Raw genomic sequence first — 55658 nt, 5'->3', positions numbered from 1 at the left:
ATGCCGTGCATGGTTGCAGTGCCTGGATCTCACACCGGTTGGACGTTCATCACCAACCATGCGCGAGTACTGGCGGCGATCGCCGACAACCCGAACATCCGGATCCGCGACATCGCCGCCCACTGCCGGCTCACCGAGCGTGCCGTCCAGCGGATCATCTCCGACCTCGAGCAGGACGGTTACCTCTCCCACACCCGCGAAGGACGCACCAACACCTACCGCGTCGAACCGGACAAGGTCCTGCGCCATCCCGCGGAAGCCGGCCTGACCGTGGCCGCACTGCTCTCCCTGCTCGTCCGGGACGAGACCGACCGCATCGGGGAACCCGGCAGCCGGTCCGGCCCGCCGGCCGCCACCGGCGGCACGAGCCAGTAGCGCTTCGCCCTGTTCCGGTTCCGGTGCCGTAGGCCGGCCGGGGCCGGCGCCGGGCGTCGGTGCCGGCCCCGACCCCGGCGCGCGTACTCACTCCCCTTGTGTTCCCGCCGCCGCCGCGGGCGGTTGAAAGCAAGCGGTGACGTCCTTGCCGCGGGGGCAACGGCGGACCTGCCAGTCGTCGGCGAGGGCGTCGACCAGGAGCAGCCCGCGCCCCCCGAGGGCGCGGTGGTCCGCGTGGCGTTGTTCGGGCAGCCGCGGTGAGGCGTCATGCACCGTCACATGCAGACATCGCTCGTCCCAGGTGAGGATGAGCTGAGCGTTGCTGTGGGCGTGCACATGGGCGTTGGTGACCAGCTCCGAGACGGCCAGCACGACCGAGTCCACCAGAGCCGGTGCCGTCCGCTCCCAGCCGAGCGCGGACACATGCGCACGCGTCCAGTCCCTGGCCTCCTTCACTCCCGCGCTGATCGGCAACGAGCGTGCCCACCCGACAGCCCTCATGGATGAGTCGTCCGCCATGGTTTCTCCTCCAGCCGCCGACGGTTTCCTGTCCCGTCTGCCCCGGTACGCGGCGACCCAACGTGAGTGGGCGGTGACGATCCGCGCCGTGCCGCCGTCGTGCGGGGCGCCGCCGTGTGGCGTAGCCGACAGTCCGGTCACCGTGGCTTGCCCGGCGCGATCGGGGGTAGACGGGCCCGGGAATGACAGAGCAGAGGCGGTGCGGATGGTACGGACCTTCGCCGGTGAGGACAGCGTGGCGGCCCACTCGGGCGACGCTGTCCTGAGTGCTGCGGTGGCTCTGGACGGGCAGGGACCGTCCATCGCGAGAGCCCGCCACGCGGCTGCCGCGTTCCTGACCCGGATGCGCTCCGAGCACGGTGTCGCGGTCTCCCGGCGGGCTGTGGAGGTGACGCAACTCGTGGTGAGCGAACTGGTCACCAACGCGCAGAAGTACGCCTTTGGCCCGATCGTGATGGATCTGCGGATCGCGGGCCACCTGGTGGAGGTCCAGGTGTGGGACTCCGACCCCGTGCTGCCGGTGGCTCGTGCCGCCGACGTGGGCCGGGTGGGTCAGCACGGCCTGGAGATCGTCATGGCCCTCTGCCAGAGCCTTGAGATCACGCGGGAGCCGGTCGGCAAGCGCATCACCGCCCGGCTGGCCCTGACGGACGATCCGAGTGGTGGGCCAGGAGGCTGGTGAGGCCGTCGCGCCGGGTCCCGGAGGTCCCGGTGAGGCCCGGCACATGAGGGTCCCTCGGAAGCGGTACGCGATGTCGTCGTCCCGGGTCGGACCCTCCTCGCCGTGGAACCGTGTGGCCTTCATGGAGCGCGCGGCGTAGAAGCCCCGCGCCGCGCAGGCCGTCACCATGGCCGCCCCCGCCTGGACGGCTCTCGTCGCACGCCGTGCGGTCCACCCTGACGGGTACCGCAGACGTGCCGTGCCGTCCTGCCCCGACCGTCGCCGTACTCGCCGGTGCCGCGACGCCGACCGGCCGGAGGCGGGCGGTGGGAGCGGGCGGCCGGAAGCGATCGGCCGGGAGCGGCCGGCCGAGGCCGCGGGCGCGACCGGCACGGCCGCGAGGGCGACGCCGGCCGGAACCACCGGGGTGAGGACGACGCCGGCCGGAACCACCGGGGTGAGGACGACGCCGGCCGGAACCACCGGGGTGTCGGGCCCCGGCCTCACCGTGACCCGTCGGCCGTCGGCGCGGGCGCGGCATGGCGGAGGATCGGGTCGAGCAGGCCCGGGAAGCGAGCGCCGAGGTCGTCGGCGCGCACGCGGATCCGCCGGTGCCGGCCGTCGACGGTCATGCTGATCAACCCGGCCTCGCGCAGGATCCGCCAGTGGTTGGTCAGGGTCGACGCCGGAACATTCAGCCCGTCGGCGAGCGCGGCACAGGTTGATTCGGGGCGGTCCCGCGCCCGCCGCACCAACTCCAGCCGCACCGGATCACCGAGCGCGTGCAGGACGGGTGTGAGCGTCAACGACTCGCGCGGAGGCTGGGGCAAGGAACGCATGGCCCCATGATGCACTATTCGACAGTTCGGGATTGTCGAACTATCTTGTCCTGGTCCACGTCACAGGGAGGGAACGACGGTGACCCCGAACGAGAGCACGACCGCGACGGCATCGCGCGGGGGAGCGAACACCCGCTCCGGACAAGGGGCGTTATTGGCGGTGGCGTGCCTGGGGCAGTTCATGGTGTTGCTCGACAGCACGATCGTCGGCGCCGCCCTGCCCGACATGCAGCGGCGCCTGGAGGTCCAGCTGACCGGCCTCCAGTGGATCGTCGACGCCTACGTGCTGCTGGTCGCCATGCTGCTGCTGTCCGGAGGCGTCTTCGCCGACCGCTTCGGCCGCAAGCGGATGTTCCTGTCCGGTGTCGCGGTGTTCACCGCCGCGTCCGTCCTGTGCTCCGCCACCTCCTCGCTCGGCTGGCTGATCGCCGGACGGGTGGCGCAGGGCATCGGTGCGGCGGCGCTGAGCCCCGCCTCGCTGGCCCTGATCGCCGCCGCTCACCCGGTGCCGCGCGAGCGCGTCAAGGCGATCGGGCTGTGGGCCGGTCTCAGCGGGATCGGCCTTGCCGCGGGCCCCTTGGCCGGCGGCCTCCTGGTGGAGGCGTTCGGCTGGCCCGCCATCTTCCTGGTGAACGTGCCCATCGGCGCGGCCCTGCTGCTGGCCGGTCTCCGCTTCTTGGACGAATCCCGCACTCCGGACGCGCCGGTGATCGACGTGCCCGGTACGGTCCTGTCGGTGCTGGGCGTGGGGGCGCTGGCCTACGGGCTCATCGAGGGCGGGGCCCGGGGGTGGACCTCCCCGGTGGTCCTGGGCGGCTTCGCCGCGGCGGCGCTGGTCCTCGCCGTCTTCGTCGCCGTCGAGGCCCGGGCCTCGACACCGATGCTGCCGTTGCGGCTGTTCCGGCAGCGACTGTTCACCGTGTCCAACACGGCCATGGCCGTAGTGGGCTTCGCGCTCATGGGCTCCTCCTTCTTCTTCTCCCAGTTCTTCGTGACCGTCCAGGGCAGTTCGATCCTGCGCGCCGGTCTGCAAACCCTCCCGGCCACCCTCGCCATGGTGATCGTCAGCCCGTACGCGGGCCGGCTCGCCGCTCGGCACGGCTTCCGTGTGGTAGTCACCGCCGGTCTCGCGCTGGCCGGACTGGGACTGCTGGCGCTCGGCTTCGCGCACGCGGACACCGGTTACGGAAACGTGTGGTGGCGGCTGGGGCTGACCGGCGTCGGCTTCGCCCTGGCCATGTCCCCGCTGACCGGCGCCGCCATCCAGGCGGTCGGCCCGCAGGAGGGAGGTCTCGCCTCGGGCGTCAGCAGCACCGCCCGGCAGATCGGCGCGCTGCTCGGCGTGGCCGTGCTCGGCGCCGTGGTCCGCACCAGGCAGTCCGGCGGGGCGTCCTTCGAGGCCGCCCTCGGCACCGCCTTCACCACGGCCGGCGCCGTCACCTTGGCAGCCGCCCTGCTGACCGGCCTGTGGCTGGTGAAGTCCAAGACCACGGAACGTCCCGCCCCGCGGACCCGCACAGGTCCACCCGCGGCCGGGACACGGCCCTGACCCGCCGTGCCGACGGATGCGAGGTCCGATTCCCGCCAGCGGGAAAGCGCCCCGCTCGGCACAGTGGCCGGCACGCCCCCATCCGTGTGAGGAGCCCATGCATCTGACCGTCGAACCGAGAGTGCTCTACTTCGGCACCCCCGTGGTCCTGCTGAGCACGTCCAACGAGGACGGCTCGGCGAATCTGGCGCCCATGTCCTCCGCCTGGTGGGTGGACCGGTCCTGCATGCTGGGCCTGGACGAGACCTCGCAGACCACGAAGAACCTGATCGAGTCCCGTGAATGCGTACTGAATCTCGCTTCCTCGGACCTCGCCGGCGCGGTCGACCGTCTGGCGCTGCTCACCGGTTCGCGTGTCGTGCCCGACCACAAACTGCGCAAGGGCTACCGGTACGAGCCCGACAAGTTCAAGGCGGCGGGCCTGACCGAGACGGCTTCCGAGCGGGTACGTCCGCCACGGGTGGCACAGTGCCCGGTCCACCTTGAGGCCGTCGTCGACCGCGTCCATCCCTTCGGTGAAGCGGACTCCGGCCTCGTGGCCGTGGAGGTGCGCGTGGTACGGGTCCACGTCGAGGAGAGCCTGCTGGTACCGGGCAACCGCCGCCACATCGACGCCGACCGCTGGGACCCCCTGATCATGAAGTTCTGCGAGCTCTACGGCGACAGCCGCAACGTCCACCCGTCCCGACTCGCCTCGGCCTGGGGGCTCGGACGATCCGGCGCGTAATCACCAAGTGGTGCGGAATATGGCGCTGGTCGTCATCTGGCTTGATGGGAAAAGGAGTTGTCAAGACCCCGTAGACTGCCTGGTCACCAGGTGCAAGAGCCCACGAGAGGTGTGTACATCGTGACACTGCCGGAGAAGCCGTCCATCGACGGCCTGGACGACAAATGGTCAGCCATCTGGGCCCAGAACGGCGTCTACCGGTTCGTACGCCCCGCCGCGCGCGAGCAGGTGTATTCCATCGACACCCCGCCGCCCACGGTGTCCGGTTCACTGCATGTCGGTCACGCCTTCTCCTACACCCACACCGACATCGTCGCGCGCTTCCAGCGCATGCGCGGCAAGCACGTGTTCTACCCGATGGGGTGGGACGACAACGGCCTGGCGACCGAGCGGCGCGTGCAGAACTACTACGGCGTCCGCTGCGACCCCTCCCTGCCGTACGACCCGGACTTCAAGGCGCCGGAACCGGTCGCCAACTTCGCCAGGAAGGACCGGCCGCCGGTCGTCGACGTCTCCCGGCGCAACTTCATCGAGCTGTGCGAGCGGCTCACCGCCGAGGACGAGCGTGTCTTCGAGCACCTGTGGCGCCGGCTCGGCCTGTCCGTGGACTGGTCGCTGAACTACACCACCATCGGGGCCGAAGCGCGGCGCATCTCGCAGGCCGCGTTCCTGAAGATGCTCGCCGCCGGGGAGGTCTACCAGGACGAGGCGCCCACCATGTGGGACATCGACTTCGGCACGGCCGTCGCCAACGCCGAGATGATCGACAAAGAGGTGCCGAGCGCGTACCACCGGCTGGTCTTCACGGTGGACGGCGAGCCGGTGCACATCGAGACGACCAGGCCGGAGCTGCTGCCGGCGTGCGTGGCGTTGGTGGCGCACCCGGACGACGAGCGCTACCAGCCGCTGTTCGGCCGGGAGGCCGTGACCCCGATGTTCGGGGTGCGCGTGCCGGTCGTCGCGCATCCGCTGGCGAAGGCGGACAAGGGGTCCGGCATCGCCATGGTGTGCACCTTCGGCGACCAGACGGACGTCGTCTGGTGGCGCGAGCTGCGCCTGCCGACCCGCACCCTCGTCGGCCGCGACGGCCGCCTCCAGCCGGTGGACTTCACCACCCTGCCGTGCGCGGACCCCGGCGCGGCGCAGCGCGCGTACGCCCCGCTGGCCGGCCTGTCCGTGACGCAGGCCCGCAAGGCGATCGTGGCGGCGCTGGGGGAGGGCGGCTTCATCGACGGCGAGCCCCGGCCCACCACGCACGCGGTGAAGTTCTACGAGAAGGGCGAACGCCCGCTGGAGATCGTCTCCTCCCGGCAGTGGTTCATCCGCACGATGGCCCACCGGGAGGAGCTGCTGGAGCGCGGGGAGTCGATCGTCTGGCACCCGGCGCACATGAAGGCGCGCTACGACGACTGGGTCCGCGGCCTGAACAGCGACTGGCTGATCTCCCGGCAGCGTTTCTTCGGCGTCCCGTTCCCGGTGTGGTACCCGCTGGACAGCGCGGGCGAGCCGGACTACGAACACCCCATCGTCCCCGACGAGTCGGCCCTTCCGGTGGACCCGCAGAGCGCTGTCCCGCCCGGCTACGCCGAGGAACAGCGGGGAGTGCCCGGCGGTTTCACCGGGGAGCCCGACGTGATGGACACCTGGGCGACCTCCTCCCTCACGCCGCAGCTCGCGTGCGGCTGGCTGAACGACCCGGAGCTGTACCGGCTCACCTTCCCGATGGACCTGCGCCCGCAGGGCCACGACATCATCCGCACATGGCTGTTCTCCACGGTGGTCAGGTCCCACATCGAGGAGGGCGAGACGCCGTGGCGGCACGCCGCGCTGTCCGGGTGGATCCTCGACCCGGACCGCAAGAAGATGTCGAAGTCGCAGGGCAACGTCGTCACCCCCGAGCACCTGATCGACGAGCACAGCGCCGACGGCGTGCGCTACTGGGCGGCGTCCGCGCGGCCGGGCACCGACACGGCGTTCGAGCCGAAGCAGATGAAGGTCGGCCGGCGCCTGGCCACGAAGCTGCTGAACGCGGCGAAGTTCGTGTACGGCTTCCCGGAGGCGGCGGCGGACGCCACGGTCGGCGAACCGCTGGACGCCGCTGTGATCGAGTCGCTGAAGCGGACCGTCGCCGAGGCCACGCAGGCCCTGGAGTCCTACGAGTACACCACGGCCCTGGCCGCCGCCGAACGGTTCTTCTGGACGTTCTGCGACGACTACGTGGAACTGGTCAAGCAGCGGGCCTACGACGGGTCGGACTCGGCGCGCCTGACCCTGCGGCTGGCCCTGGACACGGTGATCCGGCTGCTCGCGCCGTTCATCCCGTACGTCACCGAGGAAGTGTGGTCGTGGACGCACGAGACCTCGGTGCACACGTCCGCCTGGCCCGCGGCCGGCGAGTTCGCCGGCACCTCCGGCGACGCGGGGCTCCTCCCGTCCGCCTCCGAGGTGATCAGGGCGGTCCGCAAGGCGAAGAGCGAGGCGAAGCTGTCCATGCGGTCCGAGGTCCCCAGGGTGGAGGTCGCGGCTCCCGCCGCACTGACCGAGGCGATCCGCTCCGTCGAGGGCGACCTGAGGAACGCGGGCCACATCGGTGAGATCGCCTACTCCGCGGCGGCGGAGCTGAAGGTGACGGTCCAACTGCCCGAGGCCGCCTGACGGTTCCGGCCGTGTGATCCTCAGCCGCCCCCATGCCGGGCGGGCCGCGCCGGCGGTCCGCCCGGCATGGGGGCGGTCTTGGCGTGCACGAAATCTTCGAAACATTCGGTGACGGAAGCGACTCGTGCGAGAGGTATTGACGTCGTTCATCGCTTCCCTAATTCTTCAGATGGCCGACATTGCGGCCGTTGTTCGACATTTCGAACACATCGAATGTCATGCGCGCGCCAAGCCGACCGCCTACTCAAGGTTGAGGAACTCCCCATGCCCACAGCAAGTTTCAGCCGCAGGCATCCGCACGCGGCGCTCGCCGCGGTGCTCGCGGCTCTGACCGCGCTGGCGGCGTTGCTCGTCGCCACCCCGGCTCAGGCGGCCTCCAGCGGCGCCCTGCGCGGCGTCGGTTCCAACCGGTGTCTCGACGTGCTGGGCGGCAGCCAGACCGACGGTACGGCCCTCCAGCTCTACGACTGCTGGGGCGGGACGAACCAGCAGTGGACGCTGACGGACACCAACCAGCTGACCGTGTACGGCAACAAGTGCCTGGACGTCCCGGGCCACGCCACCACGTCCGGTACCCGGGTGCAGATCTGGACCTGTTCCGGCGGCGCCAACCAGCAGTGGCAGGTGAAGTCCGACGGCACGGTCGTCGGCACCGAGTCCGGGCTGTGCCTGGAGGCCGCGGGCGCCGGTACGGCCAACGGCACGGCGGTGCAGATCGGTACGTGCAACGGCGGCGGCAACCAGAAGTGGACCGGCCTGACCGGGACGACGCCGCCGGACTCCTCGTGCGCCCTTCCGTCGACGTACCGGTGGTCGTCCACGGGTGTGCTGGCGCAGCCGGCCAACGGCTGGGTCTCGCTGAAGGACTTCACCACCGCGAAGTACAACGGCAAGCACGTGGTCTACGCGTCGAACGTGTCGGGGTCGTCGTACGGCTCGATGGCGTTCAGCCCCTTCACGAACTGGTCGGAGATGGCGTCGGCCCGCCAGACCGGCATGAGCCAGTCCGCGGTGGCGCCCACGCTGTTCTACTTCGCGCCGAAGAAGATCTGGGTCCTCGCCTACCAGTGGGGTGCCTGGCCGTTCATCTACCGCACCTCCAGCGACCCCACTAACCCGGGCGGCTGGTCCGCCCCGCAGCCGCTGTTCACCGGCAGCCTGCCCGACTCCGGCACCGGCCCGATCGACCAGACCCTGATCGCCGACGACCAGAACATGTACCTCTTCTTCGCCGGTGACAACGGCAAGATCTACCGGGCGAGCATGCCGATCGGGAACTTCCCGGGCAACTTCGGCTCCTCGTACACCACGGTCATGAGCGACACCGTGAAGAACCTGTTCGAGGCGCCGCAGGTCTACAAGGTCAAGGGCCAGAACCAGTACCTCATGATCGTCGAGGCCCGGGGCGCGAACGAACAGCGCTACTTCCGCTCCTTCACCGCCACCAGCCTGAACGGTTCCTGGACCCCGCAGGCCGCCACCGAGAGCAACCCCTTCGCGGGCAAGGCCAACAGCGGTGCCACCTGGACCAACGACATCAGCCACGGCGACCTGATCCGCGACAACCCCGACCAGACCATGACCATCGACCCCTGCAACCTCCAGCTCCTCTACCAGGGCAAGTCCCCGAGCGCGAGCGGCCCGTACGACCAGCTCCCGTGGCGCCCGGGCGTCCTCACCCTCCAGCGCTGACCGTCCCGGCGTGGGCGGTACCGCTTCGCTCCGGCCGGGAGCACGTCGCGGTGCCGTCCCCGTCATGTCACGAACGTGTCTTGAGCGCGAGCGCGAGGCAACTCGGGCAACCCGGCCGCCTATCAATGAGGGCAGAAGGCCACACGGGTGAACAGTCGCCCGGATCGCTCGCCAGCAGAGGACGGACACAAAGCATGCGCACTCGGAAGATCTCGGCACTGACCATCTCGGCCGTGGCCCTCGGCCTGGCACTGACGGCATGCGGCAACGACGGCGACGACGCCAAGACGACCCCTTCCGCTTCCGCTTCGGCTTCGGCGAGCGACTCGTCGGCCACGGCCACGAGCACCCCGGGGTCCGGCGGCGCGGACGGCAAGTCGTCGGACACGTCCGCCGACAAGTCCGGTACCACGGGCACCGGTTCCTCGGCCGCGCCCGGCAAGCCCGCCACCGCGGAGGGCAAGTCGACGGGGGCGCCCGCCAAGGGCGCCGTGAAGTGCACGGACAAGATCAACTACGCGGGCGACCCGCGTTCCAACGCCGAGATCAACTCCATCGGCGAGGAGACCGGCACGTGTCCGCCGGTGCAGAAGCCGGCGTCCGACGACAAGAAGTGCACGGACAAGATCAACTACGCGGACGACGTGCGCTCCAACGCCGAGATCAACTCCATCGGCGAGGAAACGGGCACGTGCCCGCCGGTCAAGCGGAAGTGACCAAGACGCGTAGGGGGCCGGCACCCACGGGGGCCGGCCCCCTTACGCGTCCCTTCGGCTACCTCTTGCGGCGGCAGACCAGCCACAGCAGCAGCGTCGCGCCGCCCGCGAGCAGCAGCGTGCGGTTGTCGCGGGTCAAGCGTGCGGTGACGGCGGCGGTCTGCCGTACCGGCTCGGGGGCCTTCTCCTGCAACAGCCGGCCTGCCAACTCGGCCTTGATGGCGGCCTGTTCCTTCACTTCGGCGGCCTGTTCCCTCACCTCGGCGGCCTTCTCCTTGGCGCGGGCCTTGACATCCGTCTTCGCCGCGAGCGCCTCGACCGTCTCGCCCAGCTCCTGACGGGTGTGCTCGACCTGCTCGCGCAGTTCCTCCGGGCCGGACGCGGTGGGTTCGTCGTGGGGCGGCTGGGTCATCGGTGCGCACTCTCCTTGATCTCGGCCACATCGGCCTTCACGTTCTTGATCGCCTGCTCCGGTGCGGGCGGCGCCGCCTCGGCGAACTGCTTCTTCCCGGTCAGCGCCATCACCCCGGCGATCACACCGAGCACGGCGGTGACGATCAGGGCGGCGGCCCACACCGGCAGCGGCACGGCCAGCGCCGCGATCACGGTGGCGACCAGGGCCTGGAGCGTCAGGAACCCGAACAGCCCCGCGCCGCCGAACAATCCGCCGCCCTTGCCGTAATGCTTGCCTTTCTCCTTCATCTCCGCCTGTGCCAGGCGCAGTTCGCCCCGCACCAGCTCCGTCAGCTGCTGCGAGGCCCGCTGGACGAGCTCGCCCACCGGTTCGGATCCGTGCGCCTGACGGTCTGCCTCGTAGTGCGGCTGTGTACGGGACACGGCGATCACCTTCCAGACCTGCGTGGCGTGCGGTATTTCCGTCGTGCACACGCGGGTACCCAGGTCCGGGCGGTTCACCGTCCCTTCGTGGGCGGCCGCTCCGGACTGATGACATCTACCTCCGCCCACACCGTCTTCCCGGACGGCGGGTACGGCTCCGTGTCCCACCGGTCGGCGAGCGCGGCCACGAGGAGCAGGCCACGGCCCGATTCCGCCTCCTCCGGCCGGGCCGTCGTAGCGGGCGCGGGAAGCCGGTCGCCGCGCGCGTCACTGACCGCGACGCGCAGGGTTCCGGCGGTGACATCGAGGCCGAGGACGAGCCGGAAGCTCCGCCCCCGCACCCGCCCGTGCACGGCCGCGTTGGCCGCGAGCTCGGCGACGATCTGCTCCGCACGGTCGATGACGGTGGGTGACAGCCCCCAGGCGTACAGCTCTCCCACGGCGAGCAGCCGCGCCAGGCGGGCGCCCCGGCGGGTGGAGGAGAGCAGCTGGGAGAACGAATGTACGGTGGCGTTGGGGAGTTGGGGTGTTGTGGGGGTCATGGGGCCACCGTGGCGGGCGCGCACGGCGTTCTTCCAGAGGCCCGCCCCGTACGCTGTGTCAGCGTACGGGCACTTTCGGTAGACAGTACGCATTCCCAGCCGTCACTCTGGGTGCTGTCGAGCGCGGGGGACGCAGCACGGAACGTACGTACCTGGAGGTGGCCGCGGATGACGCACGGCGGCGCGAGCGAGAACGATGACGACCTGGCGGTCTGCGAGGTGGAGCGGGAGCCCGATCCCTCCGACAGTCTGCGGACGTTCGGGGCGGTCGTCCAGGCCCTGCGCGAACACGCGGGACTGAGCAGGGAGGAGTTCGCGCGGTTGGTCCAGTTCTCCAAACACACCGTGGAGTCGGTGGAGTTGGGCAGGCGCATGCCCGACGAGTCCTTCGTGGAACGGGCGGAGGAGGCGTCGGGCAACACGGGCGCCCTCCGCAGGGCCGCGAAGTACCTGACCCGGGGAGAGGCGGGCCTCGCGGCGTGGTTCCGACGCTGGGCCAGGCTGGAGAAGGTCGCGGTGAGCCTGAGCACGTATGAGTGCCGGTTGGTGCCGGGGTTGTTGCAGTCGCCTGCGTACGCGAGGGCGGTGTTCGAGGGAACCGTACCCGTGGCGCCGGACGACCAGTTGCAGGACTTCATGGCCACGCGGATGGATCGGCAGCGGATGCTGTTCGAGCGGCCGACGACGCCGTTCAGCTTCATCGTCGAGGAGCACGTATTCCGACGAAAGTTCGGGGAGACCGAGCAGATGCGGGAGCTTCTCGACCACGTGCTGGAGCTGAGCGCACCGCGCAATGTGACGCTTCAGATCGTGCCGCTGGAGGCCGGACTGCACGCATGCCTGGATGGGCCGCTCCAGCTCATGGAGACTCCCAGGGGCCAGCGTCTCGCCTACTCGGAGGGGCAGCAGAACGGCCGCCTGATCTCCGACCCGAGAGAGGTGAGCCTGCTGCAACAGCGCTATGACACACTGCGCTCGCAGGCCCTCAACGCCAAGTACTCGCGGGGTCTGTTGGAGCAACTCCGAGGAGAACTATGAGCACGACGGAACTCGCCTGGTTCAAGTCCAGCTACAGCGGCAGCCAGGGCGACAGCTGCGTTGAAGTTGCCGTCACGGAGCAGGCAGTGCACGTACGTGACTCCAAGGACGTCACGCGCCCGGACTTCGCCGTCGGCCGGGACGGCTGGGAGCGGTTCGTACGGTACGCGGGAGGAGAGCTATGAGCACGACCGGACTCGCCTGGTTCAAGTCCAGCTACAGCGGAACCCAGGGCGACGACTGCGTTGAAGTTGCCGTCACGGAGCAGGCAGTGCACGTGCGTGACTCCAAGGACGTCACGCGCCCGGACTTCGCCGTCGGCCGGGACGGCTGGGCGCGGTTCGTGCGGTACGCGGCCGGAGGCTGACGCGCGAAGGAGGCGTGCCGTCGGCGGCGGCACGCCTCCTTCGCGTCACAGTCAGTCGGCGAGGGTCCCGTGGTATCGAATGCCTCCGATGCTCTCGTCCGCCGAGGCCCGACGCCCCGGCTGCCTCCGTAGCTCTCGCCGGCACCACGTCGCTCCAACCCCCCTGAGCCGCAACCTCCACCCGCAAATCACCCCCGCGAGTGATCCGGTCGCCCTTCCGTCCGCCGACTTGCTCCCTGTCGCGCTCTCTGAGCGGCCGAGTCGTTGGCCGAACGTACTGGTGGTCACCGAATTGACGCAGAGCCGTCAGCTGACAGAGGTCGGTCGTGCTTTTGCGGATACGGCTGTCGGTGCTCAGGGCGAGCCACTTGCCGTTGATCTCCTGGTGCTTCGATGAGGCATCATTTTCCGTGTGACTGTAAAAGTTCTCGGCATCGGCCTGGACTACACCTCGGGTTACGGGGCGCTGCTTTGGTACTGCGACGGTGAATTCAGAAAAGAGGTCGCCGCACTCTCGGGAGCGGAGGTCACAGAACACGTGTGGGTCTCGCGGAACCCCTCCCCGCCCGCAGCGGACCCGCAAGTAGTGCGCGACCCCTGGAACCCCAGCTACTTCAACAGGATCAGCGTGCTCCCGCTGGACGACGTCCGCCCTGTCGTCGAGGAGTACTTCCGCGAAAGCACGGGACTCCGGCCTACGGGAGTGCAGTGGGTGAAGGGCCACTTCACCGGGGAACTCTACGAAGAGGAGGCGGGCTGATGTAAGAGCTCGTAACCGGATCTCCAGTGGGCCTTCCCTAGCCGCTTGTGCGGCGACAGGTTGGCCCGGAGTACGGGGCAACGGCCGGGCACGTGCGGGGTGTAGTCACCGCGTCGGGAACGGCGTGGCCCAGGCTTCCTCTTCGAGGAGGAGTCCGTTGGCCAGACAGCTGATGGTCCGGTACCAGCCGATGAGGACGAGGAGTTCGAGAAGCTGGGCGTCGTCGTAGTGAACGCGCAGGGCGTCCCAGGCGGACTGCGAGAGGCGGGCCGTGTCGTGCAGTTCGTCGGCCGCGTCGAGCAGGGCCGCATGGCGTGGTGACCACGCGGTACTGCCTGCCGTACCCGTTTCGGTGGTCGCGCGGAGCTGTTCCTGGCTGAGCCCCGCCCGCTGTGCGAGGGTCGCGGCGTGCACGCCCCATTCGTAGGCGCAGCCGGCGCGCGCGGTCACGCGGGCGATGACGATCTCGCGGTCGACGGCCGGGAGGAGGCCGTGGCCCAGCAGCCCGGCCCCCAGGGAGAACATGCGTGAGGCCAGTTCCGGATGGCGGTGCAGCACCCGGAACAGGGCGAGCGGCTCATGCGGCACGTCCGGAGGCATCCACCGGCGGAGCGCCTGGTCGACGGAGGCGGGGTAGGGCGGGCTGAGCGGTTCGATGCGCGGCATGCGGCACCTCCTGCTTCGGTTTTCGAACCACTATGATGCTTCGAGAACCGAAGCGCAAGGAGGGGGCATGGAAGCCAGAGCGCCACGGCCGGGTGTACCGGTACGAGGGTCCGAGTCGGGCCGACCCGTCATGGCGGCACTCGACCTGCTCGGACGCCGCTGGACGATGCGCATTCTGTGGGAACTGAGCCAAGCCCCGGCCGGCTTCCGGGAGTTGCAGCGCCGGTGCGAGCGCATGTCCTCCAGCGTGCTCACCACCAGGCTCGACGAGCTGACCGGCGTCCGCCTGCTCACCCTTCAGGCGGACGGCTACCACCTCACCCGGCTCGGCCAGGACCTCGTCGAGGCGCTGAGCCCACTGGAGGACTGGAGCCGGCGATGGGCCAGGGAAACGGGCAACGGCACGACCGGCGAACCCGAGGCTTGAAACGCGACGGGACGACATCCGCGAAGCCTTCCCCGGCCTCACCGCCTGCCTCGTCACCCCACCGCCGCGCCCAACGCCCGTCACCGCCCCTAAGGCATGTACGCCATCGCGCTGTTGGCGTCCGGCCGATTGTCCGTGCCCGGCCTGCCGAGGAATCCCCAGGCGACCTGGTGGACGTTGGTGCGCGGGTCCACCTGGACCCTGGCGGCCCACTCGCTCAGTTGGAGCGGACGCGAACGGTCGAAGACGGGATCGATGACCAGAATGCCGTTCGCGGTCGTCACGGAGGCGGCGACATGATGGTTCCACTGGTGATCGGCGTGCAGCCGCCCTCCGTCGGGCAGGGCCCACTGCTTCGTGAGGTGGTGGGCCGCGATCGCCGGGGACCGCCGGGCGATGGCCAGGCAGATGGCGTGGGCCCGGCCCTCACAGCCGTCCTCGCCCACCTGGCCGCCGGCGCTGCCGAAGGCGGGCACAAGGTCGGGCCACATGGCTTGCAGGGCCTCCGCGGTCGGCGGACCGGCGTCCGGGAACTTGTCCGTGAGGTAGTCGAGCTGCTCCTCAAGCATCCTCAGGTACTTGGTCTTCCTGCTGCTGTCCGGTCTCGCTCCGAGGAGCCTGATGGCCTCGTGCACGGTATCCACCGACCGCATGGGCATGAGGTTCCGCAGCAGGGTGAGGAGTTCCAGCTGGTCTTGGCCGACTCTCTTGGCCCTGTCGGGAGCGTTGCTTTCGTCCATCTTCTCCAGCATCGCCGTCATCTTTTGCTGGTCGTTCTCGATACGTTCCACGACATCATCCGAGAACGGCTCTTCCTCCTCCTCCGAAGAGGACGAGTACTCCTCCTCCGAGGACACCGCCGCCCGTGCCTGCTTCGGCGCCGCCTGATCCTCCGGCGAGGCGGACCTCTTCCGTTTCCCGCCGATATCCTCCATGCGCTGGATCGCCGCGGTGACCGCCGCGTTACCCGCGCTGCGCTGTAACGACCACAAGGCCGAGGGACGGGCGGACGGAAGGGAATCCGCTCGCGCGCCGGCGCCCTCCGCCCGGTCCGGGGCACGCCTCGGCGCGCGGTCCCTTTCCTGCGTGGGGATCTCCTCACGAGCCGACCGACGCATGAACCGCTCCCTTCCCCCGCCCCCCGGCGAAGTGACACCGCATCATCTCAACGCGGGGAGCGTTTGTCCCGCCTGCTCGGCGGTTGCGGGGTCCGAGGCGGAGCCCACCCGCGGGGACCGTGAAGACCGGTGAACAGACCCCATCCGCGCGGCGGCGTCCGGCACGCACGCTCGCGGGCTGCCGAAAGGTCCCGGTCGACCGGCCGGGTCCGGGGGCCGGGATCGTGGTGGCCGGCCAGGTCAGTCCGTCAGGGGCAGGCATTCGGCGAGCAGGCCGACGATGTCCCGCCAGGCCCGCCGCGCGTGGCGCGGGTGGTGGCCGACGCCGGGGCGCACGGTGTGGTCGACCGGTGGGTGGTGGAAGGCGTGCAGGGCACCGCCGTAGACCGTGAGGCGCCAGTCGACGCCCGCTGCTTGCAACTCGGCTGTGAACGCGTCCCGTTGGGCGGTCGACATGATCGGGTCTTCCGAGCCGACCCCGGCCCACACGGGGCAGCGGATGCGGGCCGTCTCGCCCGGCCGGCCCGTGGTCAGTCCGTTGACCGTCGCGATCGCGCGCAAGTCGACGCCGTCACGCCCGAGTTCCAGCGCGATCGCGCCCCCGGTGCCGTAGCCGACGGCGGCGATCCGGTCGGGGTCGGTGCGCGGTTCGGCGCGGAGCACGTCGAGCGCCGCGTGGCCGATGTCCCGCATCCGGTCGGGGTCGGCGAGCAGCGGCATGCAGCGGGCCAGCATCTCCTCGGGGTCGCTCAGATAGCGTCCGCCGTGGAGGTCGAAGGCCAGCGCCACGTACCCCAGTTCGGCGAGCGCGTCGGCCCGGCGGCGCTCGACGTCGCTGAGCCCTGTCCCCTCGGGCCCGACCAGGACCGCGGGCCTGCGGCCGGCACCGGCCGGGAGCGCGAGGTGCCCGGTCATCGTCAGGCCGTCGGCGGCGTATTCGATCGTGCGCGTGGTAACCGTCGTCATGTGCTTGGACTGTAGTGATCGTCCAGCCTGGTCCGGCCGGTGTTCTGCGGCCGGCAGAAGGCAGGCCCCCGGCGCATAGTGGAACCACCCCGGCAGCGGTTCGGCTCCTCACGGTGTCGCGCTGACCAGGATTCCCCGTCCCGCGTGGAAGCGCTCGAAGACGTGCATGGGCAGCGACGCGGAGTCCGCGTTGTGGGAGTAGCCCGACGGGTTGTGGAACCGTACCGTGTCGCCACGGACCTCGTGGACCAGCACGAGATGCCCTCCCCGTCGCGGCTCGCGGGTGCCCGGGTCGCGTATCTCGGGAGACACCGAAGCGATCAGGGCCTGCCCGGGGCGCACCGCTCGGGCGGATTCCTGGATCGGCGTGTGCTCGACCAGTCGGCATGCGAACCCGAACTGTGCGCCGACCCAGGCCATGAAGGGCCTGTAGATCAGCCCCCGGACCTTGCCCTGGGGTTCCACCACGTAGCAGCCCCGGTCGAGGGCCAGCGAGAGGAGTTCACGCATCGGCAGCCGGATGTCCGTCCAGCCGTGGAGCAGGGACTGCAGGCAGGCCAAGCCGCAGACCTTGCGGGACCAGAAAAGGTACTCCTCGTACGAGTGGTACCCGTCGGAGGCCCAGTCGTGCGGTCGCGGCGGGTCGGTGCGCCTCAGGAAGACATCGAGCCTCGATGGGGCGGCACGCCGGATGACGACCTCGTCGTTCCGGTCCACGCTTCCCCATTGCGAGACGTAGGGGAGGCACCCGTCATGTGACGGGAAAGTCGAAATAGACATCTGGATAAGGCTCCCTTTTGAGCGTGTAGTGCCACCATTCACAGGCGTAGGGAGTGAATTCGCACTTCTCCATGATGGAGCGGAGATGCTCGCGGTTCCTCGCTTCGGCGGGCGTCGTTCCTTGTGCTCCGTGATGTGAGATCGGGTCCATCAGGTCGTGGCCGCCGCCCATGCTGACGTTTTCTCCGGTGGCGAGGCTGTAGAGCGTCAAGTCGACGCTGCTGCCGCGGCTGTGACCCGACTTGGCGGCCACGTATCCCTTGCCGAAGAGCTCGGACCTGTCGATATGGGGATAGTGACGCTGCTTCGTCCGGCCGTCCTCCGGCTGTTCCGACCAGCGCCGGAAGCAGTCGACGGCGCGTTGCGGACGGTATCCGTCCCAGACCAGCAGGCCGAAGCCGAGGGAGGCGGCTTCTTCTTGCGCGTGCCCCAGCGCCGTACACAAAGCCTTTGTGCCGATTATCCGGTTCGCCAGATAGCCGTCCACCGGCTTTCCGGTGAAGTTGTCCGGGGTCGCGTACTTGGCGTCCCAGCGGATTCCGGGCACCAACTCGTCGAGGTATGCGAAGTCGCCGTTCACCGCTTTTCCCGGTGCAGAGTCATGGACACGAGCCGGTCGATCACGTCGGAAAGCGGCAGGCCCGCGGCGGCCATCATGCGGGGATAGCGGCTGTAGGAGGTCAGGCCGGGGAGGGTGTTGACTTCGTTGAGCACCACCTGGCCGTCGTCCGTCAGGAACATGTCCACGCGGGCGAGCCCCTGGCAGCCCAGCGCGCGGTAGACGGTCTTGGCGCTCTCCTGGACGAGCCGGCGCGACCCCTCGGAGATGTCGGCGGGGACGATGAACGTCGAGTTCTCCGAGCCGGTCTCGGGCGAGTCCTCCTGGTGGATCCGGAAGAACCCGTGCGAGAGGGCCACGCGGTCCACCTCGCCCGCGATCGGTGCGGAGGAATCCCCCAGGATCGCGCAGCCGATCTCGCTCCCGGCCACGGCCTCTTCGATCAGGACCTTCGAGTCGTACCGCCGTGCGGCCTCCAGCGCACCCGGCAAGTCCTCTTCTCCGGCGACTTCGCTGACCCCGAAAGACGAGCCCGAACGGGCCGGCTTCACGAAGACGGGATAAGGAAGCCCCCCGGCATCCACCTTCTCGTCCGCCGCGACCACCCGGAATTCCGGTGTGGCGATCCCCGCGCTCCTGGCGACGGTGTAGGTCAGGGACTTGTCCATGCACAGGGCGGAGCTCTGGATGTCACAGCCGGCATAGGGGATGCCGGACAGCTCCAACAGCCCCTGCACCGCACCGTCTTCGCCGAACCTGCCATGCAGGACGGGCAGTACGAGATCCAGACGGATCGCTTCGCACCGGCCCTGTTCCAGGACGAGGAGGCCGTGAACGCTACGGTCGGGTGACAGCACGACCGGACGGGCGCCGCCGTTCTCCCAGTCCCCGCCGGGGGAGTCACAGAGCAGCCAGGAACCGGACCGTGTGATGCCGATCCAGTACGGCTCGTACGTACCGGTATCGAGGCTCTTCGCCACCTCCCGGGCGGACTTGACGGAGACGGGGTGTTCCTCGGAAGAGCCCCCGAAGATGATGCCGATCTTCAACCTGTCCATGCTTTCCCGCTTTCGAAGTCGAGACAGTTGATGAGCGTGTTCCTGACGGTGTCGCTCAGCGCGTGGTCGGTGTAATAAGCCGTGTGCGGGCTGATGAAAACGTTCGGCAGCTCTTGCAGGCGCACCAGCGAACGGTTCTCGATGGGCTTGTTCCGGCAGTCGGCGTAGAAGATGCCTTCCTCGCCGTCGAGGACGTCCAGCGCCGCGCCGCCCAATCTGCCGCTTTCCAACGCCGACAGAAGGGCTTCGGTGTCAATGAGCGGCCCGCGCCCGGTGTTGACGACGAACGCGCCTTCTTTCATCCGCCGGATACGCCGGTGGTCGAGGAGATGGCGGGTCTCCGCGGTGAGCGGGGTGTGGAGCGTGACGATGTCGCTGTGCCGGAGCAGCTCGTCGACCGGCGTGCACTCGGCGGCGGTGCCGGGGCGATGGTCGTACGCCAGCACGCGGCAGCCGAAGCCTCGCAGCCGGTCGATGACCGCTGTGCCGATACGCCCCGTGCCGACCACTCCGACCGTCAGGTCGCGCAGCTCTTTGCCGCGTGTCGCACTGAGCCGGTAGTCATGGGCATCGGTGCGGCGGATGGTGGCCTTCGCGTGGCGCACGGCCATCAGCATCATCATCAGCGTGTAATCGGCGACGCTGTCGGGGGAATACGCCACGGTTCCGACGGAGATGCCGACGCTCTTCGCGTAGCTCACGTCGATGTGGTCGCATCCGACGCTCCGCGTGGAGACATACTCCACACCGGCCCGGCTCAGGGCGGTGAGCGTGGCACGGGTGACGCGCGTCTTGTGGCCGATACTGACGCATCGGTTCCCGGCGGCCAGGCCGGCATTGGCCTCGGATACCGCTTCCTGCGTCATGGTGGGCACCACGCCGAAACGAGGCGCCATTTCCCGGAAGAGAAGGGCCTCGTCCGGCTCGCATCCATAAACCGTGATTCCCGTCGCGGAGACGGTCCGTGAGGACGGAGTCGGCGCTCGGCCACGGCGCACCGCCGCTCGTATTGGTCCACTGGAACTCATGTCTTCCAGACAAGAGAGTGTGGCGTTGCCGACGCGTATGCGTTTTTCGATACGCCGACGATATGCCGGCCGTCGCCCGCACAGGGCGGTCCCGGAGCAGGACAGGAACTGCCCGGCACCATATCGTCGCCGTATCGGAAACCGCATACGCTCCGGCAACATCACACCCTCTTGGCTGGAGGGCATGAAGACCCCACGTACCGGCGGATCGACCGAGGAACGACAGGCAGGAGCGGATGTGGCATACCGGGTACGGGTCATCACGGCGAGCGAACACGCCGCGTTCAACGCGACCCGGCCCGCGGTGAGTTTCCTGCAGACCCCGGCCTGGGCGTCGGTGAAGAGCGCGTGGGGGTCGCAGTCGCTGGGCTGGTTCGACGACCGCGGCCGACTCGTCGGCGCGGGCCTGGTGCTGTACCGGCGGCTGCCCGGGTTCCGGACGTCGCTGGCGTACCTGCCCGAAGGACCGGTGATCGACTGGGCCTCGGACGATCTGGACGGCTGGCTCGGCCCGTTGGTGGAGCACCTCAAGCGCTCCGGCGCCTTCGCCATACGCATCGGGTCGACGGCGGTGGCCCGTACCTGGAGTGCCGAGACGGTCAAGGCAGCGATCGCCGACCCGGCGGTCACCAGACTCGGCGACGTGCCGCCGGACACGGTCGGCGAGGCCGCCGCCCGGGCCCGCGGCCAACTGCTGGAGCTGGGCTGGCGCCCGCCGAAGGAAGCAGCGGGATTCTCCGCCGGGCAGCCACGTCGGGTTTTCCGGCTCCCGCTGGCCGGCAAGGACGAAGAGCGACTTCTGAAGGGGATGAACCAGCTCTGGCGGCGCAACATCAAGAAGGCCGGCAAAGCGGGCGTCACCGTGACCCAGGGCGGCGTCGAGGACCTGCCCGACTTCTACCGCGTCTACCTCGAAACCGCTGAACGTGATCACTTCGTCCCGCGGCCGTTCAGCTACTTCCCGGCCATGTTCGAGGCACTCTCGGCCGAGGACGAGGACCGGATCCGGCTCTACCTCGCCCACCACGAAGGCGACCTCGTCGCCGCCACCCTCTGGATACGGGTCGGCGGACACGCCTGGTACAGCTACGGCGCCTCCGCCACGGCCAAACGGGAGGTACGCGGGTCGAACGCCGTGCAGTGGCGGATGATCACCGATGCGCTGGCCGCCGGATGCACGGTCTACGACCTGCGCGGCATCACCGACACCGTGGACAAGGACTCCCCGCACCTGGGCCTGATCCAGTTCAAGGCCGGCACCGGCGGCGAAGCCGTGGAGTACCTCGGCGAGTGGGACCTGCCGCTGAATCGCCTTCTGTACAAGGCATTCGACGTCTACATGTCCCGTTGAGGGCGCGGCGGCCGACGGTGGGCGACGGCGGGCAGTTCCACCGTGACGCGCAGCCCGCCGGCGGGGCGGGGGGTGAGCGTGAGGGTCCCGTCGTGCGCCTGGGTGATGCTCTTGACGATCGCCAGGCCGAGACCGACACCGGCGTGGCCGGTGTGCAGGCGTTCGGTGCCGCGCCGGAACGGCTCGGTGAGTGTCGAGACCAACTGCGAGGTGAGCTTCTCACCGGTGTTCTCGACAGTGAGCACGGCAGTGCCGGGGCGGGCGCTGGTGCTCACCCATACGACGCCCCGGTCAGGCAGGTTGTGGCCGATCGCGTTGTGCACGAGGTTCGTGGCCAGCTGCAGCAGGAGCGCCTGTGAGCCGATGGCGACGCTCATCTCGCCGGACGTTTCGATGGTGACGCCGCGCTTCTCCGCCAGGGGCAGGAGGGTTTCCGTGGCTTCTTCCGCCAGGAGGGACAAGTCGACGTGTTCCCTGGTGAAGGACCGCTGGTTGGCGCGGCTGAGCAGGAGCAGCGCTTCCGTGAGGCCGATGGCCCGGGTGTTGACCGCGCGCAGTCGCTCGACAAGCTCGCCGATGTCGCGGTCCGGGTCGTCGCGGGCCACGTCGAGGAGCGCCTGTGTCACCGCCAGCGGCGTGCGCAGTTCATGAGAGGCGTTGGCCGCGAACCGCTGCTGCTCGGCGACGTGGGCTTCGAACCGCGCGAGCATCAGGTCGAAGGAGTCGGCGAGTTCACGGAACTCGTCGTGGCGGCCCGGCAGGCGTATCCGGTAGGAAAGCGGCCCGTTCGTCACTTGGCGGGTGGCGTCGGTGATGCGTGTCAGCGGGGCGAGTATCCGGCCGGCCAGGAGCCACCCGCCCACCAGACCGAACACCAGCAGGAACGCCAGCACCATGATCCCCGCCGGGACGAAGACGACCGGACCGAAGTTGGTCGGGTCGAAGACGCGCAGGAAGTCGGACCGATGGGGGACGGCAAGGCTGTTCGACCGTTCCCGCAGCAGGAACACCCACACGGCGGCGAGCAGCAGGGCGCCCGCGACCACGAGGAACCCGGCGTAGCTGAGGGTGAGCTTGAGGCGGACGCTCAGCCCCGGACGTCTATCCACGCGCCGTCCGGCCATCGGGGTCCGCTCCCGTGTCGATGCGGTAGCCGACCCCGGGCACGGTGGCGATCAGCCAGGGCTCGCCGAGGCGTTTGCGCAGGGCCGAGACCGTGATGCGCACGGCGTTGGTGAACGGGTCCGCGTTCTCGTCCCACGCGCGCTCCAGCAACTCCTCCGCGCTGATGACACCGCCTTCGGCGGCGACGAGGACTTCGAGCACGGCGAACTGCTTCCTGGTGAGCGCGATGTAGCGGCCGTCGCGGTAGACCTCGCGGCGGAAGGGGTCGACACACAGGCCCGCGATCTCACGCACGGGTGGCCTGTTGTGGGCGCGCCTGCGGTCCAGTGCCCTGAGCCTGAGCACGAGTTCGCGCAGCTCGAAGGGTTTGGTGAGGTAGTCGTCGGCGCCGAGCTCGAACCCGGTGGCCTTGTCGTCGAGCCGGTCGGCAGCGGTCAGCATGAGGATCGGCATGCCGCTGCCGGAGGCGACGATGTGCTTGGCGATCTCGTCACCGTTGGGTCCGGGGATGTCCCGGTCCAGGACGACGATGGCGTAGGTGTTGGTGCTCAGCAGCTCCAGAGCGGTGTCACCGTCACCGGCGATGTCGGCCGCGATCGCTTCCAGGCGCAGCCCATCGCGGATGGCCTCCGCCATGTAGGGCTCGTCCTCGACGACTAAGACGCCATTTCACTTGGTCAGTCTGCGGTGGCATATGAGGGTCGCGGCGATGGCGGTGAAGGCGAGGAAGTGTTCTGGCTTGCGTTCGTAGCGGCGGTGCAGACGGCGGCAGCCAGACAGCCAGGACACGGTCCGCTCCACCACCCAGCGGTGCCGGCCCAGGTGCCGGGAGGACTCGATGTCCTTGCGGGCAAGACGATGCCGGATGCCACGGGATGCGAGCCATTGCCGCAGGTGACGGTAGTCGTAGCCCTTGTCACCGTGCAGTTTGCCGGGCCGCCTGCGCCGTGGGCCGCGGCTGGAGCGGATGGGCGGGATGCCGCGGACCAGTGGGATGAGGGCCTGGCTGTCGTGGAGGTTGGCGGCGGAGATGCCGATCGACAGGGGCAGGCCCTGGCGGTCGACGATGAGGTGGATTTTCGATCCCTTCTTGCCGCGGTCGGTCGGATTCGGTCCCGTCAGCTGCCCCCTTTGAGGGCCCGGACGCTGACGGAGTCGATTGCGCACCGCGACCAGTCCAGCTCGCCCCGGGCACCGAGTTCGTCCAGGACCAGGCGGTGGAGCTTGGCCCACACCCGGGCCTCGGTCCACTCGGTGAACCGCCGGAAGGCCGTCACGCCCGACAGGCCGAATCCCGGTGGTAACTGGTTCCAGGTGCAGCCCGAGGTGGCCACGAAGATGATCGCGGCCAGCACCTCGCGGTCCCCTCGCCGACGATGCCCTCCACCCTGCGGGCGCACCGGCGCTGGTGGCACCACCCGCTGGAACAACGTCCACAGGTCATCCGGTGCCATCCGCTCGACAAGCGCAGCAGTCATCACCCCAGACTGCCGCAAGATCACGCCAAGTGAAATGGCGTCTAAGACGCGCATGGCCTCATGCTACGAGCCGGTGCCGTATCGCCGGCGTATCGAAAACCGGATACGGTCCGGCAACGCCGGGCCCCTACGCCTGGAGTCACGCTCGCCCGCGCCCGCGAACCGGCCTGCCACCGGGCACGGGTGATCCGCTGTCCGCTGCCCGCCGCCCGCTGTCCGCTGGGAGGACCTCACCGGGCTCACCGACGGCGCCATGACGGCGATCCACCACCACGGTCCCCGCACCGACCGGCCGGCCCGCGGTTCACCTGACGCGTGGGTTCGTGCGTATGGGAGCGCGGTTCCAGGAGCCGTCGGCCACCGCTACGTGTATCCGCCGTGAACCGGTCGGCGTCAGTAGACGATGGACACGATCCGGCAGACCGCCTCGGCCAGTTCGTGGTCGCCGTCGATGCGGGCGCGAGCCATGGCGGTGTCCGGCTGGATGCCGCGGGTGCACAGGCGCCAGGCTGTTTCCGCGTCCAGGCGGACGAGCGCGGCGGGGTGTTCGGCGGGCGGCTCGGCGAGTGACCAGTGGTCCGGGGTGGCCGTCACGGTCCAGGTGCCGCCGGCCGGGCCGTCGATCCGCACCTGGACCTGCGTACCGGCCGGCGCGGTGACCTCGCGCAGGGTGTGGGGCAGGGCCCGCATGAAGGTGTCCAGGACGACGGAGAGGTGTCGTGGATCGTCATCGGTGCCCTGGCCCGCGGCATGGCGGATCTGCTGGCGGTGGGTCCAGAACTCGGTGAAGTCGCGGGCGCTGTCCAGCCACATCGGCGCCGGATCGACCCCGGCCCAGGACACCCCCAGCGACGGCGCGTCGGGGTCGGTGGCTTCGAAGAACCGGGCCACCTGCCCGCCGATCAGGTCAAGGGTGTCGACGAGTGCCGTCGGGCTCACCCGGCGGCAGGCGTCGACCCATTCCTGGTTGATGCGGTGGATGAACGCCTCCAGCGTCTCGCCCGGAGCGGGACCAGGGCCGTCCTGGTGGCCGTCACGGTCCCGGGCGAGACGCCCGTAGAAGTCGCCCAGGACGTGCGCGGCGAGATCCCGGACCGTCCAGCCCGGCACCGCCTCCCTGTCCCAGTCGGCGGGCGCCAGGCCGCGCAGCGTGGCCATCAGCGCGGCCTGCTCCGGGGCGAACAGAGGGCGGGCATCGATCGGAGCACCGAGCCAGGAACGGCTCGGCATGTCCTTGAACCGGGCACTCATGGCTGAAGCCTGCCAACCGGATGACCGTTTCGCCAACGCATATCCCGCTACGGCGACTCGCTTCAGCCCCAGGAGAGGCCGGCGATGCCGCAGCCGGCCGTCTCGGGCGTCTCGTCCGGGGAGACCGGACCGGGCGCACGCCGTTATCCGGCCTGCCGTCCCGCCCCCGGTGAGCCGAGCGCACGGCGGCCGGCCGCGTCGGAGTGCCGGCGTCGGCGGGTCAGCGTACGGACGAGCGCGGCGACGAGGAACAGCGCCACGACGGCGGGGGGCCACACGTCGGTCGACCGGGGCCCGCTGCCGTGCGCGGGTCCGGCCAGCGCCGCGAGGAGCACCGCGATGGCCGTGGCGGCGGCCACCCCGGAGCCGATCAGGGCGGCGACGGCCTTGTGGGGACGTGAGGTGCGGTCCAGGGGCCGGGCGGGGCACAACCGCGCCCAGTGGTGCGCTGCCTCCTCGGTTTCGCGCCGGCGCCGCATGGCCGCGCGCACCCGGAGACCCGCCGTGGGGACGGCACCCGCCACCACGGCCGTACCGGGGATCCACCAGGCGTCGGCGACCAGAAGCAGCACCGCGGCGACCCCGATCGTCCCCCAGCCGGTGAGGCAGGCCGCCGCGCCCTGGCGATGGGATGCGGGGCGGTCGGCTCCGGCACGCAGGTCGGCCAGGGCGGGCAGGTACCAGACACTGCCCGCCGCGGTCAGCGTTCCGGCGGCGAGGGCGAACACGGCGTGGGCCATGGCCTACCCCCTCGCCTCTTCGAACGCCGCGACCTCGGGGTGGTGCAGGTCGAAGGCCGGGGACTCGCTGCGGATACGGGGCAGGGTGACGAAGTTGTGCCGGGGCGGCGGGCAGGAGGTGGCCCACTCCAGGGAGCGGCCGTAGCCCCACGGGTCGTCCACGCCGACCGGCTTGCCGTACTTGGCCGTCTTCCAGACGTTGTAGAAGAACGGCAGGATCGACAGGCCGAGCAGGAACGAGCCGATGGTGGATATGGAGTTGAGAGCGGTGAAGCCGTCGGTGGCCAGGTAGTCGGCGTAGCGGCGGGGCATGCCCTCCGCGCCGAGCCAGTGCTGCACCAGGAAGGTGATGTGGAAGCCGGCCGTGAGCGTCCAGAAGGTGATCTTGCCGAGACGCTCGTCGAGCATCTTCCCGGTCAACTTGGGCCACCAGAAGTGGAATCCGGCGAACATCGCGTACACGACCGTGCCGAACACCGTGTAGTGGAAGTGGGCGACGACGAAGTAGGAGTCGGAGAGATGGAAGTCCATCGGCGGTGAGGCCAGGATGACACCGGTCAGCCCGCCGAACAGGAACGTCACGAGGAAGCCGACCGTCCACAGCATCGGGGTCTCGAAGGAGAGGCTGCCCTTCCACATGGTGCCGATCCAGTTGAAGAACTTCACCCCGGTCGGCACGGCGATCAGGAACGTCATGAACGAGAAGAACGGCAGCAGCACCCCGCCGGTGACGTACATGTGGTGGGCCCACACGGTGACCGACAGACCGGCGATCGAGATCGTCGCGGCGACCAGGCCCATGTAACCGAACATTGGCTTCCGGCTGAAGACGGGTATCACCTCGGAGACGATGCCGAAGAACGGCAACGCCAGGATGTAGACCTCGGGGTGGCCGAAGAACCAGAACAGGTGCTGCCACAGCAGCGCTCCGCCGTTGGCCGCGTCGAAGACATGGCTGCCGAACTTGCGGTCCATCTCCAGCGCGAACAGCGCGGCCGCGAGCACGGGGAAGACGATCAGCACCAGGACCGCGGTCAGCAGCACGTTCCAGGTGAAGATCGGCATCCGGAACATGGTCAGGCCGGGGGCGCGCATGCAGATGATCGTGGTGATGAAGTTGACCGCGCCGAGGATCGAGCCGAAACCGGACAGGGCCACCCCCATGATCCACAGGTCGGCGCCGACGCCGGGGGAGTGGACCGCGTCCGACAGCGGGGCGTAGAGGAACCAGCCGAAGTCGGCGGCGCCGCCCGGTGTGAGGAAGCCGAACGCCGCGATCGCCGAGCCGAACAGGAAGAGCCAGTAGGCCAGCATGTTCAGCCGGGGGAAGGCCACGTCCGGCGCGCCGATCTGCAGGGGCATGATCCAGTTGGCGAAGCCGGTGAACAGCGGCATGGCGAACATCAGCAGCATGATCGAGCCGTGCATGGTGAACGCCTGGTTGAACTGCTCGTTCGACATGATCTGCAGGCCGGGCCGGGCCAGCTCCGCGCGCATCAGCAGGGCCATCACGCCGCCGACGAGGAAGAACACGAACGCGGTGACCAGGTACAGCGTCCCGATCTTCTTGTGATCGGTGGTCGTCAGCCATTCGGCCCAGGACGGCCGTTCGCCCCCTGCCCGTTGCTCCGGCCGGGCCGGGCGCGCGGCGGCGGGGTCCTCCGCCACCGCGCCACCCACCGGGCTCGCGATATCCGGCTGCTGTCGCTGCGTCTCGTCCACCGGACGGTGTCCTTCCCTCGTGCCATGGAGACGTTCTGCCATGGCGAACGGCGGACCGGAAAGCACCGTGGATGCGGGTGTGGACAGGCCCTTCCCGGCCGCCGACCCATGATCGTCCGAGGGGTACCGGGTGCCGACAGGGCTGAACAGTCCCCCGCTCGGCTGTCACAGGGGGTCCAACGGCCTTTCCGGGCACCGCGCTACGAGCGGACGCACCGGCGGATGACGTGTCAGGCGTGGTCTTGCCGGACTGCCCCTGAAAAGAAACGGATCTGAACAATGACGAACACGAACTCGGTCAGAATCCTTGACCAGGTATCAGGGCGTCCCTAACCTCACACCGCGTGGGAGCGTTCCCATATTCGCGTGAGCGCACTGCCGGCCGCGCCCCCCCCACACCCCTCGGAGGTCATCGTGACCGACGCACACCCGCATGCCCGCACCCCCCGCCGCTCCCGGAACACCAGACACCGGCTGACCATCGGCCTCTCCGCCGCCGCGCTGGCCGCCACCGCGCTCGCCGGACTGCCGGGGACCGCGCACGCGGCGACCGCGCGCCAGGTGGAACGCCTGGACCGGGGCCTGACCAGCGTCCACACCAGCAGCGGCAACCTGGTGTCCTGGCGCTGGCTCGCCACCGACCCCGACAACGTGGCGTTCAACGTCTACCGCGGCAGCACCAAGCTCAACTCCTCGCCCGTCACCGCCACCACGAACTACTTCGACCCCGGCGCCCCCGACTCGGCCGACTACACGGTGCGCGCGGTGGTGGGCGGCACCGAGCAGCCCGCCTCGGAGCACGCCCTCCAGTTCCGGCCCGGCTATCTCGACGTACCGCTCTCCCCGCCGGCCGGCGGCACCACCCCGGACGGGGTGGCGTACACCTACGAGGCCAACGACGCCAGTACCGGCGACCTCGACGGGGACGGCCGGCTCGACCTGGTGCTGAAGTGGCAGCCGACCAACGCCAAGGACAACTCCCAGTCCGGCTACACCGGCAACACCTACGTCGACGGCATACGGCTGGACGGCACCCGCCTGTGGCGCGTCGACCTGGGCCGCAACATCCGCTCCGGCGCCCACTACACCCAGTTCCAGGTGTACGACTACGACGGCGACGGCAAGGCCGAGGTGGCGATGAAGACCGCCGACGGCACCCGGGACGGCACCGGCGCGGTCATCGGCGACGCCTCCGCCGACCACCGCAACTCCGGCGGCTACATCCTGTCCGGCCCCGAGTACCTGACCATGTTCAACGGGCAGACCGGCAAGGCGATGCAGAGCGTCGACTACGTCCCGGCCCGCGGCACGGTCTCCTCCTGGGGCGACTCCTACGGCAACCGCGTCGACCGCTTCCTCGCCGGCACCGCCTACCTGGACGGCGCCCGCCCCTCCCTGATCATGGCGCGCGGCTACTACACCCGTACCGTCATCGCCGCCTGGGACTGGCGGAACGGCCAGTTCACCCGCCGCTGGACCTTCGACACCAACTCCTCCACCAACTCCGGGAAGGGATACGACGGTCAGGGCAACCACGCCCTGTCCGTCGCCGACGTGGACGCCGACGGCAAGGACGAGATCGTCTACGGCGCGATGACCGTGGACGACAACGGCGCCGGCCTGTGGACCACCCGGCTGGGCCACGGCGACGCGGCACACCTCGGTGACCTCGACCCCGCCCGGCCGGGCCTGGAGTACTTCAAGGTCGACGAGGACTCGGCCAAGCCGGGCTCCTGGATGGCCGACGCCCGCACCGGACAGGTCCTGTGGCAGACGGCCTCCGGCGCCGACAACGGGCGTGGTGTCGCCGGAGACATCTACGCCGGCAGCCCCGGCGCCGAGGCGTGGTCGGCCTCCGACACCACCCTGCGCTCGGCGACCGGCGCCGCCCTCGGCCGCGAACCCTCCAGCGTCAACTTCCTTTCTTGGTGGGACGGCGACACCGTCCGGGAACTCCTCGACGGCACCCGTATCGACAAGTACGGCACCTCCGGCGACACCCGGCTGCTGACCGGCTCCGGGGTCTCATCCAACAACGGCACCAAGTCCACGCCCGCGCTGTCCGGGGACATCCTCGGCGACTGGCGTGAGGAGGTCGTCTGGCGGACCGCCGACAACCGCGCCCTGCGGATCTACTCGACGCCGTACCAGACCGGCACCAGGATCACCACCCTGCTGCACGACACCCAGTACCGCACGGCGCTGGCCTGGCAGAACACCGCCTACAACCAGCCGCCGCACCCGAGTTTCTTCCTCGGCGCCAACATGCCCACCGCGCCGCGCCCCACCGTCTACACGCCCTGAACGGCCAGTAACGGCAGCCTGGTTGGCGCTCCGGATCAGGGCGACGGTCCCGTCAGGGCGAGTACACTCTCCGCTCCGCACTGACTGGAGGTCACCTCGGTGTTTTCCGCACGGGTACTCGCCGGTGCCCCCTTGGCGCTGGTGATTCTCGCCCTGTCCGGCTGCTCGTCCCACTGGGGCTGCACCGACACGACCGCGGAGCGAGGGGAGGCCGGTGTCAGGGTGCGGGTCGTGGACACGTCCGGGCGGCCTCTCGGCGTCACCGCCGAGGTCGTCGACTGGCGCCTCGATCCCCACCCGCAGGTGCCGGCCGAAGGCGACCAGGTGCACTTCCGCTTCCGCTTCGACGGCACCGGCGCCGGCGAGCGGACCGGCCCGGGGGTGGACGCCTGCGCGGTCGACAAGGAGCGCGTGGCGTTGGCGTGTCAGACGGTCTACGCGTACCAGGCGTTCGGGCCGCACGGTAGCCACACGGGCGACGACTGGCTCCCCGTCGAGCATCCGGAACAGGTCGCCGGAGTGCTGATGATCCCCAATGACCAGTCCTACGACGGAAGAACCTGCGAGGAGGACATCAAGGACGGGGGCGGGAAGCACCCTCCGGAACCGGCGGGCGTGGGGGACCAGTTGTGAGCCGCCAGCCGCCAGCCGCCAGCCGTCATCCGTCACGTCAGCCGTCAGCCGTCAGCCGGCTGACGAAGCGGGCGGCTGCCGCATGCCTGCCTGATCGGCCGGGTCCGCGATCCGGAGCTGTGCTGCGGACCATCACAGACCCTCACCGCCGCGTGCCACGGACTCGTCGTCCGCCTCGGCCGCTTCCTTGAGGTAGTCCAGTCGTGCCTGCGCCAAGCTCAACAAGCCGTTGGGCCCGCCTCGGACGATGTGTGCGTCCGAGTCGTCTTGACCGTCGTCCTCCCAGCCGCACTCCGGACAGATCTCGAAGTTGGCCCGCTCTTCAAGGGTCCGCTGGAAGCAGCAGGGGCAGGCGACAAGGTCTGTCGCAGCGTCGCCGGAGGGACCGGAGGGTGGTGTCACGGGGTTCATGGCTGACATGGTTCCGTTCCCGCTGACTGATCCGCAAGGCTCGGTCCACTGGCGCTTCGTTCGTCGGCTGATCCCACCTGATTCGCCTCGCCGCCGCGGCGGGACCAGCGGCGGTGGGACTGCCGCGGAAGGCCACTTGTGCGGGGAAAACGCAACTTCGACAGGGCTCGCGCAGGCGGCTACCTTCGGCTGGTCTTCGGCGGTTGTCCACGGTCGCGCAGGGGTTTCCCCGCGCTGAGCCGTCCGCCGGACCGGGTCCGCATCAGGCACCCCCAGCCAGGGAGAGACGCATGCCCCACCTTGCTCTGTACACGTTCGGCGTCCTGAAGTCACCGCTCACCGATCCCGCCCCCGCCACGCAGGAGTTCTACGACATCGGCGGGGCCGTCTACCCGGAGATCAGCCGGCAGCCCGGATACCTCGCGCACGCCGAAGCGGCGGACGGCGCCCGGGGCGTGCTCTTCGAGGCGGACTGGGGTGCGTGGGGGGAGTTCACCGTACCGGCCTGGTACGACAAGGGCCGTACGGCGCAGACCACCGCCCTGGCCACGACCCTCTCCCTCTGGACCGGCCTGCGCCCCGCCTTCGACGCCGTCTACACCGGCCTGCACCGTGAGGCGCTGAACAGGCGTTACGACTGGTTCGAAAGGTCGGCGCACCCGAAACACGCGTTCTGGTGGGTCTCCGACGGCGTGATACCCACTTGGCGGGACGGGGTCGCCCGGCTGGAGCACCTCCACGAGCACGGCCCCGCGCCGCACGCCTTCACCTTCCGCCACGCGTTTGCTCCGGACGGAACCCCGGCCATTGATTGTTAGCGCCGCAACAGTTAACGTGCTAACTATGAAGGGTGCGCAGCGGGAGAGCACGTTGGAGCTGATGCGATGGGTGGTGTGGGGGCAGCGACGGATCGCTGATGACTGGATACGGGAACGCGGCCTCACGCACGAGCAGAGTGCCGTGCTGGCGTACCTGTCGAAGAACCCGGATGCCATTCAGCGTGACGTCGCACGGGCCATGCGCACCAGTGCGCCGAGCGTCTCGCGGCTCCTGGCCGGACTCGAACGGCGCGGACTCGTGGAGCGCCGGACGCAGGAGGACGACACGCGAAGCCGCCGGGTGCAGGTCACTCCAGCGGGCTTCGAACTGATCCAGGGATTCGAAGAGGCCATGGACCGCGTCGAGGAGTCGATCCTCGCGCCGCTCGGCGCCGCGGAGCGGGCGCGACTCCACGAACTGCTGGAACAACTCGCCTCCCGGATCGAACCACCCGGCTCTCCCTGACCCGGCTCCACCACTCCGCATGGCGGCCTGCGGCCTCGCGGCCGGGACCGCCGGTCCGGACACCAGCGGTAAGGAAGCGTGTATGACTCAGATCACCATCATCGGTGCCGGTCTCGCGGGACTGACACTGGCACGAACCCTGGCAGTACATGGAATCCCGTCCACGGTGTACGAGGCGGAGGTGTCCGCCCAGGCCCGTGGCCAAGGCGGCATGCTCGACATCCACGACTACAACGGACAGCACGGTATCCGTGCGGCCGGCCTGATGGACGGCTTCCGGTCCCTCGTCCTCGAAGGCCGCCAGGCGTCCCGCGACGTGGCGCCTGACGGCACCATCCTGGCGGACCGGCCCGATGACCCCGCCGGAGGCCGCCCCGAGGTGCAGCGTGGCGAGCTGCGACAGTTGCTGCTGGAATCCCTGCCTGCCGACAGCGTCGTCTGGGGCCACAAGACCCGGAGCGTCCGGACCCTCGCCGACGGCCGTCACGAAGTGACCTTCGCCGACGGGTCGACGACGGTCACCGACATCGTCGTCGGCGCCGACGGTGCCTGGTCGAAGGTCCGGCCGTTGCTCTCCGACGCCACGCCCGTCTATGCCGGACGCTCGATGGTCGAGACGTACCTGTATGAGAGCGGCACCCGGCACCCCGCCACACTGGCGCTGGTCGGCGGCGGGTCGATGACCGCCTACGACGAGACCACCCGCATCGGTCTCGGCGTGCAGCGCGAGCGTGCGGACACCCTGCACTCCTACGCCATGTTCGACCAGCCGCTCGACTGGTTCGACGGCATCGACTTCGCAGACGGCCCCGCGGCCGCCCGCACCGTCGCGGCGATGTTCGAGGGGTGGGCGCCGGAGCTCGTCGCCCTGGTCGCGGACAGCGACACCCCGCCGATCTTCCGCCCCTTGTACGGGCTGCCGATCGGGCACCGCTGGGAACACGTACCGGGGGTCACGCTCATCGGAGACGCCGCCCACCTGGCACCGCCGGACGGCGAAGGAGCGAACTGGGCGCTCTTCGACGCGGGCCGGCTCGGCAACGCCATCGCCGAACAGCCACAGGACATCGACGCGGCCATCCGTGCCTACGAAGCCGCGCTCTTCCCACGGAACATCAACACCGCGACTGCCGCCGCGGCCTACTACCCCGACTTCAAGCCCTGCTGACCACAGCAACTGAGAGCTGCCCCTCGGCTGTTGGCCGGCCGAGATGATCGACTTTCCGGCGCGAAGGCCACCGTAGGCCGGGCCACAGTCGGGCAGGGCCGGGCCACCGTCTTCGCGGACGGCGGCTATCGGGGCACGGGCATGTTCAGTCGATACAGAACTCGTTGCCCTCGATGTCCAGCATCGGGATGCACGACTCGTTTTCCTCATCGGCGTACAGCGTTTGCACGTGGGTGGCACCGAGCTTGACCAGCCGCGCGCACTCGGCTTCAAGCGCGGCGAGACGCTCGTCCCCCACGAGTCCGGTGCCGACCCGGACGTCGAGATGCACCCGGTTCTTGACGACCTTTCCTTCAGGGACGCGCTGGAAGTACAGGCGCGGACCCACGCCCGAGGGATCACAGCAGGCGGCCCATGATCCCCGTTTCTCAGGAGGCAGGGTGCGGTTGAAATCGTCCCAGGTGGTGAACCCCTCGGGTGGTGGCATGACGTACCCCAGCACTTCGCACCAGAAGCGAGCGAGACGCTCAGGTTCCGCACAGTCAAAGGTGACTTGAAACTTCCTGATCTCCGACATCTGCGCACCGTACCGCGTACCAGGGTGACCCGGCCGTTCATTTCCGGGACGCCCCTTCACCAGACGCGAGCGCAAGTCAGTGGGTCGGCACTACTCCAACTACGCGTGCAGAGACGCGGCTTGGCGGCGTTGGATGTGATCTCTCCTCTGAAGAAGGACAGCGCCAACGGCGCTCGTGCGGGGGGAGAGAGAAGCGGCTGGAGAAGGGCCTCGTCGACCGCGGGCGCGAAGTCCCAGAGGAGGCCCAGGGATGTCGCAGGCTCCCTGTCTGACCTGCATCACCGCAGGTCAGACAGGGGGGAAGCGGTACCGGTGTGTCACATGTTGATCATGTGGCCGGCCAGGCCGTGGATGGCCTCCTTGACCGCCTCGCCGAGCGTCGGGTGCGCGTGCACGTTGCGGGCGACCTCGTGGACCGTCAGGTCCCACTGCTGGGCCAGGGTCAGCTCCGGAAGCAGTTCGGTGACCTCGGGGCCGATGAGGTGGGCGCCGAGCAGCTCACCGTGCGTGGCATCGCTGATGATCTTGACGAAGCCGACGGGGTGACCGAGGCCGTGCGCCTTGCCGTTGGCGGTGAAGGGGAACTTGGCCACCTGGACGTCGAAGCCCCGCTCGCGGGCCTGGGCCTCCGTCCAGCCGAAGCTGGCCACCTGGGGCTGGCAGTAGGTCGCCCGCGGAATCATGGTGTAGTCCAGCTCCATGGTCTCCGCGTCCGCGATGGTCTCCGCGGCCACCACGCCCATGGACTCGGCGGCGTGCGCCAGCATCAGCTTGGCGGTGACGTCACCGATGGCGAAGATGTGCGGCACGCTGGTCCGGCACCGGCCGTCGACGTCGATGGCGCCGCGCTCGGTGAGGCGGACCCCGGTGTTCTCCAGGCCGTAGCCCCGCACGTTCGGCGCGAAGCCGATGGCCTGGAGCACCTTGTCGGTCTCCAGGGTCCGGCGCTCGCCGTTCTTGTTCACGGTCACCCGGACCCGCGGGCCCGAGTCGTCGATGCTCTCCACGGCCGTGCCGGTCAGCACCTCGATGCCGAGCTTGCGGTAGTGCTTCGCCAGTTCCTTGGAGATCTCCTCGTCCTCCAGCGGGACCATGCGGTCGAGGAACTCCACGATGGTGACGTCCACGCCGTAGCTGCGCAGCACATAGGCGAACTCCACACCGATGGCGCCGGCGCCCGCGATGACGATGCTGTCCGGCAGCGTCTCGCTGAGGATCTGGCTCTCGTAGGTGACCACACGGTCCGACAGGGAGGTGCCGGGCAGCAGCCGGGGCGTGGCGCCCGCGGCGATGATGCAGTGGCCGAAAGTCACCGCCTCCGTGCGGCCGTCCGGGTAGGTCACCGTCAGGCTGTGGTCGTCGGTGAAGACACCCCGACCCTCGAACTGGGTGATGGCGTTCTTCTTCATCAGATAGTGAACGCCCTTGACCCGGCCGTCGGCCACCTTGCGGCTGCGCTCGTGGGCGACCCGGAAGTCCGCGGACACGTTGTCGCCCACGGAGATTCCGTACGCCTTGGCTTCGTTCGTGACGAACTGCACCATCTCGGCGTTGCGCAGCAGCGCCTTGGAGGGGATGCAGCCGACGTTGAGGCAGACACCTCCCCAGTAACGCTCCTCCACCACCGCGGTGGACAGGCCGAGTTGTGCGCTGCGAACCGCCGCGGTGTAGCCGCCCGGGCCCGCTCCTAGAACAACGACATCGAAATGTTGGCTCACAAGGAGATGATCCTCGTCCGGCTGCGGCTTCCCGCGCAACCCACTCGAATCGGCCCTGGCCACCGCCCAGTTGGTCTGCCGAGGCTACCAACACCCGGGCGGCTTCCCGGGAGTGATCTTCGACACGTTCTACGGGCCCGCGCCCTGCTCGACATCGTCCGCCGGGACACCGCCGCGGTCTTCGGGCACGCCGGTCCCGACGACGTGGACCCGGCGCGGTCCTTCAAGGACATCGGCATCGACTCGCTCACCGCCGTCGAACTGCGCGACCAGATGACGGCGACGACCGGCCTCCAGGTGCCGCCGACCGTGCTGTCCGACTGCCCCACCCCGGCCGCGCTCGCCGAGCGGCTGGCCGAGGAGGCCGCGGCCGAGCTGTCCGGGGTGCGCGCACTCCACCGCGAACTGGTGCCACTGCAAGTCCTTCGCCGGCGCCGCCGACGGCACGGCCTGGGGCGAGGGCGTGGGGCCTGCTCCTGCTGGAGCGGCTGTCCGACGCCCGGCGGCTCGGGCACCCGGTGCTGGCCGTGGTGCGGGGCAGCGCGGTCAACCAGGACGGCGCCGGCAACGGTCTGACCGCGCCCAACGGCCGCGCCCAGCGCCGGGTGATCCGGCAGGCCCTCGCCGACGCCCGGCTCATGCCGGGGGACGTAGACGCAGTGGAGGCGCACGGCACCGGCACCCGGCTCGGCGACCCCATCGAGGCCCAGGCCCTGCTCGCCACCTACGGCCAGAACCGGCCGGCCACCCGTCCGCTGCGGCTCGGCTCGCTGAAGTCGAACATCGGGCACACCATGGCGGCGGCCGGCGTCGGCGGCGTGAGCAAGATGGTGCAGGCCAGGCGCCACGGCACGCTGCCCCGCACCCTGCACGTCGACGCACCGTCCCCGGGCGCCGCAAGGTGTTCGTCACCGGGCTCACGCTGTTCGTGCTGTTCTCCGTCGGCGCCCTCGGCAGTCTGCTGCGCAGGTTCCCCACGCTGCGCCTGGACACCCCGGCCGACCAGGTGCCCCGGTCCGCCGGCCGGCTGGTCCACGGCGTGACCTCGCTGCCCGTCACCTGGTGGCACCGGCCCGGCACGCGGTCCCGGGGCACGCCCCCGGGACCGCTCCCGGTCAGTCCCCGGCCGTGGGACCCGTACGGCCCTCGAAGGCGGCCAGAATCCGCTCCGCCGCCAACGTCGCAGTCAACTCGCCCTCCCTGACCCGGCGTTCCAGGTCCGGGGCGGCCGCGCGGACCGCCGGATCGGCGTGCAGCCGGCCCAGCAGCTCGTCCCGGACCATCGCCCACACCCAGCCGACCTGCTGCTCCCTGCGCCTGGCCGCCAGCCGCCCGGTGGTCTCCAGCAGCCGGCGGTGCTGCTCCAGCCGCTCCCACACCGTGTCCAGACCGGCCGGCTCCCGCGCGCTGCAATGCAGCACCGGCGGCGTCCAGAAGGCGTCCTTGCCGTGCATCAGTCGCAGCGCGCCCGCCAGTTCCCGGGCCGCGGCCCGCGCGTCCCGCTCGTGCGGGCCGTCCGCCTTGTTCACGGCGATCACGTCGGCCAGCTCCAGGACACCCTTCTTGATGCCCTGCAACTGATCGCCGGTGCGGGCCAGGGTGAGCAGCAGGAAGGAGTCGACCATGTCGGCGACCGCCGTCTCCGACTGGCCCACCCCGACGGTCTCCACCAGGACCACGTCGTAGCCCGCCGCCTCCATCACCACCATCGACTCCCGGGTGGCCTTGGCGACCCCGCCCAGCGTGCCCGCGCTGGGGGAGGGCCGGACAAAGGCCGCCGGGTCCACCGCGAGCCGCTCCATCCGCGTCTTGTCACCGAGGATGGAGCCGCCCGTGCGGGTCGAGGACGGGTCGACGGCGAGCACCGCGACCCGGTGCCCCAGCGAGGTCAGCATCGTGCCGAACGCGTCGATGAACGTCGACTTGCCGACACCGGGCACCCCGCTCACACCGATCCGCCGCGCCCGGCCGCTGTATGGCAGCAGCTCGGTCAGCAGCCGCTGCGCCAGCTCCCGGTGTTGTGGCCGGGTGGACTCCACGAGCGTGATGGCGCGGGCCACCAGGGCCCGTTTCCCGTCGAGCACACCCTTCACGTACGTGTCGAGATCGATCGCTGCCATCGCCGCTACAGCTCGTGCCCGAGGTCGGCCGCCAGCCGCTTCACCAGGTCGTGGGCCGCGTCCGGGATCACCGTCCCGGGCAGGAACACCTCCGCCGCGCCCATCTCCCTGAGCGTCGGCACGTCCTGCGGCGGGATCACCCCGCCGACCACGATCATGATGTCCTCGCGGCCTTCCTCGGCGAGCTTCTCGCGCAACGCCGGCACCAGCGTGAGGTGCCCGGCGGCCAGCGAGGACACCCCGACCACGTGCACATCCGCCTCGACCGCCTGCCGGGCGACCTCCTCCGGCGTCTGGAACAGCGGGCCGACGTCCACGTCGAAACCGAGGTCGGCGAAGGCCGTCGCGATCACCTTCTGGCCGCGGTCGTGGCCGTCCTGCCCCATCTTCGCCACCAGGATGCGCGGCCGGCGCCCCTCGGCCTCCCCGAACGCGTCCACCAGCGCCCGGGTGCGGTCCACCGACGCCGACTGCCCTGCCTCGTTGCGGTACACACCGGAGATCGTACGGATCTGCCCGGCGTGCCGCCCGTACACCTTCTCCAGGGCGTCGGAGATCTCGCCGACCGTCGCCTTGGCGCGGGCCGCGCGCACCGCGAGCTCCAGCAGGTTGTCGGTGCCGTCCGCCGCCCGGGTCAGCGCGTCCAGCGCGTCCCGGCAGGCGGTCTCGTCCCGCTCCGCGCGCAGCCGCCGCAGCTTCTCGATCTGCTGGGCGCGCACGGCCGAGTTGTCGACCTTCAGCACCTCGATCTGCTCGTCGCTGTCCACCCGGTACTTGTTCACGCCGATCACCGGCTGCCGCCCGGAGTCGATCCGGGCCTGGGTGCGGGCCGCGGCCTCCTCCACGCGCAGCTTCGGGATGCCCGCGTCGATGGCCTGCGCCATGCCGCCCGCCCGCTCGACCTCCTGGATGTGCGCCCACGCCTTGCGGGCCAGGTCGTACGTCAGCCGCTCCACGTACGCGCTGCCGCCCCACGGGTCGATGACCCGGGTGGTGCCCGACTCCTGCTGGATCAGCAGCTGGGTGTTGCGGGCGATGCGCGCCGAGAAGTCGGTCGGCAGCGCCAGCGCCTCGTCGAGCGCGTTGGTGTGCAGCGACTGGGTGTGACCCTGGGTGGCCGCCATCGCCTCCACACAGGTGCGGGTGACGTTGTTGAAGACGTCCTGCGCGGTCAGCGACCAGCCCGAGGTCTGCGAATGCGTGCGCAGCGACAGGGACTTGGGGTTCTGCGGGTCGAACTGCTTCACGAGCTTCGCCCACAGCAGCCGGGCCGCCCGCAGCTTGGCGACCTCCATGAAGAAGTTCATGCCGATCGCCCAGAAGAACGACAGCCGGGGCGCGAACGCGTCCACGTCCAGGCCCGCCTCACGGCCCGCCCGGATGTACTCCACACCGTCCGCGAGGGTGTACGCCAGCTCCAGGTCGGCCGTCGCACCCGCCTCCTGGATGTGGTAGCCGGAGATGGAGATGGAGTTGTAGCGCGGCATCTTCCGCGAGGTGTACGCGAAGATGTCGGAGATGATCCGCATCGACGGCTTCGGCGGATAGATGTAGGTGTTGCGGACCATGAACTCCTTCAGAATGTCGTTCTGAATGGTCCCGGCCAGCTTCTCGGGCGGTACGCCCTGCTCCTCCGCCGCCACGATGTACAGCGCCAGCACCGGCAGCACCGCGCCGTTCATCGTCATCGACACGGTCATCCGGTCCAGCGGGATGCCGTCGAACAACTGCCGCATGTCGTAGATCGAGTCGATGGCCACGCCCGCCATGCCGACGTCACCCGTCACCCGCGGGTGGTCGCTGTCGTAACCCCGGTGCGTGGGCAGGTCGAAGGCGACCGACAGGCCCTTCTGACCGGCCGCCAGGTTGCGCCGGTAGAACGCGTTGGACTCCTCGGCGGTGGAGAAGCCCGCGTACTGCCGGATCGTCCAGGGCTGGTTGACGTACATCGTCGGGTACGGGCCGCGCAGATACGGCGCGATGCCCGGGTAGGTACCCAGGAAGTCCAGGCCCTCCAGGTCACGTCCGGTGTACAGCGGCTTGACCCCGATGCCCTCCGGGGTCTCCCACACCGGCTCCGCGTCCCCGGCGGCCCGCCGCAGCGCCGCGCGCCAGTCGTCCTCGGTGGCGTCGGCGGCCGGGGTGCCCAGCTCGATGCCGGAGAAGTCGGGGATTCCCATCAGGACACTCCCATGCGGTCGAGGGTCGCGGACAGCACATCCACGGCGTCACAGCCCGCGAAGACGTACGAGTCGATGCCGGGGTACTCGCCCCGGCCCGCCAGGAACACGTGCCGGGCCCCGGCCGCGCGCAGCGTCGCCGCGGTCCGCTCGGCCTGTTCGGCGTAGAGCGCGTCGCTGGAGCACACCACGGCCTCGGTGGCGCCGCTGTCCTCGAAGTTTCCCTCGGTGACCGGTTCGATGCCGCCGGCCTGGAAGAGGTTGGCGGCGAAGGACGCGCGCGCGGTGTACTCGGCCGGGGAGCCGATCGTGGCCAGATAGATCCGGGGCCGGGCGCCGGTCGCCGCCAGATGGGCGTCGGAGCGGGCGCGCAGCTCCTCGTACGCCTCGTCCCGGCGCACCCGGGGCAGCCCGCCCGAGGGCGGCTCGGGCGCGGGCCGGCGCTCCACCGGCTTCTCCGTCAGCGACGGGAACTCACTGACACCGGTGATGGGTTCGCGCCGCCTGGCGAGCCGCTTGGACCGCTCCGCCCAGGTCGTGGCGAGGTCGGTGCGCAGCCGCCCGGAGCGCAGCACGGCCGCCTGCCCGCCGTCGCGCTCGACGGACCGGAAGAAGGACCAGGCGGCCTCCGCCAGGTCGGCGGTCAGCCGCTCCACGTACCAGGAGCCGCCCGCCGGGTCGACGACCCGGGCCAGATGGGACTCCTCGATCAGGATGGTGGAGGTGTTGCGGGCGATCCGCCGGGCGAACGCGTCGGGCAGCCCCAGCGCGTGGTCGAACGGCAGCACCGTCACCGCGTCCGCGCCGCCCACCCCGGCGGCCAGCGCCGCGACCGTGGTGCGGAGCATGTTCACCCACGGGTCGCGGCGGGTCATCATCACCGGCGACGTCACCACGTGCTGCGGCTGCGCGCCCGCCGCCGGCGCCCCGCACACCTCGGCGACCCGCGCCCACAGCCGGCGCGCCGCGCGCAGCTTGGCGATGGTCAGGAACTGGTCTGCGGTCGCCGCGTACCGGAACTCCAGCTGGCCGAGGGCCTGTTCGACGCCGAGCCCGGCCTCGGTCAGCTCCCGCAGATAGGCCACACCCGTGGCCAGCGAGGCACCCAGCTCCTGCGCGGCCGAGCCGCCCGCCTCGTGGTACGGCAGCGCGTCCACGGTCAGCGCGCGCAGCCCCGGGTACCCCTCGGCGCAGCGCACGGCCAGTTCGGCGTACGGCGCGAAGGGCTGCGCGGTGCCGGTACGGGCCTCGTACCCGAGCGGGTCACCGCCCAGGTTGCCGCGCACCGCGCCGGCGTCCACGCCCTTGTCCGCGTACAGCCGCAGCAGGGCCTCGGCGGCCCGGACGGTGTCACGGCCGGCGTCCAGCACGACGGGGGCCAGATCCAGGTACACCCCGTCCAGCGCGCGGCCCAGCTCCGGGACCGGGATGCCGCCCTCGCCCAGCACCAGCCAGAGCGAGGTGCCGCCGTTCTCCAGGTCGGCGAGCACCGCGTCCGCCGGGCCGTCGCCGAGCGCCGTGTGCCGCTGGCGCACGTCCCAGCCGCTCGGACCGGTGCCCTCCGGGCGGCTGCCCCGCACGAACGGGGCGAAACCCGGCAGGCCGGGGTCGGGCGCGCCGTCGCGCGCGGTGTACAGGGGCCGGGTGCGCAGCCCGTCTTCCAGCGTCGTGGACAGGGCGTCTTCCGCTGCCTCGCCGGACAGTTCCCTGCCTGACCTGCGCAGTACGCCCTCCACCAGGCGTTGCCACTGCTCGTGTGTCGCGTCAGGGAACTCGGCGGCCAGTGAGAGCCCGTCGTCAGGCAGGACCGTCATGGCTCGGATGCTAGGGCAGGGCGCTGAAGCGGGGGCGCGGCACGGCCTGTGAGGTTTCTCTTCTTGCGCTGGTGATCCGTGCCGTCCCTGGGGCCGCGGGGGGTGGTCCCTGAGGGGCCTTTCGTGTCGGTGTTGGGCCGAACGGGTGACTTGGCGTAAGAATTGGCTGGTGCAATTGGTCGCGAGTCAGGTCAGGGGGAGCCGGTGAGCCGTTACGACGTCACCGATGAACAGTGGGAAGGGCTCGCCCAGGTCGTGCCGCTGCGGGGCCGGGACTCCTGGCCGTCGGCGGTGAACCACCGCTCGCTGCCCGACGCCGAGACCGAGACCCGGCGCCGGTTCGTGGTCCTGCGCGTCAACGTCTTCGCGGACGCGCGGGAGGTGGCCGAGACCCTGATGGCCGGGGTACCGGTGCTGCTCGACCTGTCCGGCGCGGAGGGGGATGTGGCCAAGCGCGTCCTCGACTTCAGCACCGGCGTCGTCTTCGGCCTGGGCAGCGGGATGCACCGGGTGGACCGCAACGTCTTCCTCCTCACCCCGCCCGGCACGGAGGTCAGCGGCCTGATGGAGGGGGCGGGACTGACGGGCACGTGACGAGGGCGGCGACGGGCCTGAGCCCGTCCTGCCGGGTTCACCCGGACCAGGCGCGGACTCGGCCCGGCCCGGCCCGGACCACTGGGTGAGCCGGCGAGAGCACGGCCGTCCCCGGTTCCGCAGGTCTCGCAACCGGCTGCGCGGCCGTACCCGCGACTGGATGCCCGCACGCTCTCCGCCTTCACCCGGCGGGCGATGTCCGCGGCGCGGCCTGCTCGGCTGCCGGCGGCTCCGGGCGCGCCGGCCGCTCCCGGCCATCGCCCGATGCGTCGCTGGCCCGCCTGCCGGCGTGGTCAGGAAGATCCACGGACTCTTCGGTTCCGGGATGCCCCTGTCATACGGTTCACCGTAATCGGCCGCTTGCGGAGCGGTCCCCTCAGACAGGCGTACCGTGACCTTTCCAGCACGCCGCACCATCCTCGCCCCCGCGCGGGCGCGACCGCGAGGCATCGCGGTGGACACACCGTCGCACAAGACCGCACTCCCCTTACCGGGCAGGCGGGTAGCGGGAAAGCCGAACCCCCTGGCGGCAGCGACCGCTTTGACCGCCGTAGCCGTTCTCGCCGTCGGCTGCGGCAACGACGACAGCGACGCGCCCGGCACCAGCAGCAAGGGGCCCGCTCGCCCCTCGTCCTCATCGGCGCACACACCGGCCCCTGACCGTGCCGAGCACCTTCCCGGTGAAACCGTGACCAAGGCCCCGGTTCTGCCGGCCGGTGAAGTCGTCGCGCAAGCCGTGAATGCCGACGGCAACCGGGAGTTGGAGATCGCAGGCGGTCTCAAGAGCGGTCCCCTCGCGGTTCTCGTGAACTGCAAGGGCAAAGGCATGCTGACTGTCGATGTCGAACCGGTCGGGTTGCACTTCCCGCTGGAGTGCGTGGCTGGTGAAGTCAGCAGCGCCTACAACCAGCTGGACCTGAAGAACACCCGCAAGCGGGGAACGGTGAGCGTGACCGCGCCGTCCACTGTTCGATGGGCGATCACGGTCGGTCAGGGGTGAAAGACGCAGGCACGGCCGGCCGACCAGGGCCGGCCTCATCCGCGCGGACATCAGCACCGCCCGGGACCAGGGCGCCCCTCGGGGGCGATGCCCGGCGAAGACGCCTTCGCGTATTCGGCGAGCATGGGGCCCGCGCCCTCGGCGGACGGAACGTTGGTGAGCGTCAAGATGAGGTTCGTTGGCGTCCTCCGATCAGGGGCTTGTCACGGGGGGAAAACGGTTCGGCAAGGAAGCGGGGCTCTACGGTCCGCGTATGGCCGTGCCCTTCGTGTTCGCTGAGTCGCCGGCGGCCGACGTGCCCGCGCTCCCCGATGCCCGGCCCGACATCCGGTCCCGGATCACCGAGTTGCGGCTCTCGGCCTTCGCCGGGCACCGGGGCGCCGGGTTTCCGCTCGGGCCGGTCACCCTGTTCGCGGGGCCCAGCGGGGCCGGCAAGACCACCGCGCTCGCCGCCTGCGAGGCACTGGCCCGGCTCGGCGGCGGCGCCCCGCTCGCGGAGGCGTTCCCGGACCCGGCCGCCTGTGTACCCGAGCGGGCCCGGCCCGACGCCGGGGGACGCCGGGGGTTCCGGATCGGGTGCACGGCCGAAGGCGCCGAGGGTCCGGTCCGGCTCGACATCGCCGTGCAGGCCGAACCGGACCTGCGGATCGTGGGGGAGCGGCTGACCGCGCGCGGTGTCGTCCTGCTGCAGACCGCGTTGCGCGACCCCGGGCGCCGTACCGTCCAGGCCGCCTGGCACACCGCGGGCGCCGCCCCGGTGACCCGCGCCCCGCTCCCCGACGACCGCTTGGGCACGGCCCTGCTGCCGCTGCGCGTGGCCGGCAAGACCGACGGGCAGCGCCATGTGCTCGCCGCCGCCGAGCAGATGGTCGTCGCCCTGCGCTCCGTCTTCCCCTGCGATCCGCGCCCCGAGCGCATGCGCCGGTCCGTCCCCACCGTCCCCACCGGCTCCGGCCGGCTGCTGCCCGGCTGCGACAACCTCGCCGACGTCCTGTGGCGCACCCGCACCGAGTGCAGCCGCCGGCACGGGCTCCTGGTCGAGGCGGTGCGCACGGGGTGCGCCGGCCCGGTGGCCGACCTGGTGGCCGAGCCGCTGGCCGACGGCACGGTACGGGCGCTGCTCGACCGCGGCGACGGCGTCCGCACCTCACTGGCCCGGCTCGGCGACGGCGAACTGCGCTATCTCGCGCTGACCCTGGTGCTGCTGACCGGGCCCGGCGTGCTCGACGTGGACGTGCCGGGCGAGGTGCCCGACGCGCTGCGCACCCTCACGGTCCTCGCCGACGGCTTCGACCGGAGCCTGGACCCCGTCCAGCGCCGGGAACTGCTGCTGACGGCCGCCCGGATGGGCCGACGCGGGCACATCCGGTGCGTGGCCGCGGTGCACGACGCCTCATGGGCCGCCGGGACCCCGGGCGTCACAGTGGTACACCTGAACGCGTGACCGAACACCCCGACCTGGCCGCCCTCCAGCGCAGACTGGCCGAGTTCGCCGCCGCGCGGAACTGGCAGCCGTACCACACGCCCAAGAACCTCGTCGCCGCCCTTTCGGTGGAGGCGTCCGAGCTGGTCGAGATCTTCCAGTGGCTCACCCCTGAGGAGTCCGCCCGGGTGATGGACGACCCGGGCACGGCGCACCGGGTCAGCGACGAGGTCGCCGATGTGCTGGCCTACCTGCTCCAGTTCTGCGAGGTCCTCGGCATCGATCCGCTGGCCGCGCTGGCCGCCAAGATCGACCGCAACGAGCAACGCTTCCCGGTTCCGGGCACCGGAGACGGGCACCAACAGGCGGACTCGTAAGTTCCGTTATTACTCTCCGCAGTCAAGTCGCGTGACGGATCCGAATTGTTGTCCACTAATTTCCGTCTTCCTCTAGCTTTTCGCCTCGACGACCCTCACTCTGGGTAGTGGACAGCAGAGTTCAGGAGGCCGTGCCGACGGGGTGCGGCGGACGGACGGGGGCATCGTATGGATGCGGTACGGCTCATCCTCGAGAGCAGGCGGGCGCTGGCAGCCGGTGCCGACGCCGGGGAGATGATGGCGGAGGTGTGGCAGGCGCAGGCCCTGGCCCAGGCGATCGGGAGCCGCCTCGCGGTCTCCGGCCCGCCGGAACTGCGCGGCGAGGCGCTGGGGTTGACGGAGCTGGCGGGCCGGGGCTGCGGCGTCCTGGACCCGCCCGAACTCGACCCCGGCGACCTGCGCGCCGCCCGGCTCACCGAGCTGGACGACGCCCGCGAGACCCTGCTCTGCCTCGGCGGCCTGCTCGGTGAGGTCGGCATATCCCTGGTGGGCATGGCCAGCGCCGCCGCGGACGAGACGACGTACTGGCAGTGCATGGAGGCGATCGACGCGGCCGACGAGTCCCGTGACCGTGTGCTGGAGATGTTGCGCAAACTGGCGGCGCGGGCGGCGATGGTGCCGGAGGACGCCCAGGACAGCCCGTCCGGCGTGTGACCGCCGCCCCGCGCGAGCCGTGACGCCCGCTACGGCCGTATGTACGGGCGGGTCATGATCTCCATGTTGTGCCCGTCCGGGTCGTCGAAGCAGGCACCGCGACCACCGAAGAGACGGTTGATCCGGCCGGGTTCGGTGCGGCGCGGATCGGCGTAGTAGGTGACCCCGGCCGTCTCCAGCCGGGCGATCATGGTGTCGAATTCCTCGTCGGGCACGAGGAACGCGTAGTGCCGCGACTGGATCGGCTCGTCACGCTTCTCGCAGTAGTCGAGCGTGCCGCCGTTGCCCAGGTCGACGGGCGGGAACGGCCCGAAGGGCGCGCCGACCTCAAGGCCCAGGATCGCGCGATGAACTCGGCCGACAGCTGACGGTCCGAGGCGTGGACGGCGGTGTGGTTCAGCTGGGCCCATGGCCGACCCGGCAGTTACGTGAGCGGCTCTAGCGGGCCACCTCGACCGCCGAATCCATCGATCTCAGGTCGACGGAAGTTCGCCGACGGTTGTCACCGCCGGCGGATTCGCGGGTGCGGGCACTTGGACGAGGAAAGGGACGAAGCTGATCCGGCCGTCTTGGAACAGTGGCCTGTAGGACATTCGATAGCACACGACCGAATGCGGGTCACGAATTGTTTTGTAGCACTTGAGCGACGCCGGGGGAGCGGCCTTACTCTCCGGAGCCGCCGAAATACTCGCGGCCACACAGAAAAGGGTCGCTGCGGCAACCGAAATGATGCGTGGTATCGCCTTGTTCATTCTGTCACCTCGAAGGAAACCCGAAGAATACCTACCCCTCGCCGGTGCCCGCAACTCTGGATGCGTCATCGGAGGAGCGGAGTTAGCGTGCTTATGTCCATCGAAAAGTCTCTGTCGCTGAATTGAAACGCCAGCAGAGGAGAGCTTCATGCGAGGGAAATCAGTGCTGAGCGCCGCCGCGGTGGCCGCGCTGGTCAGCGGAGCGGTCGTCGGCGCGGTGGCACCGGCCTCCGCCGCCCCGAACCCGACCTGCCGGGTCGCGGGAGGAACCCTGACCGGCAGTGGATTCGCCCCGAACCAGAAATTCACCGTCACACCCGGCGGGGAGACGGCGCGCTCTTCCTCCGACGGGCGTATCGGACCGATGGCGGTCAAGGGAACAGGGACCTTCCGTGTGGGTTCCGTAACCTGCACGGGGAGCACGGGTAAATCGGCCGGTACAGCGCAGACCTCGGCTGTCGTGGCGGCTGCGAAGAGCGCGACCCAAACGGCCATCAAGCGGGGCGCCTCCCCGCAGCAGGCGAGGGCACAGGGCATGGCGGCCGCACAGGCGAAGGCGAAGAGCCTCGGGGTGCCGACGACGGTCGTGACGCAGATCCAGCAGCAGATCACCAACAACATCAACCAAGTCATCAATACAGGCATCATCGGCGGGTCGGTCAACCAGGAGGCCGGCACGACTCAAGGCGAGAAGCCGGATAAGCCCGCGGAGCCGGCTAAGCCTGCCGAGCCGGCTAAGCCTGCCGAGCCGGCTAAGCCTGGCGAGCCGGCGAAGCCCGCGGAGCCTGCCGAGCCGGCGAAGCCCGCGGAGCCTGCCGAGCCGGCGGAGCCGGCCGAGCCCGCAGAGCCCGCTGAGCCGAAGGAGCCGGGCGAGCCCGCAGAGCCCGCGGAGCCGGCCGAGCCCGCGGAGCCGGCTGAACCTGCCGAGCCCGCGGAGCCGGCCGAGCCTGCCGAGCCTGCCGAGCCCGCGGAGCCGAACGAGCCCGCCGAGTAGCCGGCGGAGCACCCCGCCGAGTAGCCCGAGTGCGTCTCGGCCGACGAAACCCCTACGGAACCCCCGGCGAAACCCCTGCTGGACCAGCGGGGGTTTCGCGCGCCGCGCCCCGGCGGACGCATTTCACCCGACCGGGCCCGGCCGCGCCGGGCGGTACCCGTGCGGCCGGCTCGGGCGGTGCCGTGCAGGATAGGTTGTATGGACCTGCGAATCTTCACCGAGCCCCAGCAAGGGGCCACCTACGACACCCTGCTCGCCGTGGCCAAGGCCACCGAGGACCTCGGGTTCGATGCCTTCTTCCGCTCGGACCACTATCTGCGCATGGGCAACGTGGACGGCCTGCCCGGCCCCACGGACGCCTGGATCACACTGGCCGGCCTGGCCCGCGAGACCAAGCGCATCCGCCTCGGCACGCTCATGACGGCCGGCACCTTCCGGCTGCCCGGCGTGCTCGCCATCCAGGTCGCCCAGGTCGACCAGATGTCCGGCGGCCGGGTCGAACTCGGCCTCGGCGCGGGCTGGTTCGAGGAGGAGCACAAGGCGTACGGCATCCCGTTCCCGAAGGAGAAGTTCGCCCGGCTGGAGGAGCAGCTGGCGATCGTCACCGGGCTGTGGGCGACCGAGATCGGCAAGACGTTCGACTTCCACGGGACGTACTACGACCTCACCGGGTCGCCGGCGCTGCCCAAGCCCGCCCAGAAGAAGATCCCCGTACTGATCGGCGGCCACGGCGCGACCCGTACGCCCCGGCTGGCCGCGCGGTACGCCGACGAGTTCAACATCCCGTTCGCCTCGGTGGAGGACAGCGAACGGCAGTTCGGCCGGGTGCGGGCCGCCGCCGTGGCGGCCGGCCGGGACGCGGACGACCTGGTGTACTCCAACGCGCTCGTCGTGTGCGTCGGCAAGGACGACCGTGAGGTGGCCCGGCGTGCCGCCGCGATCGGCCGTGAGGTGGACGAACTGAAGGCCAACGGGCTGGCCGGCTCCCCGGCCGAGGTCGTCGACAAGATCGGCCGGTACGCCGAGGTCGGCTCCCGCCGGATCTACCTCCAGGTGCTGGACCTCGGCGACCTGGACCACCTGGAACTGATCTCCTCCAAGGTCCAGTCCCAGCTGTCCTGACCACGGGCGGACGGCCCCTGCCGCCGTCGCCGGGCCCCGGCCACTGGTCCGGGGTCCGGCTCCCGGGTGCTGAGCCGGACGCCGGCCGGCCCGCACGGGCGTCAGCGCGTGAAGCCGTAGTCCAGGATCTTCGCCGCGTCCTTGAACCGCTGGTCCGCCGAGCTCGCCGCGAGGACCGTGCCCACGACCGTCTTGGAACCGCGCGTGGCCGCGAAGACCAGGCAGTATTTCGCCTCCGGCCCGGAACCCGTCTTCACGCCGAACGCGCCCCGGTAGGAGCTGAGGAGCGTGTTGGAGTTCTTCCAGGGTTGCATGGCGTGCGTTCCGCCGCCGGGCCGGTACGACTTCATGCCGTCGTAGACCTTGGTGCCGACGACCTTCTTGAACGTCTTGTTCTTCAGCGCGGCCCCGGCCAGCTTGGCCAGATCGCGTGGCGAGGAGTAGTTCTTGCCGTTGGACACCCCGTCGAAGGAGTCGAAGTGGGTGTTGTTCAGGCCCAGTTCGCGCGCCTTGCTGTTCATCTTGCCGATGAACGACTTGGTCCGCTGGGCCGTCGTGGAGCCCGTGCCGTAGGTGTCCGCCAGCGCGTAGGCCGCGTCGCAGCCCGACGGCAGCATCAGGCCGTACAGCAGGTCACCCACCGACATCGAGTCACCGAGGAGCAGGCTCGCGCTGGAGTAGCGCTGGGTGTGCGACGCCGGGTCGATGACATAGTCGGTGTACTCCTTCTTGATCTTCACCTTCTTCCCGAGATCCACGTTCCGCTGCGACAGCACCACGAGCGCCGTCATGATCTTCGTGGTGGACCCGGTCCGCAGCCGGGCGTCCGGCGCCTTGCCGAACAGCTGCTTGCCGTTGGCCGGGTTCATGGCGTAGGCGCCCTGCGCCGACACCTGCGGGGCCGCCGCGGCGGCGCGGGCCGCGGATGCCGTCGGTGCCGCCTGCGCGGCCTGCACCGCCTGGGCCGGCGCGGACGCGAGGACTCCCGCACCCAGTACCGCACCGGCCGTCACCGCGACGGCGGCGCTTCTGCGGGCCCGGGCCGCCTGCCCGGCTCCGCTACCCGCAACTTCCTGGTCGATGGTCATGGGGTTCCCCCTCTTTCGCTTTTGTCAGTGGTCAGTTGACGAGGGATCACCTCATCAGGTCCGGGGCCGGAGGGCCGTAACGGAGGTCACATGCCGGCCCTGTGGCCGCCGCATCCCCCTGACGCCGACCGGTACCGGCGCGGCCCGCCCGAGCCGAAAACCGGTGGTGGGCGCGGACCCCCGACGGGGACACTCGACCGCATGTTCGTGACGATCTCGACCACCGGTACGGCCGCGCGGCCCGCCACCGACCTGGGGTACCTGCTGCACAAGCACCCCGACAAGGCGCAGGCGTTCTCCACCTCGTACGGCACGGCCCATGTGTTCTACCCCGAGGCGGACGCCGAACGCTGCACGGCCGCGCTGCTGCTGGAGGTCGATCCGGTCGCGCTGGTCCGGCGCGGCCGGGGCAAGGGCCGTGGCGGCGCACCCGACGCGGCCCTCGCCCAGTACGTCAACGACCGCCCGTACGCCGCCTCTTCGCTGCTGGCCGTCGCGCTGGGCAACGTCTTCTCCAGCGCCCTGCGCGGGGTGTGCGATGCCCGGCCGGAGCGGGCCGCCACCCCGCTGCCGCTGCGCGTCGAAGTCCCCGCGCTGCCCGCCCGCGGCGGCCCCGACCTCGTACGACGGCTCTTCGCGCCGCTCGGCTGGTCGGTCACCGCCGACCCGGTCCCGCTCGACACCACGTTCCCGGAATGGGGCGATTCGCGGTACGTCCGGCTGCGGCTGGAGTCCGAACGGCTCACCCTCGCCGAGGCGTTGCGCCACCTGTACGTCCTGCTGCCGGTGCTGGACGACGCCAAGCACTACTGGGTCTCCGCCGACGAGGTCGACAAGCTGCTGCGGGTCGGCGAGGGCTGGCTGGCCGGGCACCCGGAGCAGCAGCTGATCACCAGCCGTTACCTCTCGCGCCGCTGGTCGCTGACCCGCCAGGCACGGGAGCGGCTGGAGCTGGTGCGGCTCGCGGAGACCGACGACAGCGACGTCGAGGACATCGACAACGCGGTCGCGGACGAGCCCGGGGCGGAGGACATCGGCAACGTGGTCGTGGACGAGCCTGGGGCCGAGCGCATCGGCGACGTGGTCGCGGACGAGCCCGGAACCGAGCGCATCGGCAACGCGGCCGCCGACAAAACCGGGTCCGAGGCCGGGGCCGGGGCCGAGGCGAAGCCGACCCCGCTCGCCGTGCTCCGGCGGGAGGCCGTCCTCGCCGCGCTGGGCGCCTCCGGCGCCGCCCGCGTGCTCGATCTCGGCTGCGGCGAGGGCCAGTTGGTGCAGGCACTGCTCAAGGACGCCCGGTTCACCGAGATCGTCGGCGTCGACGTCTCGCAGCGCGCCCTGACCGTCGCCTCCCGCCGGCTGAAGCTGGACCGCATGGGCGAACGGCAGGCCGCGCGCGTCAGGCTCGTCCAGGGCTCCCTCGTCTACACCGACCAGCGGCTGCGGGGCTACGACGCCGCCGTGCTCAGCGAGGTCGTCGAGCACGTCGACCCGCCCCGGCTGCCCGCCCTGGAGTACGCCGTGTTCGGGCACGCGCGCCCCCGCACGGTCGTCGTGACCACCCCGAACGCCGAGTACAACGTCCGCTGGGAGAGCCTGCCCGCCGGCCACGTCCGGCACCGTGACCACCGCTTCGAGTGGACCCGCGAGGAGTTCCGCACCTGGGCGGCGGCCGTGGCCGAACGCTACGGCTACGAAACCGCGTTCACGCCCGTCGGCCCGGACGACCCCGAGGTGGGCCCACCCACCCAGATGGCGACATTCACGATCACGACCGAGAGGGAGGCGAAGGCGGCATGACCGAGGCACAGCACAAGGCGCGGGTCCTGCCCGTCACCGACCTCTCCCTCGTGGTGCTCGTCGGCGCCTCCGGTTCCGGCAAGTCCACGTTCGCCCGACGGCACTTCAAGCCCACCGAGGTGATCTCCTCCGACTTCTGCCGCGGCCTGGTCTGTGACGACGAGAACGACCAGAGCGCGACCCGGGACGCCTTCGACGTCCTGCGCTACATCGCCGGCAAGCGGCTGGCCGCCGGCCGCCGCACCGTCGTGGACGCCACCAGCGTTCAGCAGGACAGCCGGCGGCAGTTGATCGAACTGGCGAGGAAGCACGACGTGCTGCCCATCGCCATCGTGCTGGACCTGCCGGAGGAGGTGTGCGCCGAGCGGAACGCGGCCCGCGCCGACCGGGCGGACATGCCGCGCCGGGTCATCCAGCGGCACATCCGCGAACTGCGTCGCTCGCTCAGGCACTTGGAGCGCGAGGGCTTCCGCAAGGTGCACGTGCTGCGCGGCGCCGAGGAGGTCGAGCACGCCACCGTCGTCACCGAGAAGCGCTACAACGACCTCACCCACCTCACCGGCCCGTTCGACATCATCGGCGACATCCACGGCTGCTCCTCCGAACTGGAGGCACTCCTGGCCAAACTGGGCTACGCCGACGGGGTGCACCCCGAGGGCCGTACCGCCGTGTTCGTCGGCGACCTGGTCGACCGCGGCCCGGACAGCCCCGGCGTGCTGCGCCGTGTGATGTCGATGGTGAACTCGGGCAACGCCCTGTGCGTCCCCGGCAACCACGAGAACAAGTACGGCCGTCACCTCAAGGGCCGCAAGGTCCAGCACACCCACGGGCTCGCCGAGACCATCGCGCAGATGGAGGGCGAGAGCGAGGAGTTCAAGGCCGAGGTCCGGCGGTTCCTGGACGGACTGGTCAGCCACTACGTCCTGGACGGCGGTCGGCTGGTGGTCTGCCACGCCGGTCTGCCCGAGAAGTACCACGGCCGCACCTCCGGCCGGGTCCGCTCGCACGCCCTGTACGGCGACACCACCGGCGAGACCGACGAGTTCGGGCTGCCGGTGCGCTACCCGTGGGCGGAGGACTACCGCGGCCGGGCCGCCGTGGTCTACGGCCACACACCCGTGCCCGAGGCGACCTGGCTGAACAACACCATCTGCCTGGACACCGGCGCCGTCTTCGGCGGCAAGCTCACCGCGCTGCGCTGGCCGGAGCGCGAGCTGGTCGACGTACCGGCCGAGCGGGTCTGGTACGAGCCGGCCCGGCCGCTGCGCACCGACGCGCCCGGCGGGCAGGACGGCCGCCCGCTGGACCTGGCGGACGTGCACGGCCGGCGGGCCGTGGAGACCCGGCACGCGGGCCGGCTGGCCGTCCGCGAGGAGAACGCGGCGGCGGCCCTGGAGGTCATGAGCCGCTTCGCGATCGACCCGCGCCTGCTGCCGTACCTCCCGCCGACCATGGCACCGACGGCCACCTCGGCGATCGACGGCTACCTGGAGCATCCGCAGGAGGCGTTCGCGCAGTACGCGCGGGACGGGGTCGCGCGGGTGGTGTGCGAGGAGAAGCACATGGGCTCCCGGGCGGTGGTCCTGGTGTGCCGGGACGCGGAGACGGCACGGCGGCGGTTCGGCGTGGAAGGACCCACCGGGTCCCTCTACACCCGTACCGGACGGCCGTTCTTCGACGACGAGCGGATGACCGAGGAGATCCTCGGTAGGCTGCGCGCGGCAATCACCGACGCCGGACTGTGGGACGAACTGGGCACGGACTGGCTGCTGCTGGACGCGGAGCTGATGCCGTGGTCGCTGAAGGCCGGCGGGTTGCTGCGCGGCCAGTACGCGGCCGTGGGCGCCGCCGCCGGAGCGGTGTTCCCGGGCGCGCTCGCCGCCCTGGAGGCGGCGGCCGGGCGCGGTGCGGACGTGGGCGCGCTGCTCGACCGGCAGCGGGAACGCGCCGCCGACGCCGCCGCGTTCACCGCCGCCTACCGCCGCTACTGCTGGCCCACCGAGGGCCTGGACGGGGTCCGGCTGGCCCCCTTCCAGCTGCTCGCGGTCCAGGGCCGCAGCCTCGCCGCACTGCCGCACGACGAGCAACTGGCCCTCATCGACCGGCTGGTGGAGTACGACGGCACCGGCCTGCTGCACACCACCCGGCGGCTGTACGTCGACACCGGCGACCCGGAGTCGGTGCGCGCGGGCGTGGACTGGTGGCTGGAGATGACCGGCCGGGGCGGCGAGGGCATGGTCGTCAAGCCGCTCGGCGCGCTGGTGCGCGACGCGGACGGACGGCTGGTGCAGCCCGGCGTCAAGTGCCGCGGCCGGGAGTACCTGCGGATCATCTACGGCCCGGAGTACACCCGCCCCGACAACCTCGCCCGGCTGCGTCGGCGCTTCCTGAACCACAAACGGTCGCTGGCCCTGCGCGAGTACGCCCTCGGCCTGGAGGCCCTGGACCGGCTGGCCGACGGCGAGCCGCTGTGGCGGGTGCACGAGGCGGTGTTCGGGGTGCTGGCACTGGAGTCGGAGCCGGTGGACCCACGGCTGTAGGCACACCGAGGGCCATGTGGCCCGAAGGCCGCCGTCGGCCCCGGTAGCGCCGGTCGATGCCCTCGTCGTGCTTCGTGGACGAGGGCATCGACTCTTCGCCCGGGTCGCGTCAGGCTGCTTCGGTCCCGATCGGGGCAGCGGGCGCGGCAGTCCGCGTATCGCGCAACCGACCGGCCCACACCCGGGCCTCGGCCAGATGCTCGGCCCGGAGTCCCACGCGGGGATTCGGTTGCACGAGGAGGGTCGGGGCACCACTGGCCGTGCGCCCTGCGGCCCACGAGTGGTCCGGATCGGTGAAGTCGTCATCGATCCATACGGCCGGGGCGTCTCCCAGCCGGCCATCGACGTGATCGCGCTTCCAGAGGTAGCCGTTGGGATGGCTGGTGGTGATCCCGGGGTGCGGCAGGTCGACATGCGGCAGGGGCGGGATGCCGAGGAGCGGACCGATCAGCGTGGTGGCGTCCTGCCGCCGGCTGGTGGGGACGACCTCGTGGCGAGCGTGAGTGTGCGGAGTCGAGCCGTCCGCGTCGGGGAAGGGGTGGGCGATGGCCGGGAGCAGGAGTTCGGGGATGACGAGGCCGACGGCGCCGAAGACGGAGTAGATCGCCTCGAACTGCTCGTCGGTGGCGTGCAGGTAGTGCAGGGCGTGGCAGGCCACGAAGGTGAGGTTGTTCAGTCGTCCGTAATGGGAGCGGGCGCGGCGGACCTGGAGGCCGACCAGGTCGGCGCCGGTGACGTGAGCGCCGTGGCGGATGGCGAGGTGGGCGGCGTTGTGGCCGGGGCCGCAGCCGAGTTCCACCACGCGCTTGCGGAGCAGGTCGGGACCGAGGATTTCGGCTCCGGGCCCGATGCCCGGCCGTGTGGTCCACTCCATCCGCGGCGGTGGGACGAGCGGCGCGGCCGGAAATCGAACAGCTGCGGGAGCAGGCTGCCGCCGTCGGCAACGTGCGGCATCCGCCCGCTGCCCGCCGTGACACAACCCCCTTCGGATCAGGCAGCTGACCTGCGGATGACAACCGCGCGCGGCCTCTGGCCGGAGTAACCCGTTCAGCCGGCGGAGCTCTCGTGGAGGAGTGAGGCAAGGCCGTCGAGGAGGCGCTGGAGGCCGAACTCGAAGAGGGCGTTGAGGTCGAGGTCGTAACCGGCCGCGGCGAGGCGGGACAGCGCGGGGAGTCGGCCGGTGGCCAGAATCGCCAGGAGCGCGGGCTCCTGGGTGTCCATCCACTCCTCGCTGTCGAGGCCGCTGTGCGCCTCGGCTTCCCGCTCCGATTCCAGGTTGACGGCGATACCACGGGCGTAATTGAGCAGCATGAGGTGCGCGGTGAAGGCGGAGTGCAGGTCGAGTCCGTGGGCGTGCAGGGTGGCAAGCATCCACTCGCTGTACGGCAGCGCCGACGGGATCATCTGGGGGCGAGTCACCGACAGGGCCGGCGCGAGCCACGGGTGGCGGCGGAACAGACCCCAGAGCTGCCGGGCCGCCAGCTCGATCGCCTCCCGCCAGCCCGCCGGCGGGTCGGCGGGCAGCGGGTGCTCCGCGATGACCGTGTCCATCATCCGTA

53 protein-coding genes and 5 pseudogenes (1 of these 58 running past the window's edge) are annotated in these 55658 nt (G+C 70.5%); 29 read left to right on the top strand and 29 right to left on the bottom strand.

Going from position 1 to position 55658, the window contains the following annotated elements; translation table 11 throughout:
• Positions 1-9 precede the first annotated feature (9 nt).
• Positions 10-375: a helix-turn-helix transcriptional regulator gene (locus Srubr_RS22355; protein WP_189997191.1), complete on the top strand. Its 366-nt coding sequence runs from the start codon at positions 10-12 to the stop codon at positions 373-375.
• A gap of 87 nt (positions 376-462) precedes the next feature.
• Here Srubr_RS22355 and Srubr_RS22350 read toward each other — a convergent pair whose 3' ends face one another.
• On the bottom strand, positions 463-894 hold the full coding sequence (locus tag Srubr_RS22350; protein WP_189997190.1) for an ATP-binding protein: 432 nt from the start codon (positions 892-894) through the stop codon (positions 463-465).
• Between the two features lie 205 nt (positions 895-1099).
• On the opposite strand from Srubr_RS22350, the gene Srubr_RS22345 reads away from it, so the two are divergent.
• Positions 1100-1576 carry an ATP-binding protein gene (locus tag Srubr_RS22345; RefSeq protein WP_189997189.1) on the top strand — a complete coding sequence of 159 codons (477 nt, stop codon included), beginning with the start codon at positions 1100-1102 and terminating at the stop codon, positions 1574-1576.
• Between the two features lie 482 nt (positions 1577-2058).
• Here the strand turns inward: Srubr_RS22345 and Srubr_RS22340 are convergent, their stop codons facing one another.
• Complete coding sequence (locus tag Srubr_RS22340) at positions 2059-2394, bottom strand: ArsR/SmtB family transcription factor (protein WP_189997188.1); 336 nt, start codon at positions 2392-2394, stop codon at positions 2059-2061.
• 154 nt (positions 2395-2548) lie between these two features.
• Here Srubr_RS22340 and Srubr_RS22335 point away from each other — a divergent pair, with 154 nt between their 5' ends.
• The 5 genes from Srubr_RS22335 to Srubr_RS22315 all read left to right on the top strand — a co-directional run bounded on the left by Srubr_RS22335 (position 2549) and on the right by Srubr_RS22315 (position 9733).
• Positions 2549-3943 (top strand): MFS transporter, encoded by a 1395-nt coding sequence (locus Srubr_RS22335; protein WP_268257590.1) that lies wholly within the window; start codon positions 2549-2551, stop codon positions 3941-3943.
• A gap of 97 nt (positions 3944-4040) precedes the next feature.
• On the top strand, positions 4041-4670 hold the full coding sequence (locus tag Srubr_RS22330; protein WP_189997187.1) for a flavin reductase family protein: 630 nt from the start codon (positions 4041-4043) through the stop codon (positions 4668-4670).
• 120 nt (positions 4671-4790) lie between these two features.
• Positions 4791-7325: a valine--tRNA ligase gene (gene valS, locus Srubr_RS22325; RefSeq protein ID WP_229926799.1), complete on the top strand. Its 2535-nt coding sequence runs from the start codon at positions 4791-4793 to the stop codon at positions 7323-7325.
• Between the two features lie 264 nt (positions 7326-7589).
• Positions 7590-9017, top strand: coding sequence for a non-reducing end alpha-L-arabinofuranosidase family hydrolase (locus tag Srubr_RS22320; RefSeq protein WP_189997186.1), 1428 nt, complete (start codon positions 7590-7592; stop codon positions 9015-9017).
• A gap of 194 nt (positions 9018-9211) precedes the next feature.
• Entirely contained in the window at positions 9212-9733 is a 522-nt protein-coding gene (locus tag Srubr_RS22315) for a hypothetical protein (RefSeq protein WP_189997185.1), read from the top strand.
• Between the two features lie 58 nt (positions 9734-9791).
• On the opposite strand, the gene Srubr_RS22310 is transcribed toward Srubr_RS22315, so the two are convergent.
• The 3 genes from Srubr_RS22310 to Srubr_RS22300 form a co-directional block, all read right to left on the bottom strand.
• Entirely contained in the window at positions 9792-10145 is a 354-nt protein-coding gene (locus Srubr_RS22310) for a DUF3618 domain-containing protein (protein ID WP_189997184.1), read from the bottom strand.
• The gene (locus tag Srubr_RS22305; RefSeq protein ID WP_229926798.1) at positions 10142-10570 is read right to left on the bottom strand and encodes a phage holin family protein; all 429 of its coding nucleotides are present in this window, start codon (positions 10568-10570) and stop codon (positions 10142-10144) included. The genes Srubr_RS22310 and Srubr_RS22305 overlap by 4 nt, the downstream gene beginning before the upstream one ends.
• 74 nt (positions 10571-10644) lie before the next feature.
• The gene (locus Srubr_RS22300) at positions 10645-11112 is read right to left on the bottom strand and encodes an ATP-binding protein (RefSeq protein ID WP_189997183.1); all 468 of its coding nucleotides are present in this window, start codon (positions 11110-11112) and stop codon (positions 10645-10647) included.
• A gap of 168 nt (positions 11113-11280) precedes the next feature.
• On the opposite strand from Srubr_RS22300, the gene Srubr_RS22295 reads away from it, so the two are divergent.
• The 4 genes from Srubr_RS22295 to Srubr_RS22280 all read left to right on the top strand — a co-directional run bounded on the left by Srubr_RS22295 (position 11281) and on the right by Srubr_RS22280 (position 13277).
• Positions 11281-12150, top strand: coding sequence for a helix-turn-helix domain-containing protein (locus Srubr_RS22295; protein ID WP_189997182.1), 870 nt, complete (start codon positions 11281-11283; stop codon positions 12148-12150).
• Entirely contained in the window at positions 12147-12335 is a 189-nt protein-coding gene (locus Srubr_RS22290; RefSeq protein WP_189997181.1) for a DUF397 domain-containing protein, read from the top strand. Before Srubr_RS22295 ends, Srubr_RS22290 begins: the two co-directional genes overlap by 4 nt.
• Positions 12332-12517 (top strand): DUF397 domain-containing protein, encoded by a 186-nt coding sequence (locus Srubr_RS22285; RefSeq protein ID WP_189997180.1) that lies wholly within the window; start codon positions 12332-12334, stop codon positions 12515-12517. Before Srubr_RS22290 ends, Srubr_RS22285 begins: the two co-directional genes overlap by 4 nt.
• A gap of 412 nt (positions 12518-12929) precedes the next feature.
• Complete coding sequence (locus tag Srubr_RS22280; protein ID WP_189997179.1) at positions 12930-13277, top strand: Imm1 family immunity protein; 348 nt, start codon at positions 12930-12932, stop codon at positions 13275-13277.
• Between the two features lie 105 nt (positions 13278-13382).
• Here the strand turns inward: Srubr_RS22280 and Srubr_RS22275 are convergent, their stop codons facing one another.
• Positions 13383-13943: a carboxymuconolactone decarboxylase family protein gene (locus tag Srubr_RS22275; protein ID WP_189997178.1), complete on the bottom strand. Its 561-nt coding sequence runs from the start codon at positions 13941-13943 to the stop codon at positions 13383-13385.
• A 67-nt stretch (positions 13944-14010) separates the two neighbouring features.
• Between Srubr_RS22275 and Srubr_RS22270 the strand changes: the two genes are divergently transcribed.
• A complete protein-coding gene (locus Srubr_RS22270; RefSeq protein ID WP_189997177.1) occupies positions 14011-14370 on the top strand; it encodes a winged helix-turn-helix transcriptional regulator in 360 nt (119 codons plus the stop codon).
• A gap of 89 nt (positions 14371-14459) precedes the next feature.
• Here Srubr_RS22270 and Srubr_RS22265 read toward each other — a convergent pair whose 3' ends face one another.
• The 6 genes from Srubr_RS22265 to Srubr_RS22240 all read right to left on the bottom strand — a co-directional run bounded on the left by Srubr_RS22265 (position 14460) and on the right by Srubr_RS22240 (position 19879).
• Complete coding sequence (locus Srubr_RS22265; RefSeq protein ID WP_189997176.1) at positions 14460-15161, bottom strand: protein-glutamine glutaminase family protein; 702 nt, start codon at positions 15159-15161, stop codon at positions 14460-14462.
• Between the two features lie 567 nt (positions 15162-15728).
• Positions 15729-16454: a dienelactone hydrolase family protein gene (locus tag Srubr_RS22260; protein WP_189997175.1), complete on the bottom strand. Its 726-nt coding sequence runs from the start codon at positions 16452-16454 to the stop codon at positions 15729-15731.
• 108 nt (positions 16455-16562) lie between these two features.
• Entirely contained in the window at positions 16563-17171 is a 609-nt protein-coding gene (locus tag Srubr_RS22255; protein ID WP_189997174.1) for a hypothetical protein, read from the bottom strand.
• Between the two features lie 34 nt (positions 17172-17205).
• Positions 17206-17814: a D-Ala-D-Ala dipeptidase VanX gene (gene vanX, locus Srubr_RS22250; protein WP_189997173.1), complete on the bottom strand. Its 609-nt coding sequence runs from the start codon at positions 17812-17814 to the stop codon at positions 17206-17208.
• A complete protein-coding gene (vanA, locus tag Srubr_RS22245; protein ID WP_189997172.1) occupies positions 17811-18851 on the bottom strand; it encodes a D-alanine--(R)-lactate ligase in 1041 nt (346 codons plus the stop codon). The genes vanX and vanA overlap by 4 nt, the downstream gene beginning before the upstream one ends.
• Entirely contained in the window at positions 18839-19879 is a 1041-nt protein-coding gene (locus Srubr_RS22240) for a D-isomer specific 2-hydroxyacid dehydrogenase family protein (protein WP_189997171.1), read from the bottom strand. Before Srubr_RS22240 ends, vanA begins: the two co-directional genes overlap by 13 nt.
• 238 nt (positions 19880-20117) lie before the next feature.
• Between Srubr_RS22240 and Srubr_RS22235 the strand changes: the two genes are divergently transcribed.
• Positions 20118-21230 carry a lipid II:glycine glycyltransferase FemX gene (locus Srubr_RS22235; protein WP_189997320.1) on the top strand — a complete coding sequence of 371 codons (1113 nt, stop codon included), beginning with the start codon at positions 20118-20120 and terminating at the stop codon, positions 21228-21230.
• On the opposite strand, the gene Srubr_RS22230 is transcribed toward Srubr_RS22235, so the two are convergent.
• The 6 genes and pseudogenes from Srubr_RS22230 to ctaD form a co-directional block, all read right to left on the bottom strand.
• Positions 21215-22339 (bottom strand): sensor histidine kinase, encoded by a 1125-nt coding sequence (locus Srubr_RS22230; protein WP_189997170.1) that lies wholly within the window; start codon positions 22337-22339, stop codon positions 21215-21217. The two genes, Srubr_RS22235 and Srubr_RS22230, sit on opposite strands and share 16 nt — an antisense overlap.
• Positions 22332-23018 (bottom strand): annotated as a pseudogene (locus tag Srubr_RS22225) (response regulator transcription factor); the annotation flags it as partial. The pseudogene Srubr_RS22225 and the gene Srubr_RS22230, both read right to left, overlap by 8 nt.
• A 6-nt stretch (positions 23019-23024) precedes the next feature.
• A protein-coding gene (locus tag Srubr_RS22220) for an IS5 family transposase (RefSeq protein WP_373319166.1) occupies positions 23025-23833 on the bottom strand; the annotation gives its coding sequence in 2 pieces (ribosomal slippage) (positions 23025-23483 and positions 23486-23833; 807 coding nt in all).
• 393 nt (positions 23834-24226) lie between these two features.
• A complete protein-coding gene (locus tag Srubr_RS22215) occupies positions 24227-25084 on the bottom strand; it encodes a maleylpyruvate isomerase family mycothiol-dependent enzyme (RefSeq protein ID WP_189989870.1) in 858 nt (285 codons plus the stop codon).
• Between the two features lie 143 nt (positions 25085-25227).
• Positions 25228-25824 carry a hypothetical protein gene (locus tag Srubr_RS22210; protein WP_189989872.1) on the bottom strand — a complete coding sequence of 199 codons (597 nt, stop codon included), beginning with the start codon at positions 25822-25824 and terminating at the stop codon, positions 25228-25230.
• 3 nt (positions 25825-25827) lie between these two features.
• Positions 25828-27546: an aa3-type cytochrome oxidase subunit I gene (gene ctaD / locus Srubr_RS22205; RefSeq protein ID WP_434100169.1), complete on the bottom strand. Its 1719-nt coding sequence runs from the start codon at positions 27544-27546 to the stop codon at positions 25828-25830.
• Between the two features lie 414 nt (positions 27547-27960).
• Here ctaD and Srubr_RS22200 point away from each other — a divergent pair, with 414 nt between their 5' ends.
• Both Srubr_RS22200 and Srubr_RS22195 read left to right on the top strand, forming a co-directional pair.
• Entirely contained in the window at positions 27961-29850 is a 1890-nt protein-coding gene (locus tag Srubr_RS22200; protein WP_189989874.1) for a rhamnogalacturonan lyase, read from the top strand.
• A 99-nt stretch (positions 29851-29949) separates the two neighbouring features.
• Positions 29950-30483, top strand: a complete 534-nt coding sequence (locus Srubr_RS22195) for a hypothetical protein (protein ID WP_189989876.1) — start codon at positions 29950-29952, stop codon at positions 30481-30483.
• A 132-nt stretch (positions 30484-30615) separates the two neighbouring features.
• Here Srubr_RS22195 and Srubr_RS22190 read toward each other — a convergent pair whose 3' ends face one another.
• Positions 30616-30894, bottom strand: coding sequence for a CPCC family cysteine-rich protein (locus tag Srubr_RS22190; RefSeq protein WP_229926431.1), 279 nt, complete (start codon positions 30892-30894; stop codon positions 30616-30618).
• Positions 30895-31184: 290 nt separating this feature from the next.
• Between Srubr_RS22190 and Srubr_RS22185 the strand changes: the two genes are divergently transcribed.
• The 3 genes from Srubr_RS22185 (at position 31185) to Srubr_RS22175 (ending at position 33346) form a co-directional block, all read left to right on the top strand.
• Positions 31185-31712: a DUF3291 domain-containing protein gene (locus Srubr_RS22185; protein WP_189989880.1), complete on the top strand. Its 528-nt coding sequence runs from the start codon at positions 31185-31187 to the stop codon at positions 31710-31712.
• 25 nt (positions 31713-31737) lie between these two features.
• The gene (locus Srubr_RS22180) at positions 31738-32178 is read left to right on the top strand and encodes a MarR family winged helix-turn-helix transcriptional regulator (RefSeq protein WP_189989882.1); all 441 of its coding nucleotides are present in this window, start codon (positions 31738-31740) and stop codon (positions 32176-32178) included.
• A gap of 82 nt (positions 32179-32260) precedes the next feature.
• A complete protein-coding gene (locus Srubr_RS22175) occupies positions 32261-33346 on the top strand; it encodes an FAD-dependent oxidoreductase (RefSeq protein WP_189989884.1) in 1086 nt (361 codons plus the stop codon).
• A gap of 145 nt (positions 33347-33491) precedes the next feature.
• Here the strand turns inward: Srubr_RS22175 and Srubr_RS22170 are convergent, their stop codons facing one another.
• Together Srubr_RS22170 and lpdA are read right to left on the bottom strand one after the other, a co-directional pair.
• Positions 33492-33923 carry a VOC family protein gene (locus tag Srubr_RS22170; protein ID WP_189989885.1) on the bottom strand — a complete coding sequence of 144 codons (432 nt, stop codon included), beginning with the start codon at positions 33921-33923 and terminating at the stop codon, positions 33492-33494.
• Between the two features lie 317 nt (positions 33924-34240).
• A complete protein-coding gene (gene lpdA, locus Srubr_RS22165; RefSeq protein WP_189989887.1) occupies positions 34241-35641 on the bottom strand; it encodes a dihydrolipoyl dehydrogenase in 1401 nt (466 codons plus the stop codon).
• Here lpdA and Srubr_RS22160 point away from each other — a divergent pair.
• Both Srubr_RS22160 and Srubr_RS22155 read left to right on the top strand, forming a co-directional pair.
• A pseudogene (locus Srubr_RS22160) lies at positions 35630-35983 on the top strand (acyl carrier protein); the annotation flags it as partial. The gene lpdA and the pseudogene Srubr_RS22160 sit on opposite strands and share 12 nt — an antisense overlap.
• A gap of 73 nt (positions 35984-36056) precedes the next feature.
• A pseudogene (locus tag Srubr_RS22155) lies at positions 36057-36531 on the top strand (beta-ketoacyl synthase N-terminal-like domain-containing protein); the annotation flags it as partial.
• 225 nt (positions 36532-36756) lie between these two features.
• On the opposite strand, the gene meaB reads toward Srubr_RS22155, so the two are convergent.
• From meaB to Srubr_RS22140, 3 genes are read right to left on the bottom strand one after another with little or no spacing between them, the layout of a single operon-like run.
• Entirely contained in the window at positions 36757-37761 is a 1005-nt protein-coding gene (meaB, locus tag Srubr_RS22150) for a methylmalonyl Co-A mutase-associated GTPase MeaB (RefSeq protein WP_189989889.1), read from the bottom strand.
• 5 nt (positions 37762-37766) lie between these two features.
• The gene (gene scpA / locus Srubr_RS22145) at positions 37767-39941 is read right to left on the bottom strand and encodes a methylmalonyl-CoA mutase (protein ID WP_189989891.1); all 2175 of its coding nucleotides are present in this window, start codon (positions 39939-39941) and stop codon (positions 37767-37769) included.
• The gene (locus Srubr_RS22140) at positions 39941-41755 is read right to left on the bottom strand and encodes a methylmalonyl-CoA mutase family protein (protein ID WP_189989893.1); all 1815 of its coding nucleotides are present in this window, start codon (positions 41753-41755) and stop codon (positions 39941-39943) included. The genes scpA and Srubr_RS22140 overlap by 1 nt, the downstream gene beginning before the upstream one ends.
• Positions 41756-41959: 204 nt before the next feature.
• Between Srubr_RS22140 and Srubr_RS22135 the strand changes: the two genes are divergently transcribed.
• The 5 genes from Srubr_RS22135 (at position 41960) to Srubr_RS22115 (ending at position 45803) form a co-directional block, all read left to right on the top strand.
• Positions 41960-42349: a cell division protein SepF gene (locus Srubr_RS22135; RefSeq protein WP_189989895.1), complete on the top strand. Its 390-nt coding sequence runs from the start codon at positions 41960-41962 to the stop codon at positions 42347-42349.
• Positions 42350-42890: 541 nt separating this feature from the next.
• Complete coding sequence (locus tag Srubr_RS40960; protein ID WP_229926432.1) at positions 42891-43349, top strand: hypothetical protein; 459 nt, start codon at positions 42891-42893, stop codon at positions 43347-43349.
• A gap of 253 nt (positions 43350-43602) precedes the next feature.
• The gene (locus Srubr_RS22125; protein WP_189989896.1) at positions 43603-44793 is read left to right on the top strand and encodes an AAA family ATPase; all 1191 of its coding nucleotides are present in this window, start codon (positions 43603-43605) and stop codon (positions 44791-44793) included.
• Positions 44745-45149, top strand: coding sequence for a nucleotide pyrophosphohydrolase (locus tag Srubr_RS22120; RefSeq protein WP_229926433.1), 405 nt, complete (start codon positions 44745-44747; stop codon positions 45147-45149). The genes Srubr_RS22125 and Srubr_RS22120 overlap by 49 nt, the downstream gene beginning before the upstream one ends.
• Before the next feature lie 168 nt (positions 45150-45317).
• A complete protein-coding gene (locus Srubr_RS22115; protein ID WP_189989900.1) occupies positions 45318-45803 on the top strand; it encodes a DUF6099 family protein in 486 nt (161 codons plus the stop codon).
• Between the two features lie 29 nt (positions 45804-45832).
• On the opposite strand, the pseudogene Srubr_RS22110 reads toward Srubr_RS22115, so the two are convergent.
• Positions 45833-46227 (bottom strand): annotated as a pseudogene (locus Srubr_RS22110) (VOC family protein).
• Between the two features lie 491 nt (positions 46228-46718).
• Between Srubr_RS22110 and Srubr_RS40955 the strand changes: the two are divergent.
• Entirely contained in the window at positions 46719-47549 is an 831-nt protein-coding gene (locus tag Srubr_RS40955; protein WP_229926434.1) for a hypothetical protein, read from the top strand.
• 198 nt (positions 47550-47747) lie between these two features.
• On the top strand, positions 47748-48671 hold the full coding sequence (locus Srubr_RS22100; protein ID WP_189989904.1) for an LLM class F420-dependent oxidoreductase: 924 nt from the start codon (positions 47748-47750) through the stop codon (positions 48669-48671).
• 101 nt (positions 48672-48772) lie between these two features.
• On the opposite strand, the gene Srubr_RS22095 is transcribed toward Srubr_RS22100, so the two are convergent.
• The gene (locus tag Srubr_RS22095) at positions 48773-49759 is read right to left on the bottom strand and encodes a D-alanyl-D-alanine carboxypeptidase family protein (RefSeq protein ID WP_189989906.1); all 987 of its coding nucleotides are present in this window, start codon (positions 49757-49759) and stop codon (positions 48773-48775) included.
• Between the two features lie 201 nt (positions 49760-49960).
• Between Srubr_RS22095 and Srubr_RS22090 the strand changes: the two genes are divergently transcribed.
• A complete protein-coding gene (locus Srubr_RS22090; RefSeq protein WP_189989907.1) occupies positions 49961-51559 on the top strand; it encodes a 3' terminal RNA ribose 2'-O-methyltransferase Hen1 in 1599 nt (532 codons plus the stop codon).
• The gene (locus Srubr_RS22085) at positions 51556-54099 is read left to right on the top strand and encodes a polynucleotide kinase-phosphatase (protein WP_189989909.1); all 2544 of its coding nucleotides are present in this window, start codon (positions 51556-51558) and stop codon (positions 54097-54099) included. The genes Srubr_RS22090 and Srubr_RS22085 overlap by 4 nt, the downstream gene beginning before the upstream one ends.
• Before the next feature lie 109 nt (positions 54100-54208).
• On the opposite strand, the gene Srubr_RS22080 is transcribed toward Srubr_RS22085, so the two are convergent.
• The 3 genes and pseudogenes from Srubr_RS22080 to Srubr_RS22075 form a co-directional block, all read right to left on the bottom strand.
• On the bottom strand, positions 54209-54670 hold the full coding sequence (locus tag Srubr_RS22080; RefSeq protein WP_189990849.1) for a hypothetical protein: 462 nt from the start codon (positions 54668-54670) through the stop codon (positions 54209-54211).
• Between the two features lie 69 nt (positions 54671-54739).
• Positions 54740-54973: pseudogene (locus tag Srubr_RS40950) on the bottom strand (class I SAM-dependent methyltransferase); the annotation flags it as partial.
• A 173-nt stretch (positions 54974-55146) separates the two neighbouring features.
• A protein-coding gene (locus Srubr_RS22075) for a TetR/AcrR family transcriptional regulator C-terminal domain-containing protein (protein ID WP_189989911.1) crosses the window boundary here: on the bottom strand, positions 55147-55658 show its 3' portion. 451 nt of this gene lie beyond the right edge of the window; only the last 512 of its 963 coding nucleotides appear in the window; its start codon lies off the right edge, out of view; its stop codon occupies positions 55147-55149.

Origin of the sequence: Streptomyces rubradiris (assembly GCF_016860525.1) — a bacterium.
Taxonomy (GTDB): domain Bacteria; phylum Actinomycetota; class Actinomycetes; order Streptomycetales; family Streptomycetaceae; genus Streptomyces; species Streptomyces rubradiris.
Note: the sequence above shows the minus strand (reverse complement) of the source record. Positions and strands in the feature narration are given on the sequence as shown.

Coding starts and splice junctions, on each gene's coding strand:
- Srubr_RS22350 (WP_189997190.1), bottom strand. CDS start 894: ATGGCGGACGACTCATCCATGAGGGCTGTCGGGTGGGCACGCTCGTTG.
- Srubr_RS22240 (WP_189997171.1), bottom strand. CDS start 19,879: ATGAGTTCCAGTGGACCAATACGAGCGGCGGTGCGCCGTGGCCGAGCG.
- Srubr_RS22175 (WP_189989884.1), top strand. CDS start 32,261: ATGACTCAGATCACCATCATCGGTGCCGGTCTCGCGGGACTGACACTG.
- Srubr_RS22320 (WP_189997186.1), top strand. CDS start 7,590: ATGCCCACAGCAAGTTTCAGCCGCAGGCATCCGCACGCGGCGCTCGCC.
- Srubr_RS22100 (WP_189989904.1), top strand. CDS start 47,748: ATGGACCTGCGAATCTTCACCGAGCCCCAGCAAGGGGCCACCTACGAC.
- Srubr_RS22345 (WP_189997189.1), top strand. CDS start 1,100: ATGGTACGGACCTTCGCCGGTGAGGACAGCGTGGCGGCCCACTCGGGC.
- Srubr_RS22180 (WP_189989882.1), top strand. CDS start 31,738: ATGAAGGGTGCGCAGCGGGAGAGCACGTTGGAGCTGATGCGATGGGTG.
- Srubr_RS22270 (WP_189997177.1), top strand. CDS start 14,011: ATGGAAGCCAGAGCGCCACGGCCGGGTGTACCGGTACGAGGGTCCGAG.
- Srubr_RS22090 (WP_189989907.1), top strand. CDS start 49,961: ATGTTCGTGACGATCTCGACCACCGGTACGGCCGCGCGGCCCGCCACC.
- Srubr_RS22170 (WP_189989885.1), bottom strand. CDS start 33,923: ATGTCGGAGATCAGGAAGTTTCAAGTCACCTTTGACTGTGCGGAACCT.
- Srubr_RS22285 (WP_189997180.1), top strand. CDS start 12,332: ATGAGCACGACCGGACTCGCCTGGTTCAAGTCCAGCTACAGCGGAACC.
- Srubr_RS22190 (WP_229926431.1), bottom strand. CDS start 30,894: ATGAACCCCGTGACACCACCCTCCGGTCCCTCCGGCGACGCTGCGACA.
- Srubr_RS22095 (WP_189989906.1), bottom strand. CDS start 49,759: ATGACCATCGACCAGGAAGTTGCGGGTAGCGGAGCCGGGCAGGCGGCC.
- scpA (WP_189989891.1), bottom strand. CDS start 39,941: ATGGGAATCCCCGACTTCTCCGGCATCGAGCTGGGCACCCCGGCCGCC.
- Srubr_RS22185 (WP_189989880.1), top strand. CDS start 31,185: ATGCCCCACCTTGCTCTGTACACGTTCGGCGTCCTGAAGTCACCGCTC.
- Srubr_RS22215 (WP_189989870.1), bottom strand. CDS start 25,084: ATGAGTGCCCGGTTCAAGGACATGCCGAGCCGTTCCTGGCTCGGTGCT.
- Srubr_RS22315 (WP_189997185.1), top strand. CDS start 9,212: ATGCGCACTCGGAAGATCTCGGCACTGACCATCTCGGCCGTGGCCCTC.
- Srubr_RS22330 (WP_189997187.1), top strand. CDS start 4,041: ATGCATCTGACCGTCGAACCGAGAGTGCTCTACTTCGGCACCCCCGTG.
- Srubr_RS22290 (WP_189997181.1), top strand. CDS start 12,147: ATGAGCACGACGGAACTCGCCTGGTTCAAGTCCAGCTACAGCGGCAGC.
- Srubr_RS22260 (WP_189997175.1), bottom strand. CDS start 16,454: ATGACGACGGTTACCACGCGCACGATCGAATACGCCGCCGACGGCCTG.
- meaB (WP_189989889.1), bottom strand. CDS start 37,761: ATGGCAGCGATCGATCTCGACACGTACGTGAAGGGTGTGCTCGACGGG.
- Srubr_RS22085 (WP_189989909.1), top strand. CDS start 51,556: ATGACCGAGGCACAGCACAAGGCGCGGGTCCTGCCCGTCACCGACCTC.
- Srubr_RS22300 (WP_189997183.1), bottom strand. CDS start 11,112: ATGACCCCCACAACACCCCAACTCCCCAACGCCACCGTACATTCGTTC.
- Srubr_RS22210 (WP_189989872.1), bottom strand. CDS start 25,824: ATGGCCCACGCCGTGTTCGCCCTCGCCGCCGGAACGCTGACCGCGGCG.
- Srubr_RS22340 (WP_189997188.1), bottom strand. CDS start 2,394: ATGCGTTCCTTGCCCCAGCCTCCGCGCGAGTCGTTGACGCTCACACCC.
- Srubr_RS22295 (WP_189997182.1), top strand. CDS start 11,281: ATGACGCACGGCGGCGCGAGCGAGAACGATGACGACCTGGCGGTCTGC.
- Srubr_RS22120 (WP_229926433.1), top strand. CDS start 44,745: ATGGGCCGCCGGGACCCCGGGCGTCACAGTGGTACACCTGAACGCGTG.
- Srubr_RS22140 (WP_189989893.1), bottom strand. CDS start 41,755: ATGACGGTCCTGCCTGACGACGGGCTCTCACTGGCCGCCGAGTTCCCT.
- Srubr_RS22115 (WP_189989900.1), top strand. CDS start 45,318: ATGGATGCGGTACGGCTCATCCTCGAGAGCAGGCGGGCGCTGGCAGCC.
- Srubr_RS22310 (WP_189997184.1), bottom strand. CDS start 10,145: ATGACCCAGCCGCCCCACGACGAACCCACCGCGTCCGGCCCGGAGGAA.
- Srubr_RS22275 (WP_189997178.1), bottom strand. CDS start 13,943: ATGCCGCGCATCGAACCGCTCAGCCCGCCCTACCCCGCCTCCGTCGAC.
- Srubr_RS22355 (WP_189997191.1), top strand. CDS start 10: ATGGTTGCAGTGCCTGGATCTCACACCGGTTGGACGTTCATCACCAAC.
- vanA (WP_189997172.1), bottom strand. CDS start 18,851: ATGGACAGGTTGAAGATCGGCATCATCTTCGGGGGCTCTTCCGAGGAA.
- Srubr_RS22125 (WP_189989896.1), top strand. CDS start 43,603: ATGGCCGTGCCCTTCGTGTTCGCTGAGTCGCCGGCGGCCGACGTGCCC.